The sequence below is a fragment of the Dyadobacter bucti genome (genome assembly GCF_005869225.1).
GTDB classification, from domain to species: Bacteria; Bacteroidota; Bacteroidia; order Cytophagales; family Spirosomataceae; genus Dyadobacter; species Dyadobacter bucti.
The window spans coordinates 1-52,061 of the sequence record NZ_SWFP01000018.1; the positions used below are offsets into that span (position 1 = coordinate 1).

Annotated in this window: 51 protein-coding genes and 1 other RNA gene; 23 read left to right on the forward strand and 29 right to left on the reverse strand. The window is 43.9% G+C overall.

The features are described from left to right. Window positions 1-154 precede the first annotated feature (154 nt). From FBF61_RS32400 to FBF61_RS32445, 10 genes are all read left to right on the forward strand, one after another. A complete protein-coding gene (locus FBF61_RS32400) occupies window positions 155-544 on the forward strand; it encodes an ester cyclase (RefSeq protein WP_229215328.1) in 390 nt (129 codons plus the stop codon). Window positions 545-606: 62 nt separating this feature from the next. Then, entirely contained in the window at window positions 607-1,440 is an 834-nt protein-coding gene (gene ygiD / locus FBF61_RS32405; protein ID WP_138485196.1) for a 4,5-DOPA-extradiol-dioxygenase, read from the forward strand. Continuing rightward, window positions 1,437-2,189 (forward strand): alpha/beta hydrolase, encoded by a 753-nt coding sequence (locus tag FBF61_RS32410; RefSeq protein ID WP_229215329.1) that lies wholly within the window; start codon window positions 1,437-1,439, stop codon window positions 2,187-2,189. The genes ygiD and FBF61_RS32410 overlap by 4 nt, the downstream gene beginning before the upstream one ends. Window positions 2,190-2,355: 166 nt before the next feature. After that, window positions 2,356-2,697 carry a nuclear transport factor 2 family protein gene (locus FBF61_RS32415; protein WP_138485152.1) on the forward strand — a complete coding sequence of 114 codons (342 nt, stop codon included), beginning with the start codon at window positions 2,356-2,358 and terminating at the stop codon, window positions 2,695-2,697. 66 nt (window positions 2,698-2,763) lie between these two features. Continuing rightward, a complete protein-coding gene (locus FBF61_RS32420; protein ID WP_138485153.1) occupies window positions 2,764-3,327 on the forward strand; it encodes a PPC domain-containing DNA-binding protein in 564 nt (187 codons plus the stop codon). Between the two features lie 31 nt (window positions 3,328-3,358). Next, window positions 3,359-4,471 (forward strand): NAD(P)-dependent alcohol dehydrogenase, encoded by a 1,113-nt coding sequence (locus FBF61_RS32425; protein ID WP_138485154.1) that lies wholly within the window; start codon window positions 3,359-3,361, stop codon window positions 4,469-4,471. A 66-nt stretch (window positions 4,472-4,537) separates the two neighbouring features. Then, window positions 4,538-5,422 (forward strand): alpha/beta hydrolase, encoded by an 885-nt coding sequence (locus tag FBF61_RS32430; protein WP_138485155.1) that lies wholly within the window; start codon window positions 4,538-4,540, stop codon window positions 5,420-5,422. Window positions 5,423-5,767: 345 nt separating this feature from the next. After that, on the forward strand, window positions 5,768-6,760 hold the full coding sequence (locus FBF61_RS32435) for a phospholipase D-like domain-containing protein (protein ID WP_138485156.1): 993 nt from the start codon (window positions 5,768-5,770) through the stop codon (window positions 6,758-6,760). A 93-nt stretch (window positions 6,761-6,853) separates the two neighbouring features. Next, window positions 6,854-8,086 (forward strand): hypothetical protein, encoded by a 1,233-nt coding sequence (locus FBF61_RS32440; RefSeq protein ID WP_205748346.1) that lies wholly within the window; start codon window positions 6,854-6,856, stop codon window positions 8,084-8,086. A gap of 583 nt (window positions 8,087-8,669) precedes the next feature. After that, entirely contained in the window at window positions 8,670-9,557 is an 888-nt protein-coding gene (locus FBF61_RS32445) for a HEPN domain-containing protein (RefSeq protein WP_138485157.1), read from the forward strand. A gap of 141 nt (window positions 9,558-9,698) precedes the next feature. Here FBF61_RS32445 and FBF61_RS32450 read toward each other — a convergent pair whose 3' ends face one another. The 8 genes from FBF61_RS32450 to hxlB all read right to left on the reverse strand — a co-directional run bounded on the left by FBF61_RS32450 (window position 9,699) and on the right by hxlB (window position 18,338). Continuing rightward, entirely contained in the window at window positions 9,699-10,478 is a 780-nt protein-coding gene (locus FBF61_RS32450) for an SDR family NAD(P)-dependent oxidoreductase (RefSeq protein WP_138485158.1), read from the reverse strand. 25 nt (window positions 10,479-10,503) lie between these two features. Further along, window positions 10,504-11,811 (reverse strand): NAD(P)/FAD-dependent oxidoreductase, encoded by a 1,308-nt coding sequence (locus tag FBF61_RS32455; RefSeq protein WP_138485159.1) that lies wholly within the window; start codon window positions 11,809-11,811, stop codon window positions 10,504-10,506. Window positions 11,812-11,881: 70 nt separating this feature from the next. After that, window positions 11,882-13,489 (reverse strand): efflux MFS transporter permease, encoded by a 1,608-nt coding sequence (locus tag FBF61_RS32460; RefSeq protein ID WP_138485160.1) that lies wholly within the window; start codon window positions 13,487-13,489, stop codon window positions 11,882-11,884. Next, window positions 13,486-14,544, reverse strand: coding sequence for an HlyD family secretion protein (locus FBF61_RS32465; RefSeq protein WP_138485161.1), 1,059 nt, complete (start codon window positions 14,542-14,544; stop codon window positions 13,486-13,488). Before FBF61_RS32465 ends, FBF61_RS32460 begins: the two co-directional genes overlap by 4 nt. Window positions 14,545-14,546: 2 nt before the next feature. Beyond that, complete coding sequence (locus FBF61_RS32470) at window positions 14,547-15,863, reverse strand: TolC family protein (protein WP_138485162.1); 1,317 nt, start codon at window positions 15,861-15,863, stop codon at window positions 14,547-14,549. Between the two features lie 152 nt (window positions 15,864-16,015). Beyond that, entirely contained in the window at window positions 16,016-16,918 is a 903-nt protein-coding gene (locus FBF61_RS32475) for an AraC family transcriptional regulator (RefSeq protein WP_138485163.1), read from the reverse strand. 151 nt (window positions 16,919-17,069) lie between these two features. Next, window positions 17,070-17,711, reverse strand: a complete 642-nt coding sequence (gene hxlA, locus FBF61_RS32480; protein WP_138485164.1) for a 3-hexulose-6-phosphate synthase — start codon at window positions 17,709-17,711, stop codon at window positions 17,070-17,072. Window positions 17,712-17,747: 36 nt separating this feature from the next. Then, window positions 17,748-18,338, reverse strand: coding sequence for a 6-phospho-3-hexuloisomerase (gene hxlB / locus FBF61_RS32485; protein ID WP_138485165.1), 591 nt, complete (start codon window positions 18,336-18,338; stop codon window positions 17,748-17,750). 201 nt (window positions 18,339-18,539) lie between these two features. Between hxlB and FBF61_RS32490 the strand changes: the two genes are divergently transcribed. Beyond that, window positions 18,540-19,418: an AraC family transcriptional regulator gene (locus FBF61_RS32490; protein WP_138485166.1), complete on the forward strand. Its 879-nt coding sequence runs from the start codon at window positions 18,540-18,542 to the stop codon at window positions 19,416-19,418. Window positions 19,419-19,478: 60 nt separating this feature from the next. Here FBF61_RS32490 and FBF61_RS32495 read toward each other — a convergent pair whose 3' ends face one another. The 7 genes from FBF61_RS32495 to FBF61_RS32520 form a co-directional block, all read right to left on the reverse strand. After that, window positions 19,479-20,381, reverse strand: a complete 903-nt coding sequence (locus FBF61_RS32495) for a YybH family protein (protein WP_138485167.1) — start codon at window positions 20,379-20,381, stop codon at window positions 19,479-19,481. Window positions 20,382-20,486: 105 nt separating this feature from the next. Beyond that, window positions 20,487-21,668, reverse strand: coding sequence for an ergothioneine biosynthesis protein EgtB (gene egtB, locus FBF61_RS32500; RefSeq protein ID WP_138485168.1), 1,182 nt, complete (start codon window positions 21,666-21,668; stop codon window positions 20,487-20,489). A 31-nt stretch (window positions 21,669-21,699) separates the two neighbouring features. Then, the gene (locus FBF61_RS35335; protein ID WP_262712847.1) at window positions 21,700-22,011 is read right to left on the reverse strand and encodes an L-histidine N(alpha)-methyltransferase; all 312 of its coding nucleotides are present in this window, start codon (window positions 22,009-22,011) and stop codon (window positions 21,700-21,702) included. Window positions 22,012-22,058: 47 nt separating this feature from the next. Next, window positions 22,059-22,688: an L-histidine N(alpha)-methyltransferase gene (locus FBF61_RS35340; protein ID WP_205748347.1), complete on the reverse strand. Its 630-nt coding sequence runs from the start codon at window positions 22,686-22,688 to the stop codon at window positions 22,059-22,061. 14 nt (window positions 22,689-22,702) lie between these two features. Further along, window positions 22,703-23,674 (reverse strand): zinc-binding alcohol dehydrogenase family protein, encoded by a 972-nt coding sequence (locus tag FBF61_RS32510; RefSeq protein ID WP_138485169.1) that lies wholly within the window; start codon window positions 23,672-23,674, stop codon window positions 22,703-22,705. A 37-nt stretch (window positions 23,675-23,711) separates the two neighbouring features. Further along, complete coding sequence (locus FBF61_RS32515) at window positions 23,712-24,089, reverse strand: YybH family protein (protein ID WP_166444680.1); 378 nt, start codon at window positions 24,087-24,089, stop codon at window positions 23,712-23,714. A gap of 156 nt (window positions 24,090-24,245) precedes the next feature. Continuing rightward, window positions 24,246-24,836, reverse strand: a complete 591-nt coding sequence (locus tag FBF61_RS32520) for a Crp/Fnr family transcriptional regulator (protein WP_138485171.1) — start codon at window positions 24,834-24,836, stop codon at window positions 24,246-24,248. 271 nt (window positions 24,837-25,107) lie between these two features. Here FBF61_RS32520 and FBF61_RS32525 point away from each other — a divergent pair, with 271 nt between their 5' ends. The 3 genes from FBF61_RS32525 to FBF61_RS35700 all read left to right on the forward strand — a co-directional run bounded on the left by FBF61_RS32525 (window position 25,108) and on the right by FBF61_RS35700 (window position 27,027). Continuing rightward, window positions 25,108-25,776 carry a hypothetical protein gene (locus FBF61_RS32525; protein ID WP_138485172.1) on the forward strand — a complete coding sequence of 223 codons (669 nt, stop codon included), beginning with the start codon at window positions 25,108-25,110 and terminating at the stop codon, window positions 25,774-25,776. 18 nt (window positions 25,777-25,794) lie between these two features. Next, window positions 25,795-26,676, forward strand: coding sequence for an alpha/beta fold hydrolase (locus tag FBF61_RS32530; protein WP_229215330.1), 882 nt, complete (start codon window positions 25,795-25,797; stop codon window positions 26,674-26,676). A gap of 216 nt (window positions 26,677-26,892) precedes the next feature. Beyond that, window positions 26,893-27,027 (forward strand): DUF4113 domain-containing protein, encoded by a 135-nt coding sequence (locus FBF61_RS35700; protein WP_138485173.1) that lies wholly within the window; start codon window positions 26,893-26,895, stop codon window positions 27,025-27,027. Between the two features lie 233 nt (window positions 27,028-27,260). Here FBF61_RS35700 and FBF61_RS35705 read toward each other — a convergent pair whose 3' ends face one another. The 4 genes from FBF61_RS35705 to FBF61_RS32555 all read right to left on the reverse strand — a co-directional run bounded on the left by FBF61_RS35705 (window position 27,261) and on the right by FBF61_RS32555 (window position 29,966). After that, window positions 27,261-27,437: a YWFCY domain-containing protein gene (locus FBF61_RS35705; protein ID WP_138485174.1), complete on the reverse strand. Its 177-nt coding sequence runs from the start codon at window positions 27,435-27,437 to the stop codon at window positions 27,261-27,263. 321 nt (window positions 27,438-27,758) lie between these two features. Then, a complete protein-coding gene (locus FBF61_RS32545) occupies window positions 27,759-28,511 on the reverse strand; it encodes a relaxase/mobilization nuclease domain-containing protein (protein ID WP_138485175.1) in 753 nt (250 codons plus the stop codon). Beyond that, the gene (locus FBF61_RS32550) at window positions 28,496-28,888 is read right to left on the reverse strand and encodes a plasmid mobilization protein (RefSeq protein ID WP_138485176.1); all 393 of its coding nucleotides are present in this window, start codon (window positions 28,886-28,888) and stop codon (window positions 28,496-28,498) included. The genes FBF61_RS32545 and FBF61_RS32550 overlap by 16 nt, the downstream gene beginning before the upstream one ends. A gap of 433 nt (window positions 28,889-29,321) precedes the next feature. After that, the gene (locus FBF61_RS32555) at window positions 29,322-29,966 is read right to left on the reverse strand and encodes a DUF8464 domain-containing protein (RefSeq protein WP_138485177.1); all 645 of its coding nucleotides are present in this window, start codon (window positions 29,964-29,966) and stop codon (window positions 29,322-29,324) included. Between the two features lie 129 nt (window positions 29,967-30,095). Here FBF61_RS32555 and FBF61_RS32560 point away from each other — a divergent pair, with 129 nt between their 5' ends. Further along, window positions 30,096-30,374, forward strand: coding sequence for a hypothetical protein (locus FBF61_RS32560; protein WP_138485178.1), 279 nt, complete (start codon window positions 30,096-30,098; stop codon window positions 30,372-30,374). Window positions 30,375-31,151: 777 nt separating this feature from the next. Here the strand turns inward: FBF61_RS32560 and FBF61_RS32565 are convergent. Next, on the reverse strand, window positions 31,152-31,622 hold the full coding sequence (locus tag FBF61_RS32565) for a JAB domain-containing protein (RefSeq protein ID WP_138485179.1): 471 nt from the start codon (window positions 31,620-31,622) through the stop codon (window positions 31,152-31,154). Between the two features lie 389 nt (window positions 31,623-32,011). Here FBF61_RS32565 and FBF61_RS32570 point away from each other — a divergent pair, with 389 nt between their 5' ends. Beyond that, entirely contained in the window at window positions 32,012-32,497 is a 486-nt protein-coding gene (locus FBF61_RS32570) for a hypothetical protein (RefSeq protein WP_138485180.1), read from the forward strand. Between the two features lie 102 nt (window positions 32,498-32,599). Then, entirely contained in the window at window positions 32,600-32,827 is a 228-nt protein-coding gene (locus tag FBF61_RS32575; protein ID WP_229215331.1) for a DUF4134 family protein, read from the forward strand. A gap of 1,490 nt (window positions 32,828-34,317) precedes the next feature. Here the strand turns inward: FBF61_RS32575 and FBF61_RS32590 are convergent. The 3 genes from FBF61_RS32590 to FBF61_RS32605 all read right to left on the reverse strand — a co-directional run bounded on the left by FBF61_RS32590 (window position 34,318) and on the right by FBF61_RS32605 (window position 39,079). Next, window positions 34,318-35,535 (reverse strand): site-specific integrase, encoded by a 1,218-nt coding sequence (locus FBF61_RS32590; RefSeq protein WP_138485182.1) that lies wholly within the window; start codon window positions 35,533-35,535, stop codon window positions 34,318-34,320. A 427-nt stretch (window positions 35,536-35,962) separates the two neighbouring features. Then, window positions 35,963-36,334: a transfer-messenger RNA gene (ssrA, locus tag FBF61_RS32595) on the reverse strand. A gap of 453 nt (window positions 36,335-36,787) precedes the next feature. Further along, on the reverse strand, window positions 36,788-39,079 hold the full coding sequence (locus FBF61_RS32605) for a TonB-dependent receptor (protein WP_138485183.1): 2,292 nt from the start codon (window positions 39,077-39,079) through the stop codon (window positions 36,788-36,790). Window positions 39,080-39,262: 183 nt separating this feature from the next. Here FBF61_RS32605 and FBF61_RS32610 point away from each other — a divergent pair, with 183 nt between their 5' ends. Next, complete coding sequence (locus FBF61_RS32610; RefSeq protein ID WP_138485184.1) at window positions 39,263-39,697, forward strand: PepSY-like domain-containing protein; 435 nt, start codon at window positions 39,263-39,265, stop codon at window positions 39,695-39,697. A 50-nt stretch (window positions 39,698-39,747) separates the two neighbouring features. Continuing rightward, entirely contained in the window at window positions 39,748-40,665 is a 918-nt protein-coding gene (gene hemF, locus FBF61_RS32615; protein WP_138485185.1) for an oxygen-dependent coproporphyrinogen oxidase, read from the forward strand. On the opposite strand, the gene menC is transcribed toward hemF, so the two are convergent. Continuing rightward, entirely contained in the window at window positions 40,662-41,750 is a 1,089-nt protein-coding gene (gene menC, locus FBF61_RS32620) for an o-succinylbenzoate synthase (RefSeq protein ID WP_138485186.1), read from the reverse strand. The two genes, hemF and menC, sit on opposite strands and share 4 nt — an antisense overlap. Window positions 41,751-41,818: 68 nt before the next feature. Between menC and lpxK the strand changes: the two genes are divergently transcribed. Genes lpxK through FBF61_RS32640 form a run of 4 tightly spaced genes read left to right on the forward strand, consistent with a single transcriptional unit; the run spans window position 41,819 to window position 48,427 of the window. Beyond that, window positions 41,819-42,856 (forward strand): tetraacyldisaccharide 4'-kinase, encoded by a 1,038-nt coding sequence (gene lpxK / locus FBF61_RS32625; RefSeq protein WP_138485187.1) that lies wholly within the window; start codon window positions 41,819-41,821, stop codon window positions 42,854-42,856. A gap of 25 nt (window positions 42,857-42,881) precedes the next feature. Beyond that, the gene (locus FBF61_RS32630; RefSeq protein ID WP_138485188.1) at window positions 42,882-44,867 is read left to right on the forward strand and encodes a putative porin; all 1,986 of its coding nucleotides are present in this window, start codon (window positions 42,882-42,884) and stop codon (window positions 44,865-44,867) included. 24 nt (window positions 44,868-44,891) lie between these two features. After that, complete coding sequence (locus FBF61_RS32635; protein WP_138485189.1) at window positions 44,892-45,485, forward strand: MiaE family protein; 594 nt, start codon at window positions 44,892-44,894, stop codon at window positions 45,483-45,485. A gap of 35 nt (window positions 45,486-45,520) precedes the next feature. Beyond that, window positions 45,521-48,427 (forward strand): PD-(D/E)XK nuclease family protein, encoded by a 2,907-nt coding sequence (locus tag FBF61_RS32640; RefSeq protein ID WP_138485190.1) that lies wholly within the window; start codon window positions 45,521-45,523, stop codon window positions 48,425-48,427. Between the two features lie 57 nt (window positions 48,428-48,484). Here the strand turns inward: FBF61_RS32640 and FBF61_RS32645 are convergent, their stop codons facing one another. The 5 genes from FBF61_RS32645 to FBF61_RS32665 form a co-directional block, all read right to left on the reverse strand. After that, window positions 48,485-49,297: a type 2 periplasmic-binding domain-containing protein gene (locus FBF61_RS32645; protein ID WP_138485191.1), complete on the reverse strand. Its 813-nt coding sequence runs from the start codon at window positions 49,295-49,297 to the stop codon at window positions 48,485-48,487. A 77-nt stretch (window positions 49,298-49,374) separates the two neighbouring features. After that, window positions 49,375-49,953, reverse strand: coding sequence for a T9SS type B sorting domain-containing protein (locus FBF61_RS32650; protein WP_138485192.1), 579 nt, complete (start codon window positions 49,951-49,953; stop codon window positions 49,375-49,377). 331 nt (window positions 49,954-50,284) lie between these two features. Then, on the reverse strand, window positions 50,285-50,635 hold the full coding sequence (locus FBF61_RS32655; RefSeq protein ID WP_138485193.1) for a hypothetical protein: 351 nt from the start codon (window positions 50,633-50,635) through the stop codon (window positions 50,285-50,287). Between the two features lie 75 nt (window positions 50,636-50,710). Continuing rightward, entirely contained in the window at window positions 50,711-51,421 is a 711-nt protein-coding gene (locus tag FBF61_RS32660; RefSeq protein ID WP_138485194.1) for a hypothetical protein, read from the reverse strand. Further along, window positions 51,418-51,921: a hypothetical protein gene (locus FBF61_RS32665; RefSeq protein ID WP_138485195.1), complete on the reverse strand. Its 504-nt coding sequence runs from the start codon at window positions 51,919-51,921 to the stop codon at window positions 51,418-51,420. Before FBF61_RS32665 ends, FBF61_RS32660 begins: the two co-directional genes overlap by 4 nt. Between the last annotated feature and the right edge of the window lie 140 nt (window positions 51,922-52,061).

The window sequence follows — 52,061 nt, forward strand, 5'->3', positions numbered from 1 at the left end:
ATGGAAGACTACAATCGCTTTCATCCGCATCAAGCACTGGCTGGCTTAGCACCGGCAACGTTTGTCAAGAAACTAGAAATGGATAAAGTCTAAACGTACACTGTCCTCATTAGGGTAAGGCTTCACTGCCGCTTATCTGAAAACTTTTGACGCATTGGACTTCGATGTATTCAGTAACCAGAAATGGGACCGGTTTAAAGAAAGCCATGCTCAGAATATTAAAGTTTATTGGCCCGATGGGCATGTAACAGAAGGCCTGGATAAACATATTTCAGACATGAAAAGCCTTTTTGTATATGCACCTGACACCCGCATCAAGGAGCATCCAATCAAATTTGGATCTGGCGACTACACCATTGTTACAGGCGTGTTTGAGGGCACTTTTACCAAACCAATGCCGATCGGCAATGGAAAATTTATTCAGCCAACAGGCAAAGCTTTTAAGTTTCCGATGGCAACCGTTGGCCTTTGGAAAGATGGTTTGATGATCGAGGAACACCTTTTCTGGGACAACGCAACCTACAATAAACAAATCGGACTTTAATTGCCATTCATGGTATGCAAAGGAAACAATTCATAAAAACCGCCTTGACTGGCGCAGTGGGGATGAGCACTTTATCAGAATTTAAGAATTTCACGGCAAGTTTGCCAGTACAGCAGCAATTAATGCCTGTCTTGTTTATTGGTCATGGTTCTCCTATGAACGGGATTGAAGACACTGCTTTCAGTCGGAGGTGGACACAGATGGCGAAAGAGATTCCAACGCCTTCGGCAGTGCTTGTCGTGTCGGCTCACTGGTTCACGCAGGGAACGAAGATCACTGCGATGGATTTTCCGGAAACGATTCACGATTTCGGAGGCTTTCCACCAGCGCTATTTGCTGTACAATACCCAGCACCAGGAAGTCCGGTGCTTGCCAGGGAAACTACTGCGCTCATTCATTCGGCAAAAGTGGAGCTTGATCATGACTGGGGACTTGACCATGGCACCTGGACAGTGGTCAGACACATGTATCCTGATGCAAAAATCCCTGTGCTGCAATTAAGTATTGATTACACCAAAGGCCCTCAATATCATTACGATTTGTCCAAAGAACTTCTGGCGTTGCGCCGAAAAGGGGTTCTGATCATAGGGAGTGGGAATATGGTACATAATCTGAGAATGGTGGCCTGGGATAAGATCACCCAATCAGGTTATGGCTACGATTGGGCACTTAGCATCAATGAAAAATTCAAGGCGCTCATTACGGAAAATGATCACCGTCCTTTGATTAATTATTCACAAATGGGCCGGGAGGCTATGTTGGCAATACCAACGCCAGAACATTATCTACCCTTGATGTACACATTGGGCTTAAGATCAGGCCAGGAAAAAGTTTCCTTCTTTAATGACCAGGCCGTCGGCGGGTCGCTTACAATGACATCAGTTAAGATTGGATGAAAATCACCCGGGAATACATTACAGTCCTGCTACTTGCGCTGGCTATTGCAGGACTATCTTTTAAAGAGATCACTAAAAAAATGATGGATCAAAATAAAATAATAGCAACCAAAAAATTGACGCTGGAATACTTGGTTAAGGAGCCAAACCTAAAAACAGCTAAGCGAAAAGGAATCATTCTGCTCCATGGAGTGGGCAGTAATGAGAAAGATCTGTTTGGGTTGGCAGACTACTTACCCGAAGACTTCTACATTATTTCTGCACGAGGCCCCTTCAATCTGGGAGGCGAACGGTTTGCCTGGTATAACGTGGATTTTTCGACAGGGAAACCTGTTTACGATACCAGACAGGAGGAAATCAGCCGTGACAAAATCCTGACATTCGTTAGGCAGGTAAAACTGGAATATATGCTTAGCGAAGTTTATCTAGGCGGTTTCAGCCAGGGCGCTATCATGAGCTATAGCATTGGTCTGACACAACCACAATCCATAAATGGCGTAGTTGCATTAAGCGGCAGGCTGCTAAGTGAAATTCAGCCGCTAGTAAAAAAGAGCGATGAGCTGAAAAAGTTGAAAGTGTTTGTAGCGCACGGAACGCAAGACCAAACGTTGGGCATTTCATACGCGAAAGAAGCCAGGGCGTACTTACAAGACCTGTGCGTGCGGCTTTCCTACCATGAATATCCTGCCGGTCATCAAATTAATGCGAGCGTCCTCAAAGATCTGCGCGACTGGCTCTCATTGGAATAACAAACGCCGAGCGCTGAATCCAAGCATGATTTTATGGCGAAGTTCCAGGCTCTTGTGGGGACTCAACACCTTAACATAGTTTAATGGTATTTGTTAAACTTTGTTATGAGCTTAACCCAGGCATTGATCCTAATTTTGTGATATTGAACGATTTAAATTTTAGAACATGACAACCAACGAAGTGCTGATGCACCACCTCACTGCTTTTGGCAATAATGACCTTGAAGAGATTTTAAAAGACTATACGCCCGCGTCAGAATTATTGACACCAAATGGCCCTTTGAAAGGATTAGATGCGATCAAGGGCTTCTTTGAGGAATATTTTGCTGCGATACCAACCGGATCAGCCTTTGAAATGAAACAGCTGAGTGTAACAGGAAATGTGGCTTACGTAGCCTGGACAAGTGAGTCGGCAACGTTCAAATTTCCTATGGGCACAGACACCTTCTTTATAGAAAATGACAAGATCATATTCCATACTGTGGCCGATTACCGGATTAGCAAATAATCTAACGTCAAGGCCGCTGGGATCAGCGGCCTTTTTTATTCATCATTCTTCTAAAAATACTTTCTCATGAAAACAATCATCTCTAAAAGCATCTTATTGCTTATGCTCATTGTTGCAGCATCCGCTGCCAGCGCCCAGGAATATGTAGCACCAACAAGACCTGCCCAGACCGGACGTTCCCCAGGAGTGAAAGTGAAGCTTCTGAGCACAAACGGAGAGACCAAAACCTACGTTCTTATTTTTTCAAAGAACGACGAGATCGTTTCAGGCCTAACCGAATTTGCACAAAAATACAAAGTCCAAAGTGCTCATTACACTGGTATTGGAGATGCGTTCTCTGCCAAAGTGGGCTTTTTTGACTACGGTCGCAATGAATTTAAAGTTATCCCAATCGGTGAGTCGGAGATTTCATCCTTGATGGGTGACATAGCTGTATTCAATGGCAAGCCCGTTGCACATACCCATATCAACCTGGCCGTTTCTGACGGCACCATTCGCGGTGGACACCTGCTGGAATGCTTTGTAGGACCTACATTAGAATTGTTTGTAACCGTAGAGCCCACTCCCCTTTACAAAAGACTCAGCCCGGAATTTAAAGCCGGGATCATTGATCCTGCGCTGGAAAATTAAATCAGCGTTTTATAACTAAACATTAATCACAATGGAAATAACAGCAGCTGTTGTAAAAGAAAAGGGCAGCGATTTTAAGCTCGAAAAAGTTAGCTTGGATAAACCTGCTTCCGAAGAAGTATTAGTAAAAATAGTAGCAACTGGAATTTGCCATACTGATATGGTAGCCAGGGACTTTGTGATGGGAGCTCCCGGTTTTCCTGTCATCTTAGGTCACGAAGGAGCAGGCATTATCGTAAGTGTAGGAGAAGATGTACACCACCTTAAAGCGGGAGATCATGTCGTTTTAACGTATGGTTTTTGCGGTGAATGTGAAGTATGCCGTACGGGCAATTCTCCATATTGCTATGAGTTTTTTCAAAGGAATTTCTCAGGAGCTCGCGTAGACGGATCTCACAATCATCACGATCACGATGGCAAGCCCATTAACGATAACTTCTTTTCCCAGTCCTCCTTCGCAACGTATGCCATTGCGCATAAAAACAATGTCATTCAGGTTCCCAATGAAGCTCCATTGGAGATACTAGGCCCCTTGGGCTGTGGTATCCAGACAGGCGCAGGTGCAGTGATCAACACCTTGAAAGTTAAAGTGGGGAGTTCGATCGTTATTTCGGGCACGGGTGCTGTGGGGCTAGCAGCTGTAATGGCGGCCAAGGCATCATCCGCAACAACTATTATTGCAGTGGACATCAATCAGGAAAGGCTTGATTTTTCAAAAGAACTGGGTGCAACGCACACCATCAACAGCTTGAATGAAAACGTGGTTGAACGGATCAAAGCAATATTGCCAAACGGAGTCCAGTACGGAGTAGATACTACGGGCAGAAATGAGGTTATCAATAATACTCTGGCAAGTCTTGCCCCCGTGGGTGAGCTTGCTGTGATTGGTGTTGCTACCCGTCCATTAGAGCTTGAAACCAATATCTTCCTGACCAAAGGCTATAAAATCAAATTTGTCAACCAGGGAGACAGTGTGCCGCAGGAGTTTATTCCCAAGCTGATCAAAATGTATCAGAACGGACAATTCCCGTTTGATAAGCTGATCAAAACATATCCTTTCGAAGAAATCAACCAGGCCGTTGAAGACTCGGAAAAAGGAAGAACCATAAAAAGTGTATTGCGTATTGGCGAGTACAATGCCTAAAATGTTCATCGGATCAAAGCCTGCTTTTTCTTTCATCGAAGCAGGCTTTTTACATAAATATCATTCATGAAAAGCAAGCTTTTGACCATTGCACTATTTCTAGGCATTCATGACATATCTCTTGCTCAACGGGTTATCGACCTGTCTAGTGGAAAAGATACTGCCGCCTTGCCAGCCAATAACACAGAATTTGTAATGACAGATTCTATTAGCGGTAACCGGACAGTACTTAACGTTACCAAGCCGAGCCTCACAGTTTACACCCCTGAAAAGGAAAAATCCAATAAAACCGCGATTGTTATCTGTCCGGGTGGGGCATTTCATGCACTTGATATTGATAATGAAGGCTATTCGGTTGCAAAATTGCTCGTTGCAAAAGGTTACACGGCGATCGTATTAAAGTATCGGTTGGTGCATATCAACATGGAGGCAGCAAACCCGCTGGCAGAATTAGGGAAACTAGCGAATGATTTTAAAATGCTCGAGAAAAGAATGGCACCTGATGTGCCGTTGGCGATAGCAGATGGTAAAGCTGCAATTGCTTATGTCAAGAAAAATGCAGCAAAACTTGGAATCAACCCGGCTAAGGTTGGTATTGTTGGATTCTCAGCTGGTGGTACGATAGCTGCCGCAATGGCTTATAGCGAGGATTCGCAATCCAGACCTGCATTTTCAGCACCAATTTATGCCTATCTAGCTCCGTTCGATCGCCAAGCGGTCCCATCAAATGCGACACCTCTTTTCATTTCCGTAGCTGCTGATGATGATTTCAAGTTTGACAGCAATAGTGCGAAACTGTATCAGAAATGGAAAAATTCAGGTGCAAGTGCCGAACTTCACATCTATGCAAAAGGTCACCATGGCTTTGGTACGAAAAAACAAAATTTGCCTGTTGATCACTGGTTCGACCGGTTTACAGATTGGCTCTCTTTTTTGGGATTTGATAGGTAACTGATAACCGGCCTGAGGCGTGTTCCAAAGGCAATCGGGATGGACGATCAGCTACCATTCCGATTGCCTCATTTCGATATTCTTCTCAAAAGCAAAGCCTGTTAGCTGCCTTAGGAATCCGAAAGACAATATCCCCCATATCGAAGTAATAAGCTGCTGTCCGTGTCTCAACTTATACCTCCATGCACCATACCAATTCATTGTATCTCGCTAAAATCCGACGTTAGTAGGTGATCTCAACAAGTAAATTATCCGATAGGCTTCTTTTCATCAATACGTGACACACACTACGTATTTTGTAATCAACGTGCGTCAATCGTCGAGTTAGCACCAATTAAACAGACAATGGTAAAAGCACATTTTGACAACATAAGGCAAAACATCTTAGACGAGCTTGACAAAGCGACTGAAAAAATTGTGGTTGCCGTTTATTGGTTTACAAATCAGGCCTTATTTCAAAAATTAATGACAAGAGTTGCTGACGGATTAAGAGTAGAATTGATTATTCATAACGACTATATAAACAATAGAGATACAGGACTGAATTTTCAAAATTTTATCGACAACGGCGGCGAGTTTTACTTTTCAGATACATTTAATCCAATGCACAACAAATTTTGTGTTATTGACAATAAAGTTCTTATTAATGGCTCCTACAATTGGACTTACTATGCGGAAGATAGGAATAGGGAAAACATTCTGCTTATCAAAGACGAACAAGAAACGATTAACTCATTTGTAACGGAATTTGAAAGACTAAAATCATTGACTGAGAAAGTGGAAAAAATTCGACCGCTAACAAAATTTGAAGTTGATGAATTCAATTTATTAAGAGCCAGAGACTATTTGGCAAATGACATTGTATTTCAAGCAAAAGCCACTGGAAACAAAGACATAGTTGATAGTGCTTTCCAAATAGCTCCTGAAAATATTGAAGTTCAAAAAACCGCTTTTGACCTTAACTTAACAAGACGTTACAAGTTGAAGCATTCAATTGGTTCAAGCCTTCAACACGACAACTATTTAGTAATTGTTCCAAAAGGAGCCTATCTTCCTGTGACAAAGACAGAAATTGTGCAGACTGTTGCCGACAATCAGACAAGTTCAGCATCCACAATTCATTTTGGAGAAAACATTAAAGCAAGTCAAAACACTAAATTTGCCGAGATGAAAATTAGTGGACTTCCAAAGAAGCCTGTAGGTGAAGCAAAAATGAAATATCACTTTACAATTGACATTTACGGTAATTTGAGAATGGAGAAGTTTTCATTAGACACCGATATAAGACAAATAATAAATAAAAAAATAACGGGACTACTTGAAGAAGAAAAAGATTAACCGGTGCTAACATGAGTTTTGTGAAAATGCGGGTTCCGTGCTCAATTGAACATTCGGTATTCTAATGAACATTTTTTGCTAAACCGAACATTCGTGCTTTTAATTTCACTTCTTCACAACGTCCCAACCGTCAGGCGTAATTTCAAAAAAGACTTGAAGAGAGATAAAATATATGAGGACTTACATTTCGCTGCGGACTTTTCCGTAGAAGATTGGAATGCCTTATTGAAACTCAAATTAGGTAAGTACTTTTTAAATGAATCAATTCTTGAAAAAAACAAAGAGATTTTAAGAACTGAAATCATCAATTATATACAATTCTGTACCAAACCTGAGTATTTCAACTTGTTCGAGTGGACATTCGACCTTTATAGAGATTGTATTATCTCCAATAGGCAACGAGTCATTAAAGTGCTAGCAGATTCATTTGACGACATTTCAAATACAGATATGAAATGGATGACAAACGTATTAACACAGCCTGATGAAAAGGAGTTTTCAGAAAGAGACAAAATAGCTTATTATTTCAAAGTTATAGATGAAACCTTGGAGGGTGTATTTAAACCACGTTTCAAATTACTTGACAAACTTGTTAACTACAAACTGAATGGGAATATTCCTGATAATTCAGAATCAGACTTTGGGAAAGTGATTAGAGATTTTCCCAATCAAGTGAAAACCGATGCAATTCTGTTTCTTGAAGATCCAATTTTTGCAATCTCGACAAATCAGTGGAGGAACATCGCTGCGCATAAATCTTTTACTATTAACAAGAACAATATTGTAGTTGAATACGGAAGAAACACTATTCAATCACTTACGTTGTCTTACGACAACTTTTACAAAATCGTTCACTGGACTCAAGACATTTATCGAGTAATTCGATTCGGGCAAGTATTGACTGACTTAAATTATATTGAAGAAATAGTTACAGAATTAGGCGGCACTGAAAATATGAACATTAGATTTGAGTCATCACTCCTGCATATAATACACAATATGCAAATTGTGGGATTTAAATTTGTATCGAATGAAGAACTAGAAGATATTTTTTGCCTAAATATCAAAGGAAAGGTCGATCATGACATAAAATCCTCGTTGATTCACGCCTCGCAGTGTTTAGACCAGCTTTCATGTTCAATTTATGATGACAAGTTTGTGCGAGACAATTTTAAGAGAACTAGAATAAATATCGTTGACGAAAACAGAAATATACTTGCATCTGCGACAATATCCATCGAAGTAGCGTTGAACAAAGTAAAGGGAAATTTGACTCTGGAGGAATATCTGGGCAAGATGGAATTCGAGATAAAAAACTACGCCTAGCGCACGTTTTGCATCATGCGGGCTGACGAACAAAGTTTCAAGTTCAGTTTCTCAATATAAATTGAGTACAAGATTGGTCTGAAGTGCCCTGATTTCTGTCACTTCGGCATGCCCTAAGCTGTTATACATCATTTTACACACTGACCGCAGATAGACAAAAACTAAATCAAATAAACCATAATGTTAAGACAATATAGAAAGGTTGCTAATATTGGCGCAGGATCTCTTGGGTTTGAATTTGCCAAACAATTGCAACAATAGGGGCAAACTTGAAGGTTTTGTGAGTGGAACAGAAATGAACATGACCGTATACATGCATTGGCGGATAACTAACCGCCTCACTAAAGTCGGTTCCATGCTGCATTGAGGCAAGCTGATTGAATCTTGGTACAGAAATTCGGTAAAGCTTACACCTAGGTAATTAGGAACTCCATATACACGTCCACCTATCTTATATTCAGTCACACTGCTTCCAACCTCTTCCAAGATTCCGACCCCATCAACACGAATCAGACTTTGGCAAGCCAGATAAAGGCAGAAAGCCCAAAAACCGCTAACTTACCTCCCTAAAACCCACACACCTATGAAAACCAACCTCACCCACCTCCCACAAACCAAACAAGACCAGCTAAAAGCCCTCACCGCCATTGTCTTGGAAAAAGTCCCAGCCGAAATGATCATTCTCTTCGGCAGCTACGCGCGTGGTGACTGGGTCGAAGATTATCAGGAGAAGTATGAGTATGTAAGCGACTTTGATATCCTGATTATTACCAAAGACAAAAATTCGGCGAAGCAGGTCAAAAAATCGCGGGAGCTGGACAAAGAGCTGATGGCCAATGACAACATTACACGGACGAGCATCATCTACCACAGCATTGGTTTTGTGAACGATAAGATCGAGCGGAATTACTATTTCTTCGTTGATATTTTAAAGGAAGGAGTTTTGCTTTTTGATTCTGGGAAGTTCAGCTTGTCCGACCCAAAAAATCTTAATCCTGCACAACGTATTGAAAAGTCGACGGAGGAATTTGAGCATTGGTTTGAAAGCGCAAACAACTTTCTTGAAGCCTTTGAATTTTTCTTGCAAAAAGGAGAGAACAAAATTACCTATTACAATAATGCGGCATTTGAACTTCACCAAGCTACGGAAAGATATTATGCTGCTATCCTTCTGGTTTTCACCGATTACAAGCCGAGAATCCACGACATTGAGATTTTAGGCAATCAAGTCGGAAAACTTCATCCAGAGTTTGTGACTGTTTTTCCAATGAAGACAGCCGAGGAAGAGCGATTGTTTATACTTCTGAAAAAGGCGTACATCGATGCGAGATACAATAAGAATTACAAGATCGAGAAAGCCGAACTGGAATATCTGGGCAGCCGGGTTGCATTTCTAAAAGAGCTGACGGAACGGATTTGCCGGGAGCGGATTGCGCAGTTCACCCTGGACAAGTCGCATCAATCTGAATAACAGCTTGCTGGACAAAATCTTAAAAGCGGCTGTCAATCTCACCAGTGAGTTTTTCATACGAAAAAAGGTGGCGAACGCCAACATAAAAAAACACGTCCGAACAGACGTGTTTTTTTCAATTCTCTTGATTTCTTCTTCTCATTACATCGTCATACCACCATCAATTGCAATCGCCTGCCCGGTAATGTGCTTGGCCTGTGCAATGAAAATAACTGCGTCTGCAATATCTTGCGGACTCTGGTCGACGCCCTGTGGTATCAGGGCTTTTTTGTTGCGTTCCCAGGACTGCTCCTCAGTTTCGCCTTCCAGTTTCCACCGATCTGCTACACCTCCTTCTCCGCGCCACATGCCCGTACCGACAATTCCGGGACAAATAGCATTAACGGTGATACCATCCATGGCAACCTCCTTGGCTATGCTGTTGGTAAAGCCAATGACGGCAAATTTAGAAGCAACATAATGCGAAAGGTGAGCCATGCCCATCTTTCCTGCAATGGAAGCCGTATTGATAATAGCCCCCTCTTTTTGAGGTTTCATAATTTCAACTGCGGCCTTCGTACATACAAATACCCCTTTTGCATTAACAGTCATCACGCGGTCCCATTCATCCGGAGTAATCTCTTCAATGCTGCCAATTCCTACAACTCCGGCATTGTTAATCGATATATCCAGTCTCCCGAAAGTTTCAACTGTCTCTTTCAGTGCAGCTTTCACTGAATCATAATTAGTTACATCGACTACAACACTGATCACTTTGCCTCCTTGCTCTTTTACGGCCTGCACCGTGCCAGTCAGAAATTCCTCTTTGATATCAGCTGCTACAACCGATGCTCCCTCTTTACCAAATGCAACAGCGATGGCTTTACCCAAACCGCCACCAGCACCGGTAACAAAAACCACTTTACCTTTTAAATTTGACATGATATTATAATTTAGTTGTTAGATTTTACTGCTCTGCTTTTGCAGATCCAGTGTTGCTATCTTTCTGTTCGGGCCGGATGATCATCCTCAAATATTGATCTTTGGTCAGGTATGCTGAAACCCAGCTGGCAAATGTTTTGATCTTATTTCTTACATTAATCAGGGAAAGCAGATGGATAAATAGCCACATAAGCCAAGCCAAAAAACCTTCAAAATGCGCATGTGGTTTGGCCAGATCTGCAACCGCCTTATTTCTGCCAATAATGGCCATTGAACCTTTATCGTTGTAATAAAAAGGCTTCATTGCCTGCTGACGTCTGGCCAAATGTATATTGTGAGCAAGATTTCTTCCCTGTTGAATGGCGACCTGCGCAAGTTGCGGATGGCCATTTGGAAAGGGCTGGTCGGTCGTCTGAATGCAGGTATCTCCGATGGCATATATGTTCGAAGTTCCCGTCACCATATTGAATTCATCCACAATGAGTCTCTTTCCCCTTCCGTAAACTTCGTTGGGAAGCCCCTCAAAAACATGCGCTGTTACGCCCGCAGTCCACAACAGATTTCTAGTTGCAATACTAGTCCCGCTTCCCAGAAGCACGGAATCACCATCGAAATCTTTGACTAGTTCATTGAGCTTGATTTTGATACCCATCGCTTCCAGTGATTTATGGGTGTATTGCTGAGATTCTTTGCTCATCGGACCAAGCAAGGTCGGCAAGCCATCAATCAGGTAGATATCAAAAGGCAAACCTGATAATTCAGGGTAATCCTTTTCAAGTACGTTGGCTTTTAGCTCAGAAAGCATCCCTGCGATTTCAACACCTGTTGGTCCACCGCCCGCCACTACAATGGTAGTAAGCTTCTGCCGCTCGACCAGGTCAGTGGTGCGTGTTGCAAGTTCGAACCTTTCCAAAATGGCATTCTTCAGGTAGATCGCATCAGCAACGGTTTTCATTGGCAATGCATGTTTCTTTACATTATTATTGCCGAAAAAATTACTTTCCGTCCCCGTCGCCAAAACGAGCTTTGAATAGTGAAGCTCGCCTGTTGAAAGTACCACAGTATTATTATCAGGCTTAATTTCCAGCAACTCACCCATTCTAAAATGAAAATTAGAATGATTGCGGAAAAGCCTCCGATAGGGATAGCTGATTCCAGATACATCCAGGAACCCTGTCGCAACCTGATAAAGTAAGGGTGGAAAGAAGTTGTAATTATTTCTGTCTACCAAAATAACCTGCCCTTGCAAGGGGTTATTTAAAAGTTCTTTGGCAAGATTAATTCCACCAAATCCCCCACCAATTATGATTATGTTTTCTTCTGTTGTTTCCATGATTTTCTTAAAAGTGAATGTATATCAATGATGCAGCCTTCATTGTTTGATTATGGAGGGGTATGATTCCCTAGTTTCGGCGGACAGTCAGGAAAATCCTTCGCCATGACGGGAAAGACTTGATCACGCGCGCTGAAAAATGATAGACGCCGATGGCCGCTAAAACAAATAGGCCAAACACAGATACAGTCCCGAAAATATCTTTTCCAGCAAGCAGCATAGCCTCACGGCTCACTCTTCCATTGATCACTTTCGAGGATATCTGCGAAGCTTCAAGACTTGAAAAGCCGTGTTTGATCGCCTGCCCGTATAATTGCTGCCAAAAAGGTTTCAGACCGCTTGCATCCATTTTGGAAGAAAGTTTTTGGTGGTAATCCTGCAAACGGGCATATGCATTTTCATTGATGATTGCTCCCATCACCGCATTTCCTAACGCATTTCTGAACATGGCCATATAACACAGCATCTGGGTAAATATGTCGAATCCCACGCCCAGGGTCATGTACTTGCCAGCGGCGGCAAAGATGATGATGTTGCCAAAACCTTTTAAGAAATAGGGTATGTATAACTGCTGCTCTCCGGCACTGGCATCGAAGGAAAAATATAGCCAGACATGGTGCAAGGTCAGCATCACAAAACCCAAAGCAAAAACTGTACGGAACGGTCCATTAACGTATTTGAACCACCAATAACCAAATGCAGCACCGGCCAGGATCCCAGCAGCGATCCACCAGTTAAGCCCACCAATATGCAAATTGTCCAGGCGCATCACCGAGCTCGTAAAAGGTCCCAGTACACTTCCAGTTGTGTTCAGCATCAACTGGGCGGCCAGGATCATGATTATGGCGACATTTACATTTGTCAGCCTAAAAACGCGCGGCAGCATAAGCGAACGCTTCTTGGTATACGTCCGGTAAAGAACAAGAAGCAACCATATTAACCCCGCAATGGTGGCAACCATAATATTTTCTGACGCATACCAGTCCAGCACTCGCCCGTAAGTAAGCACGTAGCTAAGTAGTGAAAACAGGATTGTCCAATGAAAAACGCCCATCCAATCAATGCCCACCAAAGGCAGTCGTTTAGCAATCCTGAATGGCCTTAATAATACCAAAATAACAAGTGCCTGCAATGCAAGAAGCGCAGCCATAAGGTAGTATATCATTTCCCAGTCGTATCTATCAGCCAGCAGAATCGCCAGTGTACTACTTACTTGGGCGGAAAGCAAAACAATGCCAAGTGCAACACTGAAAAACATGCCATAGTCTTTATGCTGGGTAAGAATCAGTTGAATAGAGACGAGCGTTTCGAAGGTACCGATCATCTTTAATGCACCGATAAAAAAAGCGCATAGGATCAATACCGGAATGGATGAAGTGTAAGCACAAACCAACAAAAGCAGCGCAAGCAACACCGAGCAAACTGCCAGGATTTGCTGGGATGTGAAGCGAAATTTGATCCTGAACAGTAGTGGAAAAATGAAGGTGACACCAATGGTGCTGACCTGATAAACAAATGTCAGATCTTCTTTGTAAATCTGATTGGCCCCAACGATATCGCCCATTAGGCTCAGATAAACCGGGTTTGCACATTGAAATAAGATGGCAAATAACACAAATAGCGCTACCCGCACCCAACCGGGTACAAATTCTTTGAAACATTGTAAGGGCTGGTTCATGGCTTTTGATCAAAATAGACAACAGCATTCATGCCTGCTTTTAGCTTTGTGAGTTGCGCCTGATCTTTTACGTCCATAAAGTCCAATCTTACCGGGACTCGCTGTTGAATTTTCACAAAGTTGCCCGTCGAATTATCGGTGGGTACCAGCGAAAATACGGAACCCGTTGCTCCTGCAATAGAAGTAATCGTGGCAGTGAAGACGTAACCGTCAATGGCGTCGATCTGAACACGCGCTTTCTTTCCCACTGCCAATGATTGCAGCTGCTTTTCTTTGATGTTCACCGTCAGCCATTTCTCCTCATTGTTGACTACGGCAGCAAGTTGCTGGCCAGCTTGCACAAGTTGGCCTTCTGTGATATTCTTCCGTCCTATGTATCCGTCACAGGGTGCCAGAATAATTGTATAAAGCACATTAAGCTTTGCTGCTTTAAGCTGGGCTTGCGCCCTCTTAATGGCAGCATCATTTACCTGTATTTTTGCACCCGTTTCCTTTACTGCCAGCCGATTGCCATTTTCGGCATTTTGCATGGCGCTTAGCTTTGCGATCAGAGCATCGTAATCACTTTTCACCTGATCGTATTGCTGCTGGGTTACAGACTCTTGCGCCAGCAACGTTTCATAACGCCGCAGGTTCTTTTCGGCATTCCAAACCCTGGCGTTGGTCTCTTGTAAATTTGAGGTCGCTATGGTAACCGTGTTTTCTGCTGTTGTTACCGATGACCGGGTCACATGTTTTCCCGCCAGTGCGTCCAACAGGTTTGCCTCTGCAAGCTGCTGTTGCACCAGGTAATCTGTATTGTCAATGACCACCAATGTGTCGCCCTTTTTGACCTGTTGGAATTCCACAAAATTGATTTTTGTAATGTAGCCTCCAACTCGCGCATTCACCGGCGCGAGCAGCTGCTGCACCTGCGCGTCATCGCTGTAAGTGACCTGATTGAAGGAATAAAAATAACTTAGACCGATAGCCACAACTGCAATGGCAGCCAGGCCTGTCAGCCAGCCGAGCCATTTATTAGGTTGATGATCTGTTCTATGATGATGCGTGCTCATTTTTAATTGAGTTGTCCTGTAACTTTTTGAAGTTCGAAATAGCGCATCACCCGTTGGGCCTGCGCGTTGGTTAATTGCAATTCTGCCGCCAATTTTTGGTTACTGGCATCGGTGATATCCGTGATGAGCGCAACCTGCTGATCATAAGCATTTGTGATGCGCCGGTAGTTTTCGGTTGCCAGTTCAAGTTTCTTTGCTTCGCTGGAAAGCTGGTCGCCTGCTTCATTCCAAAGTGTGTATGCATTGAAGACAGCCTTTCGCATATTTTCGTGAGCAAGCTGCTCATACTGGGTGGCTGCCTGCAAGCCTTTTGTAGCTGCATCCACCCTTGCTTTATTTTTATATAATCCGCTAAGGCTGTAATTCAACCGCACACCAACTGTCAAATTGTTCGCGTAAATGTCCTTGGCCGGTATATCATATACGTAAGGTCTGGCCAGTCCGTTTGATGCATACAGTGAGGCCTCTGGAAGATAGGCCGCCTTTATTTGTTGTTGTCTTTTCTCAGCCATTTCAGTATTAAGCTGATTGATTTTAAGCTCGGGTTGATTTTGCAGGGCTACTTGCTGCAGCGTGTTTAGTGTCAATTCTGTGACATTATTTTCAGGAAGAATTGTATCTGGCTCAATGATTGTTCCCTCAGGCAATACGAGTATCTCTACCATAGCATTGTTAATGATCCTGATACGGTTACTGACTTTTACCAATTGCAGCTTCATCTCTTCAAGCAGCAGCTCACTACGAATTTTATCGCTTCTCAAAACGATACCGGCCCTCATACGATTATCAATTTTTTCCAACAGCATGCTAGCCTGGTTGATGTTGCTTTTGTAGACATTGCGTTGCCCCAGTAACCGGAAAAGGTCAAGGTAATAGCCTACCAGTAATAGCTTTACCTCCATTTTATTTTTTTCATAGTTCAATCCGGCTACCCGACCGCGCAGCTCTGATATTTCAATGTCGCGTTCAACTCTGCCACCGCTGAAAAGCAGATAGCTTGCTTGCAGCACATAGCTGTTTGAAAAATGAGGCATATCGTAAAAGCCTGTCTTCATTGTACCCATTCCGATCACACCCACATCGGTAAGGTAACCCGCCGAGACGGCCATATCTACATCAGGGAGCCGCTGATTTTTAGCCACTTCTACACCTGCTTGGAGATCTTGTATTCTAATTGCGTCCAGTTTCAGCTGACGACTATTGTTTTCAGCTAATTCAAAAAGCTTCTTGACCGTTATATGTAGGCTGTCCTGTCCGTGCCCAATATTGGTGACGCAGAGTAAAGTGGTCAATATGAGTAATGCAATTCGTGTCTTCATCGCTAAATTTCAATGCACAAAATTGCATTTACTTACAGCTATAAAGAATGGGCAAACGATGAATTATATATCAAAAAGTAAGAATTGAATAAAAATATTCTTCGATGGACTGAATAATATAGGACGATTACGGCCTATATTATATCAAAAACTCAAAATGAGTCGTGGCCGTTCCTGTATTCGGAAGGTGTAAGATGAGTGTACTTTTTAAAGAAGCGGCTGAAATGAAATTGGTTTTGAAAATTCAGCTCATCGGCGATGTTGCCGATCGTAGTTCCAGGGTAATCCAGAAGGACCTTCGCTTCTAAGATAACCATCTGTATAATGTAACTACGCGCCGTATGCCCAGTATTTTCTTTAAGCACCTGTGACAGATACTTTTCGTGAATATTAAGGGAGCGTGCATAAAATGAGACCTCCCGCTGCTGCTTGTAGTGTTTGACCAACAGGTCGAAAAATTGCTGCACAATGCTTTTCGTAGGCGGATTGAGCATTTGCTGCTCCTGATAACAAAAGCCAATCTGCGAAATGGTCGCTTGAAATGTTGGGCGAAGAATTTCTTCTTCCCCTTTTTGGGCCCCTTTAAAACGAATCAGTAACTGGTGGATCAGATCAATCATTTGACCAATGATAATCCGATCCTCTGTTTTGAGTACGATTAACGCTTGCTGGTCATCACCGAAAAGAGGTAACTGGGCTACGCTTTTGGTGTAGTGCCCGGAAGTAAGAATAAAGTCGGGAGCGAACAATAAGGATAAGAAGTGTACAGAGTTCTCCTGCCAGCTCATTTCCCGGATCGCTGATGGCGGCACAATAAGCAAATCGCCTTGGCTAAGGCTGTGCAACTGCAAATTCACCTTGATCTGCATCTGGCCATGCTGTACCAGAATGATAGAATAGTGACTAGACCGGAACGGACGGTCCCATATTTTTTCCACAGAATAAATCGCTGAATCAAAAACCATCAATCCTGGCGTGGCTTCGCCCAAGCCAAATGCTCCGCGCAGATATGGAATTTCTAGATTGGACGGTAGCGATTTTTCAGGGGACTTCATGGCATTTTATTTCATTAGAAAACAGATGTACCTATGGATAAAGTATTACTTGCAAACTATGCCAGTATTTTGACTTGGACAAATGAATAGGCAAAACAATAGCCCGTCCAGATTGTGTGAACGGGCTATTGCTCAATAAAAATGAGGACACTTATGCAACTAAAACTGCGTCGATAGCCTCACGAAGTGCTTTTGCTGCAACTGCCGGATCTTCTGCGCCATAAATAGCCGCGCCTGCAACTGCAACCTGAGCACCTGCTTCTATAACCGCTGTAATATTGCTCAAATTGACACCACCAGCAATCGAAACCGGGACACCTGCACGGGCTGCTTCGTCGATCAAAACCTGAATCGAATAACCATCAGTCCATTGCTCATCCAGACCAGCGTGCAATTCCACGAATTCAACGCCTAACGTTATGACTTCCTGCGCTCTTTTTACACGGTCAGGATAACCGATGGTGTCAACCACCACGCCTTTTCCATGAGCCTTTGCTGCTTTCACAGCCCCAATAATAGTTGCATTGCCTGCTGCGCCCATCACCGTTACGAGATCGGCTCCGGCCTTGAAAGCAATATCGGCTTCCAGCTCACCTGCGTCAGCCGTTTTGAGGTCGGCAAAAACCAGTTTGTCTGGATGTGCATTTTTCATTGCTGTGATCACGCTTGATCCCATGTTTTTGATCAGCGGAGTGCCGAGTTCAATGATATCGACGTAAGGGGCAACTTTTGCAGCAAGTGCTAGTGCATCTTCTGTCGTCAATAAGTCTATTGCTACTTGTAATTTGGCCATTTTGAATTGATTAAATTGTACTGTATTGATTAAATTTTACTCCATATTGGCGTGCCGCTTCCAAAGCGTTTCCGCCGGGGAACCGTCCACTTTCCATAATTCCATAAAAACGGCGTCTCCGATGAGCAGCAATGCCTGTTCGAAAAGGCTGCCTGCATATTGCTTTGATCTGCTGCCAGCATGATCTTCTTTTTCTGCCGCTGGCAGGAGAATATGTGTGTCTGAAATGCCCGCCAGTGTTGATGCCGGGTTGGTTGTGAAGGCAATCACATTGGCTCCCACCGATTTTGCCTTTTCGGCAGCACGCACAATCGAGCCTGTAGTTCCCGATCCGGAAGCTACCCACAAAAGATCCGTTGATTGTATAGCGGGCGTGGTCGTATCTCCGACGAAATAAACCCTGAAACCCAGGTGCATCAGCCGCATTGCCACCGACCGCATTGCAAATCCTGATCGCCCCGCTGCAAGCAGAAATATCGACTCCGCCTGCTGTATACCTTCGATAAGTGCTCCAAAATCTTCGTAATCCAATGCTTCCGAGAGCGCATTATTCTCGGCCAGTATTTGTTTTAGATTTCCCTGAATGTCAGTTGAATGAAGTACGGATTGTTGATGATCTGAATGCATAATTGCCTCGTTTTGTCTGATGACAAATGTACTTGATCCGGATTTGGTACAGATTAGACAATCTTCCAGATGAGGTGGACAATTTGGAACAATTGATAGTAAAAATTCATATTTTTAGGCGTTAGAAAACCACATTTCCGAATAGTCCACCATAATTTCCAGATCGTCCACCAGGGCACTGTCTGACAGTTTATCTCAACTATGATTGAACCAATCAAAGAATCACGGCTTGCCAGCGCAATGATTTACATACGGAATCTTCGTGATTGTCCGCCAAGCTACCTGAATGATCCTGGCAGAAAAGACTTTTTTGAAATTGTCTGGTTAAAGAATGAAGACCCTTTGCATGATACGAAAAACGAAAATTTCGAGATTAAAGGCGACTGGATATACCTCATACCACCTTACCGCGTACATCAGCTCAATAAAGCAGGTAAAAACGGTGAGTTGTTATCCTTCAAAAGAGAAGTTTTGGAGGAAGATGACAAAGAGTTTTTGCTGGATATTTTCAAAATTTTCAACGTTCAGGGAGAGTTTTCCTGCCTAAGGCTTGAAAAAGAAGCAGCTGCCGATCTAGGTAGCGTGTTCCAGTTATTGAACAATGAGTATCAGAAAACGGCAGACGATCTGGTAATTGTTAAAGCGATACTTAAGGTCTTTCTATTAAAGCTGATCAAAGTTAAAGAGCAGGAATTTACAGGTCATGACATCCATCAAAAACGGGTTTACGAATTCTTAATGCTGCTGGAAAGCAATTATCTGCAGGTACGTAATACTGATTTTTATGCCGGAAAATTGGGCATCAGCTCCAAGCGACTCAATCAGATACTCAAAGACAAGCTGGATAAAACCGGGATGGAGCTGATTCACGACAGAATTATTCTCGAAGCAAAGCGAATGATTATCCACAGCGAACAGACCATCAAGGAAATAGCTTACGAACTTGGTTTTTCAGACCGGCCATATTTCAGCCGGTTCTTTAAAAAGCAAACTGGCCAAACACCTGACGAATTTCAAAAACAGACTCGTATTCATCAGAAATTGAAGCTTAATACATTATCTGATAGTACTGCCATTTAGCTAAATCAAAAAGGCTGCCGGAAATCCAGCAGCCTTATTACATGTGTAGCAAAGCAATAATCAGCTAGGCTGATTATATGCATACCAAGCGATTTTCCATACCCCATCCACTTTTTTCACTACAAAAATCTCGCGGTAGCTTGCAGGAACAGTTTGGCTGGTGGCATTGATCAAAGTAGTTCCTCCCGAATGAGATCTCACATAACCGTATTCGCCGTCAATCACGATCTCGTCAATGGTGAAGGCCAGGTTGAGCTTAATCGCTGAAAAAACACTTTCATAAGTGGTTTTGATCGCGGCAGCGCCCTTCATGGTTGGTGCATCAGGAGCCATTAAAACACCATCTGTAACAAACAGGCCAGACACGGCAGCCGCGTCGGACGAAGCGAGTGCACTGGAATAGGTGGCGGTTATAAGTGAATTGATAGCGCTTCTGTCTGCTTCTGTATAGCTACTAGCCTTATTTTCGATCACATCTGTACCAATTGCCTGACTTAGCGTACCCATTTTGTTGTACAGGTATCGTGCGATTTTCCACTGATCATCTGCCTTTTTCACAACAAACACTTCTCTATTTTCCTCAGGCGCGGTTGCACCATTTGCTTTTACAGTGAGGGTACCCGCAGAAGTTGACCTGACAAAGCCATATTCTTTACCGACAATCATCTCATCAATTTTGAAATTTAAGTCAAGTCCGACCGCGCCGAAAATCCCATGATAAGTTGATTTCAATTGCGTGGAACCGGATGCAGTCGGCGAAGCCGGACCCATCACGACTCCGTCGCCTGTAAACGCCGAAGTCACTCCATCAGCGTTTGAAGCTGCGAGTGCATCGCGGTAAGTAACGGTAACGAGTTTTTTAATAGCATCACCTTCTTGTTGCAAATCAATTGCATCGATGTTGTGATCTGTACATGAGACACCGGCAAAAGCGATGGCTAATAGGAGTGAAAATTTTTTCATTTTTTTATTTTTGTTTATAGGACAAAGGTCATTCACACTACTTGAATGAACCCATAAACAACTTTAAGAAGCACCCTTAACATTGTTTAAGATTAAACGTTGATCTTAATCAAGGATCAGACGTAACCCCGTGAATTGCCAGCGCAAATGGGGGTGAAAGAAATTCCGGTATGTGCTACGGCTATGCCCAACTGGTGTTGCCTGGGAAGCTCCTCTAAGAACCATTTGACTGACCATAAACTTGCCGTTGTATTCACCTATTGCACCATCTGCTTTTTTGAAACCCGGATAAGGCAGGTAGGCGCTGTTCGTCCATTCCCAGCGCGAGCCCCAGTCGAATGCAGCGGACGCAACCTCCCATTCAGCCTCAGTGGGCAGTCGGAACCCTTTCCAGTTTGCGAATGCAGTTGCTTCGTAGAAGCTTAGGTGGCAAACAGGATTTTCCGGAATAATCTCCGTCAGCCCGCCCAAGTCATAGTTCATCCATTTGCCATCAATAAGATGCCAATACAATGGAGCTCCAATGTGTTCGCGCCTTACCCAATCCCAACCCTCGGCATGCCAATAGTTGAAATTCTGGTAACCGCCGCTATTGATAAATTCCAAATATTCACGGTTGGAAACCAGACTGGTTGCAATCTTAAAATCGTTAAGCCAAACCTGGTGCCTGCCATGTTCATTATCAAAAGAAAAACCTTCGCCTTCAAATCCAATCTGATAATTGCCTGCTACAACTTGGTGAAAAGGGCTTGCCATGGACTTCAGACCATTGGGAACGTACTCCGTGGCGTAAGGGGGAAACAGCGGGTTGTGACCTAGAATGTACTTGATGTCAGTCATCAATAACTCTTGATGCTGTTGTTCATGGTTCAGACCAAGATCCACCGTTTCTATTAAATTCAGGCTGAAATCACCATTTTCTAAAAACCGGCCCATGTGCTCATCGATATATTTGCGATAAGCAAAAACATCCTCAACCGTAGGCCGGCTCAGGTTTCCCCGGTCGGTGCGGATAACCCTCGCCCCAACAGTTTCATAATAGCTATTGAACACGAAATCGTACTGACTGTCATATACCTTGTAGTCAGGCAAAAACGGTTTTAAAATAAAGGTTTCAAAAAACCATGTTGTATGTCCCAAATGCCATTTAGGCGGGCTCACGTCTGCGCACGGTTGCACGACGTAATCCTCTGTTTTAAGCGGACGGCATATAAATTCGGTGTGCTGTCTGATCGCAGCAAACCGGGTTGACAAGTCTTTGTCAGCCTTTACAATAGTTTCTTCCATTAGTTTGAAATTTTTTCCCTTAATCCATTTCCTAAACCGCCTTCCATACCACATCGGCAAACCATCCTTTGGAGTCCGTAAAAGTAGATATGGGTTCAAAACCGCTGTTCAATGCCATCTGGCTAATCTGGTTAAGCGAGTACTTTTGAGAAATTTCCATCCAAATACATTCTCCCTGGCTAAAATGGATTTGAGTGCTTGGGAAGGAAACCGTATGCTCACACTGCGACACCAGGTAACTTTTACAAGCACCATTTAATGGATCATAGCTGCAATAATGATCAAACAGATCTAGATTAAAGTCTGCTCCCAGTTCTGTATCAATCCGTTTTAACAGGTTCAAGTTGAATGCTTTGGTGATGCCTTCTTGATCTGAATACGCCGCTCGTATTATATAAGATCTTTAACCAGGTCAAAGCCAATGAGGACCATATCGCCAGGCATTATTGATTGCCTGATCCGGCTGCAGAATTGTAGTGCATCTGCGGGCGGCATGTTTCCAATATTTGAACCCAGAAACAGGACGACCTTATGTAACCCTGATAGTGAAACTGCCTGATCAAGCATCTGGAAATATTCCCCTTCCAGTGGCTGGATATCCAGTTCAGGATTTTGCGCAAGTAAGTTATCTGTCAGCTCATTAAGTATATTTCCAGAAATGTCAATCGGCAGATAACGGAACGATTTTCCTTGGAGCGAAAGACTATCCAGGATGTGTACTGTTTTTGTCCCGTCTCCTGCGCCTAATTCGATGATCTCAAAACTAGTATCACCATTTTGGATGGTTTCACAAATCTGTTCCCGCTGATTTTTCAATATTTCAGCCTCGCAGCGTGTGAGATAATACTGATCACAAGCCATGATCTGCTGGAATAATCGGTCGCCTTGCTGATCATAAAAAAATTTTGAGGGGAGCCTTTTAAATTCGCTGGTAAGGCCTTCTATCACATCCTGGTAAAATGTGTCGATTTCTCCTGTTGCTTCGCTTTGGGAGAGGGCTTCTTGCAAAATTTGTTGCATGAAAATTTAGTGGTTCAATCAGTAATAACTACAATTTTTCCGCTAGCCTTATTGCTATCCATCAGCTGGTGCGCTTCGACAATTTGGTCGAGCTTGAACACCCCGCCAATGCTAATTTTGATTTCGCCGCTTTCTACCATTGATATAAAAGATTGAAATGCATTGTGCTCGACACTTACCTGTCCGGTGTCATAAACAGTCAGGTTTACAGTGGCCGGAATGTAGTCCATCGGTGCAAAATCTTGGATACTCCAAATCTCCGAAAGCATACCCGTCATGCAAACGCTCCCTCCCTGTTTAGCGCAGGAAAGTGAATCCTTCAAAGTACTGGCCCCTACCAGCTCCAATACTTTGTCGAATCGCTCCGGATATAATTCATCGACCTGCGTTTTCAGGTTGCCATCATCAATCAGCACAGCTTCTGCGCCTTTTTCGAGCAAAAACTGCCTTTTATCCTCGCTACGGCTTGTTGCAATGACACTCAGGCCTGTATGGCGGGCCAGTTGAATGGCCAGTAGCCCGATGGACGATGTACCACCACGAACCAGGATGCTTTCACCCTTTTGTATGCGCAACGCTAGGTGCAAAGAGCCATAAACGGTCTGGAACATTTCAGGGATTGCTCCGAGTATGTCCCATGAAAGCTTGCTTGTGAAAGGATAAATAATAGAGCTTGGCAAAACAGCATACTCTGCATAGCTGCCATCGTAATCCCTTCCCATGCCTCCCATGCAAGCAGCAACCTGTTGTCCGGACTGCCATTTGCCGCTGGGGTCGCTGACAATTTCGCCCACACATTCAATGCCCAATATCCTGGGAAAAACCACTCCGGGTGAATAGCCTTTGCGGGTCATCAGCTCAGAACGATTTAGGCCGAAAGCCCTCACTTTCACAAGCACCTGATCTAAGCCAGCCTGGGGCACGGCTCTATCTTCAACTATTAGCTGCTCTGGTCCTCCTGCCGTGTAAATTACCGCTGCTTTCATATTGGTCATTTATTGTTTAGGCGTGTGGGTACCTAATTCAGATCTTGTTGAAAATATACCGGAGAATTTTCCAGTCTTCCGCCTCTCTTCGCACCACGAAGAAATCCCTCGTTTTTACAGCGATGGATTGACCTTGGTTGTTTTCAGTTGTCACTGTTGCGATGCTTTCAGCAAATGCAAAATCGCGTTCCACGGCAAGATTTTTAAGCAAAAACTCAGCCTTCAAGCTTTGGGTTTGAAAGAAACGCTGGGCACCACTGTGAATTTGCTGCGCGCCGCGGATCGTTGCAAAACCATCGGGCATGAATTCGCCATCATTACAATAAAGGCTTGCAAGCGTAGCCGCGTCACCATCAATGAGTGCTTTTGCGTAGTCATTTAGCAATTTCTCAATTGCTGGTTTGTCTTTCTCCATTATCATAGTCAATGTTTATGTTGTTATCATATCACCTTCATGCAATCATTCACTGCATTGACGGTGAAGCGAGCATATGATTTAATGCTATGCAAAGTTGTGACCAAGCATTGAAACACACTCATAAACAACTGCAAGAAAAACCCTTAAACTATGTTAAGATTTGTCCCTTGAAACGATTGACTTTCGGATTTTACTTAAAAATTCAGGGGTAATGCCCAGGTAAGATGCAATCTGGGAATTGGGAAGACGGTTAAGCAAATGAGGATACCGGGCCAGAAATGACTGGTAACGTTGTTCACCGGTAGAGCTGATATTTTCTAAAACCCTGTTTTGTAACTCGATATATTTCTGCTCAGTAATGATGCGGAAATTACGGTCGAATTTATGATGGTTGATAAAGAGATAAAGAAGATCTGGCTTCTTAATTTGAAGGATGAGGGATGGCTCAATCGCCTCAATATACATCAGGCTCGGCTTTTCTGAATAAAAGCTGCTTAAATCGGCAATCCAATCACTTTCTGCAACAAATTGCAGGTTGTGCTCCACGCCTTTCTGGTCTACATGGTACATCTTGAAGCATCCCGAGACTACGAAGGTATAGTATTGGCACACATCTCCCTGTTGCAGTATGAAATGGCGACGTTTTACGTGCTTTTCAACAAATAACCGGGTTATTTCAGCCCTCTCTTTTTCAGCAAGTGGAAAATACTGTTTGAAATATTTTATAAGTTGAGATGTTGCCAAAATTTTAGATTTAAACAAAAATGTGATTTAAGATTATTGGAATAACACTTTTTAATGATTTTAGTTACACTCAGTTTACAGATTGCATTCAAAAGCCCTGCCAATAAATTTACCGGGGCACCCCACTTCACCCTCTCAAACCTTGAAGTAGTTTAAGAATATTTCTTAAAGTAAGTTATGGGTGGATCTGCTGACAAACAGGGATTTTTGTAGCATAATTAAAACCCAAGGCAATGAACTGTCGATGTGAACAAGTTAAACCAACAGAGCTATGAGATCCACCTTCCCAGTATTAATAAGTTTCCTGATGCTGATGAGTTATGCGAATGCCCAAAGCGTCAAACTTGACCTGGAAAGGCTGGAACCGGTTCAGGCATCAATGTCTATCCAGTCAATTGCTGGTAAACAAGCGCTTAGGGTGTTGAAGGATACTTTGGTAAAGAAGGTGGATGAACCCACGTTTGTCAAACTAAAAGGATTTGACTTTCATAGCGGCATTATCGAGGTAAAAGTACTGAGCAGGTTACTAAAAAACGCCCCTGAATATGCCCGGGGTTTTATTGGTGTTGCCTTTCGTATTGATGAGCAAAACTCAAAGTATGAGAGCATTTACATCCGCCCAACCAATGGCCGGGCCCAAGATCAGGTTCGTAGAAACCATTCCATTCAATACTATTCATATCCGGATTATAAGTTTGACGTGCTCCGCAAACAGGCACCAGAAAAGTATGAATCCTATGCGGATATGGAGCTTAATAAATGGATCACCCTGCGGATTGAAGTGAAAGGTGCTAATGCCAAGTTATTCATAGATGGAAATACGCAGCCATCATTGGTTGTCAATGACCTCAAACTAGGGCCCAATGCATCCGGTGGCGTAGCGCTTTGGGTCGAAGTGGGCACGGAAGGCTTTTTTACCGATCTAAAAATTTTAAAGTAAGATAATTACAAACTGAAAATGAACCAATTACAAGTTAAAATTAAATTTTTATGCTTTCTGGTATTACTGGCAGGTATAAATGCCATTGGACAGGACCTGAAACACCTCAGGCATTTCATGCAGCAAAACCCATCGCACGAAACTGCCATACCCTATGGAAACAATCCAAAGGCCGGTCATTATCTGAAAGGTGGTGATGCCAGGATCTATTATGAAGTATATGGTAAAGGCAAACCAATTGTTATTTTACATGGAGGCATATTCGGGTCAACTCTTGAAATGGGGCGGTTCATCGATAGCCTTTCCAAGAACTATAAGGTTATAGCAGTATCGACCAGAGGGCATGGGAAATCAGAAATCGGAAAGGTAGACCCAACCTATGAACAAAAGGCAAAAGACGTTAACGCAATCATGCAGGCAGAGACCAGCGATAGTGCGACCGTGCTTGGTTTTAGCGACGGCGCTTATACCGGGTACTATCTTGCTTCTGCATTTCCTGCGAAAGTTAAAAAGCTGATCGCGATTGGTGCTGGTACTTGGAAAAAGGGATGGAGAAACTTTACCGTTACCAAGGAAATGGCTTTTGGATTGGACAGTCTATATTGGAAACAGCAAATGACACTAGCTCCTGAGCCAAAAAGGATAGATGAATGGTTTACTACGATTAGTAGAACGTATAACTCAACGGAAGTCAGCGATGATCTTTTAAAACGAATTCAATGTCCTGTCCTGGTACTATCTGGCGAACTGGACCAAAACGCACCACTTCAAACCGTCATTGAAGCGTACCGACTAATTCCTCGCGCACAGCTGGGAATAATTCCAAATGCGCCACATCCCGTTTTCCTGGTCAACTTTGATGCCGTTTGGGCTAGTATAACGCCCTTTTTACAACTTTGAGTCTGGGTAATATTCTTCTGGCCGAAGTGTACATTTTTACGTTTCCTTCGCCGAGTTTATTGAACAAAAAAGTGCCTGTGAATTAACTGCAGGTACTTTTTTTGTTATGACGACCAATTGATAATAGTTCATTTTAAACACGGTATTTGTGTACCACCCGATAATTCAGTAACGACTAAGAGGTCTGAAGATACTCATCCTTGTCACGGGCACTTAATGGCGTTCGTCGATAAGCTTGACAAATCTATAAGGCAAAACAAGGTGCTGCTAGCAAGTCAAGACTTGACTACGCATCGAAGAATGAAGCAGGAAACATTATCGCCGCGATACATACAGCACCGTATGCAATAGATCAGATAACAGCTGTCATAAAGTTGATGGATGATTCGACAAAGAAATCGCCTAGGCGTTTGACCCACTCTCGATTTAATCCCATTGAAATAGAACATGAATCCCGCCAAAACACTGATCAAGGCAAGTTTTATCCGTATATTTTCGCCCTTTTTGCCTTTCAATCCGACCGATGGAAATGGTTAAGAAAACGAGTGCCACAAGCTTCGTTTTACCGAACGAAGAGAACAACCCTAGGGCAAAATTGTATCCAAAATCCGATCTGAAATTAAAGATGTCAGGCGCCAATTTTGGAATGCCTGGTAACAGAAATAACAAATGTGCAATGCGAGGACCAGGGTACTGATCAAGCGGGTCATATTGGCTATGCTGCGAAGGCTTACCTCATTTTCGCCGGTATTCGATGCCATAATTAAACAGATTTAAAGTGATTGAGAGAACCCTTTTTTTCTTTCTACGTTTACTTTCACGAAGGTCAGCTGGTGTGAAACCATCTTTTTTGATAGGATCAAATAGTGAATCCTCTCCATTGGCAAGTCTAGCGTCATTGCTCTGCTCAGGAGTTGCCAGCAAATAGCTTTTTGATGTGGCTGACTTTCCAAAACGATCAAGTGTTACATTCGTCTTTCCATACAATGTAAAACCAATCGCGTTTTTGATTCTTAGCTTATCTGTTTGCCGCAGTTGATCGTTAATTTCAAACCGATTTTGCAGGAAATTTAATGCCGGCTTTAGGTGAAAATCGCTTGCCGTAATGGGAACTCCAACACGTCCCCCTTCGCATTAAGCAGCCGGTAATGAAGCCTCCCTTTCTTATAAGCCCTGGACTCTTCATTTCCACGGTCTGCCGCCACATTGTAGCAATTCAAAACCGCATTTAACTCGGTTATTGAAGTGAATTTATACTTGTCGATAACTCCATAAATTACATTTGAAATGGCCCTTTTGGTCTCAACCTTACCATAGTTTGCACTAACCATCGCAGGCTTCAAATGCTCGGATTGCTGTTGTTTTTTGCTCGATGCCTTTACCAAACAGAACTCATTTTCAATCTCTTTTCGGGCCCTTTCAGACTGGTTTCTGCCGATGTTTTGGGTCTCAATACGCTTCCCGTTTGCATCTATTTTTACGCTCTCAATATGGATGTGGGGGTGTCCGCTATCGTGATGCTGGTACACCAGATAGGATTGGTCTCCAAAGCCAATTTTATCCATATAGGCTTGGGAAATTTCTCCTAATAGTGCTTTTGAATAATGCTCAGAAGGATCAAAATTCAATGAGATGTGGACGCTGTTTCGGACAACATTCGTATTCAAAGCCGCCAGTTTCAGCAACATATTCAACCGCTCCTGCTCAGTCAGATTTGCCGAATCATCGGGGTAATTTCCTGCCATGATCCACTCGGCTACACCCTGTTTCAACTTGTTTTCGTTGTAGTAAAAAGTGCTTCGAATAGAAGCCCCTGTTTTTATGATCGCAACCATATCTTCGAAGCTTTACTGATGTAAATATTGATCTCTTTCACATGCTCGATAAACTGATTTTTGTCCTTCTCGTAGGCATCCAACCAGCTGCGGAAGTCGGCGATTTGGGACAAGGCATGTAGCCGTTTGACGGCTTGATTTAGATTGTTACCCGCAGCCATTAACTCACGCCTGAGACGGGTTAACTCAACCATCGTTTCATCAAATGACTGGTTTCGATGGTTAATCACAACGGGCTCAGAAAGCAGGATCTTCCTTGCGTACTCACTCGTCTTTCGGCATGTTGTCCTTTGTACTTTTCGAAGAAGCTGCTGAAACTCCTCAGGGGTTAAACGTACATGCAGCCATTTGGTGCGGTTGTGTTTGTCTTCATTCATCACGTTATCATTTTCACATTTTGACATTCTTTTTTCACTCAATCCCGCCAACGACTCCGGAGTGCCCGGCGGGCCAGATCCTTAGGTTGTGATACAACCTGACATCTGGCCGATTGCGGGTAAGAGGCAATCCACCCAGATTTTTTGTAGTCTGGAGTCGTCAAATTTGGCTCCTCTGATAGCTCAACTCTTTTGGCTCTATGGTGTACTTGCCAACCACTCATTAAAATCCTTATAGCCAGTATATATTCCACTGGCATCATTGTATTTTTCACTGATGTCCTTTGCTGTCGAAGCGCACCTAATACCCGCAGCATCCCGATCAAAATATAGGTCGATGTGATAGTGGGTTTCTAGAAAGGTCGTGCGCGATCGAAGAAAGAGATGGAATTTAAGATTACGTAATTTTCGGACTGCTCAACAGTTTTCTTCATCAAGGTCTTGTAGGACAGAAATCGAACATGCCCTCAAACACCGAGACTGTCGGAGCACCGAGATTGATTGTAGTAATATCCTTCGGACTGCTTGCCAACTTCAAGTAAGAATTCCGCAGCTCATAACCACCAGAATTATTGAGCAAGCCAATTGCAAAATATCTTCGATCCTCGATCTGGTAGTTAACCTGTCGGCAGTATTGCCTGGCAATATCAGCTGAAACAGATCTTGAAACTACGTAGTCCAAAAGTGTTTTACTTGTGAGCTGCCCGGCATACAAAATTTGTATGGGGCAATTCGCGGCTGCCTTCTCTGTTGAAGGTAATAGAAACCTTGCCTTGTGAAAGAACCAGTAATCAGAAAACATTTTGATTACTTCCCCAACAGAGCAATGGTAAAAAATACCAGCGAAGTCAACTAGATTGCCCCCAATACTGATTCCGTGATCATACCATCGATTAAGCCTCCTGTTTACTTTGAACGATGCAGTCCGTTCCTCCCGTAAGGGGGACAAATACCAGTGATCTGCACTGTGAACTTTTACTGGCTCAAATCCCAACTCTGACGGGTAACTAATAAGTTCTAATTCTCTAATCTCTGCCAACGTTAACAGCCCGCTGCTTCCCCTCTCTCTTTCGCTCATTTTGCTTTCTGTTTTGGTTTGTGGAGCGAAATTAAAGAACACGAATGTCAGCTACCTATCCTGGGTAAATTCTCCTTAGGATCGTTTCAGGGGCAATTATTATTTTTGTACTGTACTAAAAACAAGAAAATGATGAACGTGAAAGAGCTGGCAAGTGTGTATGATACCATCATGAGTATCCTCGGAATGAACGATCAAATCAAGATCGATTTGAAGATTAGCAGGCGGAATGTTTTGCTTCTGACCCAGGCGATCAAAAGAGCCTTAAATGTTCCCGGTGTTGAGGGTAACCCTGATTTAATTGAAATCGCCTCAAACGAGTCAAAGGAAGAACTATTAGCATTGTCGGCCGATTGCTTGGAGAAATCCGGTCTGGTAGAATTGAACGACCGCCTCGCAAAGTTGTAAGAAATTTTTGGGTCGTAATGGCTACTCAGTCAGTGCATAACATCTTGAACCAAAATTTACATCTGCATAATCTTTCACACCCCCTTGAATTTAAGAAGCCATTTAGATAAAATAGGTGGACTGCTTCGCTGAGCTCACGCTATTTCCTGAGAGGGATGTGTGAGTATCGATTAGGCTATTTAAGGGCATTATGTTAGGTGGTTTCACCTCGGTTAACATTTATGAGAATAAAAATCAGGAACGCCGCTATTGAAAAACCAAGTAAAACATATTTAAACGAGCCACTGATGAACATGGCTACCGTGAAGGTGACCAGAGCTAGCGTTACAATTACACGATCATTTTTCATACGCTGTTTTTGAGTAGAAGCTTAAGATCATTAAATCTACTTGAAGCGCCTTGGTCTTGAGTGTTGTTTTGTCAGGAAATCAACGCAGCAGAAACCTTAAAAACAACATAAGTTATGGTACGCAGTTATCCTGAACCGGCTACTTTCTGGCAGTAAGTGCCGCAGTGGCGACTTACTATGTACGCATCGGAATTAGCTATTACCAGTAGGACATCTGGGCACTCCTAAATTCAAAGCAAGGGCTCTAGAACCGGCCGGAAAGGAACCGCAAAATATAAGGGCAGCCAACGAATATTCGACCAAGATAGACAAGTATTATATTTCTTCAGAAGATCAAGCTCTAAAATTCCAGGCGAATTCCATTGCTGATTTCGGTTGTATTTACTGTGATATTGCCGTCAAGGTATACCACAGTAGGATTTGGAATTTTACCAAAGACTGTCATCTGAAAACGAGTAAAAACCCTCCGCCGTCACAATCAAATGGTCCAAAACTCGTATATTCAGTAACTCCCCGGCTTTTCTCATACTCCCAGTAATATACTTATCGGCATCACTCGGAATAAGCTGGCCGGATGGGTGATTGTGTGCCAGGATGATCCCTGTTGCATTGGCTTTCAAAGCAGCTGCAAAAACGATCCTTACATCAGCACTCGCTCCTGAAATCCCACCTTTGGAAACTTCAAAAATCCCTAGCACCCGGCTGGCATTGTTCAATAACAGTATCTTGAACTCTTCAATAAATTCAAGTCTGTCTGGGTTCCAGCTTTGCATCAGCACCTTGTATGCATCTTTGGACGATTCTATTTTCGGACGTTGGCTTGCTTGCACTTTGGATTTGTAGATCAGCTCAATTTCTGCTACCTGATACAAGTTTGAAACATTCGCGAAGCTTTCCATAATTACCTTGATTTTGAAGTGATTGAATGAATTATGGCGCTTAATTCTGGCACTGGGCAAGCAAGTAGTGGAAGCAACGGAATAAAGGAAAGCATATGCGAGGCGGGCATTCATGCCCCGTGTTTATGCCGGAATTTCCACTACGCCCCGCAGCCCTGTGCCTAACTTTGGGGCATCATTGATACAAGAAACTCTGTCGGGCATTTCGGCAGTCTGCACAAAAATCTTGGCGAGGCTTGTCGCATTTTCATCTTATACATCATTGATAATCATTGGGGTACAGTCATTTAGGCGTGGGTACAAGAAAAACTTGTACTTGAAGAGCCTTGGTTTTGAGTGTTGTTTTGTCAGGTAATCAATGCAGCAGCAACCTTAAAACAACACGAGTTATGGCAACGCATTTATCCTGGACAGGCTACTTTCTGGCAGTAGGTGCCGCAGTGGCGATCTACTATGTAATCATCGGCATCCGTTATTACCGGCAGGATATCAGGGCACTGCTCAATTCAAAATCCCGGTTCTGGGAACGGCCGGAAAAGCCGCCACCGATAAGCCCACCGCAGGCAAGTCAGCCGGAAGAAACCGCTGAGCCTGTTGAAGTGAAAAAGCAACCCTGGCAAAATGAAGCCTTGTTTGCCAAGGTCGAAGAGCTCAGCTCGCAGCTCAGGATTAGCATCCGAGAAGCATACGAAAAAGGCTACGAAAAGCGGGACTTTGTTTTTCTAATCCAAATGTCAATAAAAGATTTTTCTGCCGTCAAAGGCACGCCGTTCCGTGAGGCGATCAACAATGTTATCACTTTGGAATCTGCAAAATATGGCTTCATCAACCTCAGTGCTGTAGAGCTAGAGGAGTTATGGAAGGAGGTTAAATGATGAGCCCGCTCTCCTGCGCTCCCGGGCCCTCGGGCTTGGGAGCCGCAAGGAGACAAGCTGAGTAAACGAGTTTAAAACAATAATCAACAAGGCATATGAAATGTGGGAAACAGCCCTTCAAGCAGGGCAAAACAAGTATGGGCAGCAACGCTGCTCTCAGTAATGGCAACCATTGCCAAAGCACAAGACGGCGCGGCGGGCATATCCGAAGCCGACAGCCAGGCGCAGAGCTACTCCGAGCCAGGCACGCAGCTGATGTATGCCATCGGCGTGGTGCTGGGGCTGGTAGGCGCAGTGAAGGTTTTCCAAAAATGGATGCCGGGACAATGATACCGGAAAGGTCGCCGCGGCGTGGTTTAGAAGCTGTATTGTTCTAGGTGGTTGCTATCGTGCTGCAATCTTTCTTTGGCCTATAATTCAGTGAATTCGAGTACATCTGTCAGCAACTGGCATTCAAGAAAAACAAGACGACCAAAATTTCTCCGCCTAAACTTAGTGCTGACAATTAATTTTTGGAAGATAAATATTGAGGTAATAACTAAGGAAGTTTTGCAAGTCTTATGGTGGGAGCTCCTCGAAGACTTAAAGCGGTTTCTTGCCAGCTCGAATAAGGCTCCGAAGAAATGGCTTCTAAGCGCTAATGTTAAAGGAGGATGCTGAACATCTCATCCGGTACGCATCAGAATCTGAGAATAAACGGGAGGTTAAAACATAGCAATATAGGAGGATCATTTTATTATGCATTCCAGGAAATCCAATCACTGGTGCTAGCTGATACAAAACGAACAAAGTGATGGAAAAATCAATAACAAAAATCTTTAACCGGATCCTTATTGACCAAAGAGTAAGGATCTGGCATGTGGGGACTTACCTTGCCTTGGTGCTGCTTTGGGATAAAAACAGGCAATCAAGTCCCTTTCAGGTAACTAGGCGGATGATCATGCAGATGTCCCGAGCAAAAAGCCCGTCAACATATCATAAACACTTGAAAGAGCTCGAAATATTCGGCTACATAAAATACTTGCCATCATACCATCCTAAGCAGGGAAGTAAAATCTGGCTAGTTGAATCAAAAGCTAATTGAAGCTTCACTTCCACGGCGGCCAACTTTGGTGGTAAAAAAAGAAAAGGGAGACAAGCTCCCCCACTAATTGAGGCTAATAGCCGCTGACGGAACACGAACATCCTCGACAATATTTATATATTGCGTTGAAAACACATTTACTCTCCTTCCCTCCAAATCCCACAACACTTCCTAAGTAAGTGCCATAGCAATCTCTATTAGCTTTTGAGCTGCGAATCAGCAATCGGCCTTGTTGCATTGATCGATAGTAGGTCCAATTAACACACCCAGCAAATAGTGTAGCTTTTTCAACCTGTTAATCTAATCGGGCGTTAGCGATTGCCCTCGGCTACTATGGTACTGATCGACCACCCGTCCAAGCCCTTGTTTGGCTTTTTCCTTAACAGAAATGATTGTACCTGTCTTTTTTAAGATAATTGATGTTGTGAGCCATAGATACTACATATGAGAAGTTGGAAATGATTTTATTCATATTCCTCATGCTCATTTAAAAATATTTGCTTGGCAACAGAAAAAGCCTGTTTAACAGTGGCCCTTATCAGCCAAAGGAAACGAAATAAGCGCCCCACTGAGCTCACGGCTAAAACTTGTAGTACCTCAAACAATAGAAAAAGCCGCCATTATGCCGTAAGCTGTTGGCGGCTTCTAAGAGTCTTAGGAAATAGGGCCACTTATTTAGCTGCCCTTTTGCCTAGTTTGTTTGTCAGACTTCTAACAATGCAATTATAGAAGTGACCTAATATTTTGCATCTATAATCTCCGACAATCGTTGCATATCATCACCGACCTTTTTGTCCAAGACTTTCGCGTACAGCTGGGTCGTTTTTAGGCTACGATGTCCGAGCATTCTTGAGACCGTTTCAATTGGAACTCCATTTGAAAGCGTAACAGTAGTAGCGAAAGTGTGCCTTGCTAGGTGAAAGGTTATTGGCTTTGCTATTCCACAGACGTCCCCAATTTCCTTCAAGTAAGCATTCATCTTCTGGTTGGAAAGGACCGGAAGCAGATGCTTGTCTAAATGCTTCAATTGGCTTTCATATTTTTTTAGCAACTTTAAAGCTGGTGGTAAAAGTGGAATTCGTGAGGCAGAGTCTGTCTTTTGACGCTTTATATTTATCCACATTTCACCTGAACGACCTTCTATTATATCCATTTTGCTAAGTTTTGCGACATCGGCATACGCCAGGCCAGTGTAGCAGCAGAAGAGAAAGATGTCTCTTACTTGTTCTAAACGTGGAATCTCAAACACTTTATTCGCAACTGTGCGTAATTCATGCTCCGTTAGTGCAATTCGATCTACTTCATGCTTTGCAAATTTGAAGGCAAAAAACGGATCTTTCGCTATGATGTCAGTTTTCACGCAAATGAGTACTATCTTCTTTAAGTTTGCCAAGTACTTCATTGTAGCATTGTGACCGACCTTTTTTACACCTTTTAAATAAAACTCGAAATCCGATATAAATTTGAAATTGAGTTTTCGGACATCAAAGTCCTTCGTTTTGTAGTTCCAAGAGATAAATTCCTCGGTGTGCCTGAGCGTGGTCTGATATCGCATATAGGTTGCGTGCGCATATTCTAAATTGATCAACTGTTTGACCTTGGCGTTATGTTCCTTAAATATGGTCAACAGCCCAATGATATCTTGATCTTCTCCATGCCACTTCCGCTTAAAAATTTCAATACACATCAATAGGTCCTCCTGGATGATTTGCCGCTGAATGGCATAAGCTTTACCTGCCAAGGATTCCAAAAATGCGTTGACTTCTCTCGCCTCTATTGTTGTGCCCTTCGCCTTTCCCGAGCTCGCTGACCACCTTTCCGGTGATACCGATTTACCTGTTGCAACCTCAAACCTTGCTCCACCAATTGTTATCCGCATGTAAATGGGCAGCTGATTGTTTCGATTGATCTTCGATTGCCTAACCGAAAACAGAATTGTCATGCTTGATTCCATCTTTTTTTGTTTTAAAATTAGATATCTCATTTTGTTGAATCAAGATGTTCATTTCCTGCACATGTTGTTGATTGACAAATAATTAGGCATACAAAAGGGACCAAAAAGGGACTGAAAAATCATAACTGGACTCGGTCCCGAATTCGTCCCTTCGCTATTGTTAGACTTTGAAAGATTTGAGATATCGAGCATTAAACAAAACGTTCGTAAATCATTGATCTACCGCCGGTTTAATGTTTTGAAATTTTATTGAAATGGAGATGGAGGAAGTCGAACTCCATCTTTAATCAACTTATTTTCAAATACTTACCTTCCCATATTTTTCTCAGTCCCTTATTCGTGCATCGGGTCTTGATGCGAAATCTGCGGAAAAACAAAAAGCCCGCAAATTTATTTTGCGGGCTTTTGTAAGATTTGATTTTTCAATCAGTGGAGATGCAGGGAGTCGAACCCTGGTCCAGAACAGGGAAAACCTGCGCCTTCTACATGCTTATCCGTGATTAGATTTTCGAGCCAGACAAGGTACACGGCGGACCCGCGTCTAAGCCTTAGATACTAGGGTCTCGTTGGTTTTACGCATCAATATACCAACCAGCGCTGCGGTTCGACACCTCTGGACCCACCCGGCAGCACGTGGGGTGGAGAGATGATGGCATTTGTTTAATCCTCCGGATTAAGCAGCCATGGCGTAGTTATATTCGCCAGTTATTGTTTGAGAATATTATTTCCGGGAGGTACTCTCAACTCCCGACATGCTTACACACAGACCCTCAGCCCGCTGTCAATTCCAGTCACCCCCATTATAGTCGGCTATCGGCTGTCAGCTTTCGGCGGTCGGCTTTTTTTATTACTAACCTGCCGCCACAGCAAAGTTTGATCGCAATGCTATTTACAAAAATTGTCCGGGTTAAGTTCAGGTATTCAAATAAAAAATCCAGTAAAATCAGATAAAACACTGACTGTTAATTGGATAATACTCCACCATGTTTCGACCAAAGCCACTCCGCTCACAAGGACATTCACTCATTCCAAGCCGACTCATTTATTCACTCATTCACTCATTCACTCATTCACTCATTCAGTCATTCAGTCATTCAGTCATTCAGTCATTCAGTCATTCACTCATTCACTCATTCACTCATTCACTCATTCACTCATTCAGTCATTCAGTCATTCAGTCATTCAGTCATTCACTCATTCACTCATTCACTCATTCACTCATTCACTCATTCACTCATTCACTCATTCAAAATTAAAATTCCCACCGATAACTCAAAACCGGTATCATCCCCAGCTGGTGCTGGCGCACGATTTTCTTCTGGAAGGTATCGTAGTAATTGTAAGCGTCATTTTTTGTGCCGGAAACATTCTGGATATCGAGGGCGAGGGTGCGGCTGTACCGGGTTTTGCTTTTTTTCCAATAGATCCGCAGATCGGGCCGGAAGTAATCGCCCATCCGGATGGTATACTCCTGACCGGTGACGTAGGTGGTCGAATTGAAACGCGAGGAGGCTTCCAGGTCGATCGGCGTGTCACGAAAACCGCCCGTCCAGAGGATTTTGGTATTGATACCCCAGATACCTTTGTTGGTTTTGAACTCCTTTCCGCCGGTAAAACTGAAAGTATGTCTTCCATTGAAGCGACTGTCGCGCCGGATACCGTCGCTTCCCACATACGTAGCATCGTAAAGTGAACCGGAAAGCAGGATATAGTATTGATCGGTAAGCAGTTTCTGATAGGTGGCCTCAATGCCAAAGTTACGACCTGTACCCTGGTTTTCGAGTTTTTCGGGAATATACCCCTCCACGAGGTTCAATACCGACCAGGATCGTTGCGATTGAATACCCACCGGCACGTGGAAAAGCTCCTGCAGGTACAATTCCAGTTTCAGACTGCTACTTTTAAGGAAATTCTTTTGATAACCCAATACAAAATGGTGGGCTTTTGTAGGATCCAGGTCGCGATTGTCACGGTAAGGATTCGACATATATACCCGTGCAGCCTGCAGCTGGCTGTGCAATCCGTAGGAAAAACTGAATTGCTGGGAACTGCCCGCCTGCCAGCGCAATGCGGCGCGCGGTTCTGCGGAACTACTTTTCGTCAGAGAATAATACAGATAGTGCAGCCCGATCTCGGATGTAAGTTTCGGAGCGATCTGATACGCCATGCTGGCAAACGGCTGAAAAATATAGCCTGAAAGCCGTGCATTATACCCATTGGAAATCGGAATGAGGTCCTCGTCGGACTGCCAGTTGGCGGACAAGCCTGTTTTCAAACGAAACCGGTCGCCCAGCCTGCTGGTAAAAATAGAGCTCAGCGACAGCCTGCCTTTTCTCATCTTATCACTTTCAGTGAACAAGCTGCTATTAAAATCCTTGGGATCAACCATATACGCATACCTCGAAGTATGAAGCCCCGACGCTACGATCGTAGATTTCAGGGCTGACCGGGTGCCGAGCGCGATCTCGTGGGTGACGCCGGCTGCGCCCATTTTGTTTTTATAAATGATATGGTAGCCGTCTTTTTGCACCTCCCAGGTAGTGGTGTCTTTGTCGGGTGTGAAAGTATTGCTGCTGATACCGCCCAGCCCGAAAACGGTGAATGTCCCGGCATTGGCAGTCGGCAGGTTGATATTGAACGAAAGATCCTGGAAACGGTTTATTTCTCCGCCAAAATCGACGCCCATCGCGCCGAGCAGCCCCGTAAATGAATAGCGGTAATTGACAAGATAGGAGGCTTTTGATTTTTTTGAAAACGGCCCTTCGGCGGCCACATCGAGCCCGATAAGCCCTACCTGCGCTACAAATTCGCTTTTTTCATCGTTCCCTTTCCGCAGGTTCATGTCCAGAATACCCGAAAGTGCATTGCCATATTGAGCCGGGAATGCGCCGGACATAAAATAGGAAGTCGCCAGCAATTGCGTACTCAGAATGTTCACGCCTCCGCCCGTTTGCGTTGATTTGTCACTGAACGTACCGGCGTTGGAAAGGTGGTTTGGATTTACGATTTCAACACCTTCAAGCCGCCACTGCATGTTGTTCGGAGAATTTCCCCGTATCACCAGACCGTTGGCCTGGTCGTGGGCAGCAGCTACTCCCGGAAATGATGTTGCAACCCGCGCCGGATCCAGATATGTGGCTGCATATCGTAGCGTCTGCTCGATAGTGATTGCCTGAATGCTGTTGAACGCAACAGGCCGGGCGGTGGTAACGGTCGCTTCCTGCAATTCCCGGCCGGTGGCGCTCAGCCGGATATCGTGCACACTTTCCTTTCCCGATTCCAGGAGGATCTCGGGAATTTCAACTGGCCCATAACCCACGTAGGAAATTTTCAGAACATACCTGCCTACCGGAATTTTATCAAAACGGAAAGTACCGGCTTCATCGGTACTTTCTCCTGTTCCGGCCGGGGCAAGCTGCACGGTTGCATTGCTGAGCGGCAATCCGGTATCCGCATCTTTTACGGTGCCGCGGATGGTTGAAGTGAAAATCTGGGCAAAAGAAACGTTGCAAGCGAGTATCAGGAAAAGCAGAGTCCTTATCATTTTGGTATTTGATGTATAAAAATAGAAGGTCAATCGGTTACAAAAGTAACTTCTGCTTATGTCCTTACCCTACCGAAACAATCTTTCAACGGATTTTTAGTGTTTTTTTTAAAACGCATAGGGGAAAACAAAACCTGAATTGTCATTTAAAAAACACTTATGTTCCATTTAACTGACATCAAAATGAAAAGCCTATTGCTAAGTATGATCGCCCTTACCTTCTTATTAACCGGTTGTGACAAAGAAAAGGTGATTGACGAGTCCAGCCTGCCAGTTGGCGCCAAAGAGTTTATATCCGCCCATTTTCCCGATGCCGCGATACGGCAGGTGATCAAAGACCGCGACGACCTGACCAATACTTACGATGTGATCCTTGACAATCAGGTGAAACTGGAATTCGACAAATCCGGCGACTGCTATGACATTGAGGGAAAAGCGGACACCAGGCTGCCCGATACTGTGATCCCATTGAAAGTACTTGAATATGTGCAAACCAATTATCCGGAGCAGTTCATCATCGAATGGGAAAAAGACAAGACAGACCAGGAAATTAAACTTTCGAACAGAACGGAGCTTGTTTTTAATCTCGCAGGCACTTTTTTAAGAATTGATAAGTGAGGTTGTGCTTTGAGATAAATCGTATTTTTGCGGACAAAATCAAGATTAGTATGACCGTTGAAAATATAGAAGCATTTTTTAAAGATTTACAGGATCGTATTTGCCGGGCCATCGAAAAAGAAGATGGTACCGGCAATTTTCATGAAGACCAATGGGAGCATCACTCCGGCGGAGGCGGGCGTACCCGGCTGATCGAAAATGGAAGTGTGATCGAAAAGGGCGGCGTTAATTTCTCCTCTGTTCGTGGCGAGGTACATCCGCGCCTGAGGCAACAAATGAACCTAAACGAAACCGATGACTTTCATTTTACCGCCACCGGGGTTTCCATCGTAATGCATCCCCAAAGCCCAAAAGTACCGATTATCCACATGAATGTGCGGTATTTCGAACTGAGCAACGGCACGTGCTGGTTTGGAGGCGGCATAGACCTTACCCCGCATTACGTACTGGAAGAGGATGCCCGATTTTTTCATAATGAGCTAAAAACTGCCTGCGACAAACATCATCCGGCCTTTTACCCGAAATTCAAAACCTGGGCGGACGACTATTTTTACATTCCGCACCGTGACGAAACCCGGGGAATAGGCGGGATATTTTTTGATTATCTCAAACCGGACGAACCCGGAAATGGACAAAACTTATCAAAAGAAGGTCTTTTTCGATTTGTAAAAGAAATAGGCGAAAGTTTTGCGCCCATATATGTCAGCCTGATGGCAAAACACCGGGATGATGTTTTCACTGATCAGGAAAAACAATGGCAACTCCTACGCCGGGGAAGGTATGTAGAATTCAATTTGGTGTGGGACCGCGGTACCAAGTTCGGACTGGAAACGAACGGACGGACAGAATCGATTTTGATGAGCCTGCCGCCTCAGGCAAACTGGGCTTATAATTTACAGCCGGAAACCGGCTCGGCTGAGGCTGCTACTTTAAGTTTATTGAAAAAAGGAATCGACTGGGCTTCCTAGTTATCCAATGCTCCCAGATCCCACTGGCCGTTTCTGTCGTAAAGCAGGCGGCCTTTTTTTATGGTTAAGGGAGAAGAAAAGTTATTGGTATAAAGCTGCCCGGTGCCCAAACCCTGCGGAAGCGGATTATTGAAAGAATGCGTGAACTGGGCAATTGCATTCAACCCGATATTGGATTCAAGCGCGGAAGTGACCCACCAGCTGATCCCCAGCCTGTTCGCAATTTCTATCCATTCCCTGGTATGCTGAAAACCGCCGAGCAGGGTTGGTTTCAAGATGATAAAAGGCGGCAACAGTTTTTTGAGCAGGGCGAATTTCCCGCGGTAGTCAAAAACACCGATCAGTTCTTCGTCCAAAGCAACCGGCACCGGCGATACCGAACAAAGCTCCCTCATTAAAGTATGCTGTCCTGATTGAACGGGCTGTTCAATCGAATGCAGGTTGAATGTAGCCAGTTTCTCAAGTTTTTCGCCAACCTCATCCGGCCGGAAAGCACCGTTGGCGTCTACTCTGAGGGTAATCTCTTCCGCTGAAAATCGCTCGCGAATGGATTGCAGGATACTGCACTCTTTATCAAAATCGATAGCCCCTACCTTCATTTTCAACGTGCTGAACCCCTGTTCGAGCTTGGTCTCCACCTGCCGAAGCATGTGGTCAAAAGAGCCCATCCAGATCAGGCCGTTCATCAAAATGCCGTTATCACCTTCGGAAAATGAATTTTTGAAAATGATCTTTTTCCCGCCGTTCATAAAATCGAGCAGCGCCATTTCCAAACCGAAACGCACAGAAGGTAGGTGCTGCGGAACCAGCTGTTCGAGTATGATACTGAGATTAAACGGAAAAACTTCCAGGTCCAGCTCATTGAAAATCTCACAGACCGTTGCGAGTTGCACTTCAAAGTCCGGAATATCGTCGACACTCAGTCCCGGTAGTGGCCCGCATTCGCCATAAGCTTCGACGCCGGGCTTTTCGGGATCTGTTATTTTAAGTATCCACGAAGTCTTTTGTGTAAGTACCCCCCGCGAGGTGCCAGCTTCTTCACGAAAATGAAGCGTGTAAGGTTTATACACAATTTTTAACGACATGGATTTTGCGGTGTCAGATTTTTTAGGGGCACAATATTAGGCAAAAAATACGTAATTATGCACCAGCAATGGGAGAACATAAGTGGATAAAACTTGTACTGATGCCGTTTTCGTGGCTCTACGGTCTGATTACCGACCTGCGAAATCTCCTTTACGACCACCGCATTTTTTCGTCCCGAAGACCTTCCCAGTTTGTCTTTTCGGTTGGTAATCTTACAGTTGGCGGCACCGGCAAAACACCGGTAGTCAATTTTCTGGCTGACTTGCTTTCACCCTCCTACCCGATTGCGCTGCTGAGCCGCGGGTATGGAAGAAAAACCAAAGGATTTGTGCTCGCAAGTGAAAAATCTACGGCTGCCGACATCGGCGATGAACCTTTGCAGCTTTATAACAAACTCAAAAAGTCTGTGGTGGTCGCAGTTTGTGAAGACAGGGCCGAAGGTGCTGCAAAAATTGCAAGGCTATACCCCGACCGTGAAATGCTGGTACTCGATGACGCCTTTCAGCACCGCGGCATTGTTCAGGATGTAAAAATATTACTGAATGATTACAACCGGCCTTTTTACGAAGATATGCCGTTTCCGGCCGGGCGGCTCCGGGAAAACCGTAAAGGCGCCAAAAGGGCAGACGCCATTGTAGTAACCAAATGCCCCGCCGGGCTGGATTCTGCTGAAACAACCGGGATTACAGCGAAACTTCGTCAATACTGCCGTCCCGAAATCCCGATCTTCTTCTCACATACCGCGTATTCGCAGCCGCTCAGCTTTGAAGATGTGCCTGTTACGTTAAAGAATGTTAAAATGGTGGCAGGGATCGCCGATCCGGGGCCATTCGGTGTATATCTGGGCGAACGGTTTAACGTTACTGATAAAGTCATTTTTCCCGATCATTATAATTACAAGCCCGGCGATGTGCAAGAACTGCTTAAGAACTTAAAAAACGATACTTTTGTGGTAACAACCGAAAAGGATATGGTCAAATTAAAACCCCTTGCTGAACAATTGGGCCTGTGCGAAAGGTTTGCTTACGTACCCATTGCGATTCATTTTGAAAACGATAACGATCGCTTTTCGGAATGGGTCAGACAGATTCAACGACCTTACTAAAAAGGGCTGAACGATAGTTTCCTCTATGAGAATTGCTTTTTATCTGATACTGTGTGTTTTATCCAGCTTCATTTTCATCCAAACCAATGCTACGGCTCAGGTCAGGCTGCCCGGTGGTATGCAGATGCCAGGGGGGGGTGGCGGCTCGGGAGGTAGCGGCGGCGGTGCAAAGGGAGGAGCTATTCTCGACGACAGTACCAAAAATATCTACGGCCCGAAAACGACCCGGCATTATTTTGAAAATGACATACTGAACAATCGTGACTCGGTAAGATACCTGGTCGATACCAACCTGACGAATTTTAACCGGTGGACGCCGGTTGACCGCTCATGGGGAAAATTGGTAGACCTCGGGAATACGGTCACTGCATCCCGGAACCTGTTTTTCCAACCCCGCGAAGAGATCGGCACCCAGCTTGGCCTCCGTGCATACGACGCCTACGCGATCAAGCAGGACGAAGTGCAGTATATGGACACCAAGTCGCAGCATACCGAGCTTACTTTTGTGTCGGGACCGCGGAAAACATCCCTTGGCCGCTTCGCCTACACACAAAATGTCCATTCCAGATTTAATTTCGGGCTTCGTTTTCAGCGACTTACGTCCAGCAAACAATACGGTTTTGTAAATACCATTAATTCCGGCGCACTACTGGGGCAAAACTGGAACCTGCTGGCGCACACCAGCTTTTTTTCCAAAAACAAAAAATACCTGATCCTGGCACATTACCGGCACATGAACACCAAAGTGCGTGAGCAGGGAGGCGTAATTCCTGAGGTAATTGAAGGGGTAACGAACAAATACACCTACGATGGCGCGGCTAACCTCAGCGATGATGCCAATTCATGGGAACGGCGCCATGTGTTTCATGTATACCAGCAATACCGGCTCGCAAATGGCTTCCAGCTTTTTCAACAGGTCGACTACCAAGGCACCAAAGACCGTTTCACAGACAAAGCAATTGCCCGCGGACTGGAAAAAGGGATTTACCCGATAGCAAAGTTTGATCCTGACACCACCCGGCAAAGTATCTACTTCAAACTCTTCGATAACAAGGTCGGCATCAAGGGCTATTATTCCGGGTTCAATTACCGGGCTTACGTCCGCCAGCGGTTTTACGGTATGCGGGGCCAGGCGCAGCTGGGGAACAGTTTGGGCTACCCCTACACAACCTACCGGACCGGCCTGCAGTTTGACAATATCCTGGGAGCGTGGCTGGGCTATTATCTCAAAGATTCCACCCAATATCTCACTGCCGAGGGCGATATTAACCTTGCCAAAAATGTGGAGTACAAGCTGAAAGCAGAATTGAACACCAAATGGGGAAAGGCTGGTTTTCAGAGCATTCAAACCGCTCCCGACCTGCTGACGCAACGTTATCTGAGCAACAATTTTGAATGGAGAAATAATTTTGATCCAACTAAAGTCCAGACGATATACGCTTCTCTGCCGCTCAAAACCAAAAAAATAGAGTTTGTCCCGGAGATACAGATCCATCAGGTCAACGATTATATTTATTATGACACCGTCGCGACGCCCCGTCAGCTTAATTCCGGCTTCAGGCTACTGAGGCTCGGATTTAATTCGTCGATCCATTTAAAAAGATGGAATTTCACCACAATGGGTTACATGACGCTGAATGACAACAAGGACGTAATCCGCATACCGACCTATTTTGCGAGCGGGGAAGTCACTTTTGACTTTGTTTATGCCAAAGTGCTTTTCATCCAGCTTGGCCTTACCGCCAGATACCGTTCTTCTTATTTTGGAGATGCCTATATGCCGGTTACCCAGCAGTTTCACCTTCAGGATGATTTCAGACTTGGCCAGAATGTGGTGGTTGACGGATTTGCCAATGTCCGCATCAAAAGGGTAAGACTGTTCTTCAAAATGTCCTACCTGAACCAAGGTGGCCAGTTCGGCCTTTTCCCCGAGGGATACTATGTTACACCCAATTATTTGGGACTGGCCAGATCATTTTCATTCGGTGTCAACTGGCCGCTGTTCGATTAATTGCCAATTTAAACTGAATATGTCATGTCGCTAACCACCCTTGGCCTTGAATTGCCGACTGATCCGCGCTGGACAAATATTGCAGCCATGCAGATCGGTGAAATCCTGATTGATCACGCTTATTGTGAACAAAAAGCTGCATCGAGCTGCATATCCCTCATCGTGCATTATCCCGAAAAAGCCAGGCTAGTGGAAGTGCTGACGCCCATAGTCAGCGAAGAATGGGGCCATTTTCAAAGGGTTTTGAAAGAACTAAAAAAAAGGGATATCCCTCTGGGAAGGCAACGGAAAGACGAATATGCCGGCCAGCTGCTCCAACTCATACGTAACAAAGGAAACCACGAAGAGGCATTGCTTGACCGGCTGTTGATCTGTGCGTTGATCGAAGCGCGTAGCTGCGAACGTTTCAAACTGCTTTCCGAGGCACTGGAGGATGAATCCTTACAAAAATTTTATCGCGAGCTAATGATATCGGAAGCCGGGCATTACCGTACTTTTATTGAACTGGCGGAGGCTTATCTTCCTGCGCAGCAAGTGAGGACGAGATGGAAGGAGTTTCTTCATGCCGAAGCCGAAATCATGAAATCGCTTACACCCAGAGGTGACCGGATGCATTGAATCCGAACCTGTCAGGCAGAAAATCTAACACGTTGATGCAATCATTCCTAAATCTCGTCGCCCGCCATATCCTCGATCACCACGCATCCCTGGAAAAGGTAAGCATTGTTGTGCCTACCCGACGGGCCGCTTTTTTCCTTGTGCAGGAGCTGGCAAAAGAAACGAAGGAGCCGATGATGAGCCCGCAGGTAATGGCGGTGGACGATTTTGTAGAGAGCATTTGCACCCTGGATATTGAAGATCCTGTCCATCTGCTTTTTGATTTATATGAAACATTCAGGGAAATTGATCCGGACGTACAGTTTGACCGGTTTATGGGCTGGGCTTCGGTACTGCTGAGTGATCTTGATAAAATTGATCAGTATCTGGTCAAAACCGACTATCTCTTCGATTATCTCTCCGAGGCCCGGGCGATTACGCGCTGGCAGGAAAATTTGCCGGATGGCAAAACACTGCAGACCGAAGGTGGCGCGAAACAGTATTTTTCGCTGTTTGAAAACATCAAGCTGGTCTATTCCTCATTCCGAAACCGGCTTTTGCAAAAAGGTAAAGCATACCGTGGTATGGCATACCGGGAGCTGGCGGAAGATGTAGATATTCTGTTGCTGAGAAAAGCAGATCAGGAAAAGATCTATTTCACAGGTTTTAATGCTTTTACAGAATCAGAAAAGGTCATTATCAGTGCACTGATCAAGACGGGCAAAGCGGAGGTACTCTGGGATACCGACCGTTACTATATGACAGAAAATACCGGTGTCGAAGCCGGGAAGAGTTTGAGGGAATATCAGAAAAGCAAGGCGTTCGGTGCATGGAACTGGACGACGGACCATTTGCTTACTTCTGAAAAGAATATTACCATTTACGGCGTACCCAACGCTACCTTGCAGACCAAGGTAGCCGGGCAGTTATACAAGCTGATCAGAGAAGCCGAAGATCCGGAAAATCCGGTTTCCACTGCGATTGTACTTGCGGATGAAAACCTCCTGCTACCGATGCTTTATTCGCTGGACGAAACGGTTAAAGATCTGAACGTCACCATGGGTCTTTCGATGCGAAACTCGTTGTTATACACGCTTATCGACAGCATTTTTGAATTGCAGCAGAATGTAGTTGAATTCAGGAACAAGAGCGGCAAGACCATCAGGATACCGAAATTCAGTCATAAATCGATTGACAAAATTCTGAACCATCCCTTTATACGCCACTACGAGCATGTGGCGCTGGACAGCCTTCCGGAAGGTCAGACGATCATTCAGAGGACTTTGTTTGAGATCACGAATAACAACCAGGTTTTTCTTAGCTCCGAAGAATTATTACTGGCGGGAGACAACCATCCTTTATTTAAAATCCTGTTTACACATTGGCAAAAAAACAACCCCAAACAGGCCATAAGGGCATTTTACGAGCTGATTGAGCTACTCAGGGAGGTTTATAAAGATTACAAAAATGCGTTGGAAACGGAGTATCTGTACCTGTTCTATACGCTGCTAAAACAATTTGAACAGACTATTGAGGAGAAGTCCGAGCTTATTACGCTGAGGACCTTAAGGTCGTTTATGTTCGAGCTCATCAGGCAAACCCGTATTCCCTTCAGTGGCGAACCGGTGAGTAATCTTCAGATCATGGGAATGCTGGAAACCCGGGCACTTGATTTTGAAAAGATCATTATTTTATCACTCAATGAAGGGATGCTTCCGCAAGCAAAAAGACAGAATTCACTGATCCCCTTCGATGCGGCCCAGGCGGTTGGCCTGCCTACGCACCAGCACCAGGAAGCGGTGATGTCTTACCATTTTTACAGATTATTGCAGCGCGCCAAAGAAGTTCATATTCTGTATACCAGTACCAATGATGCCGTTGGCGGCGGTGAGAAAAGCCGTTTTATCCGCCAGGTGGAATATGAGCTTTCGCAATACAACCCGCTGATCCACATTGAAAACCGGACCGTCGTTTTTGAAAACAGGCTCCATACGGAATTCGATGAAGTCATCAGGAAAGACGATGCGATGATCTCGGCAATCCGTGAATATCTGGATACAAAGGGGGTCTACCCTACGCACCTCAATGAATTCATCCGCTGTTCCATGCAGTTTTATCTCAAACATATTGTTGGTGTGGAGGAAAAAGAAGAGGTGGAAGAAGAACTGGGAATGGATAAGATCGGCACGTGGCTGCATGCTGCCCTGGAAAGGCTCGACCAGGAGTTCTTTCTGCTTGACACCGACCCTTCCGAGGAGCAGATCAAATTGGTATTGCGGGAAGAATTTGACCGTCGGTTCCGCGGATATGTTACCGACCTGGGGTTAAACAGGATTTACTACCAGATCGGCGAACAACAGATACTGACCTTCCTTAAACACCACATGGCACAGGTGCCGAGAAACAAAGTACTCGCAGCCGAGCAGCCTTTACGTGTCAGGACACAGTTTATTCTTCAGGGAAGTTACACGCCCGTCAGGATTGGTGGTAAAATCGACCGGATCGAACTCAGCGAAGACGGCACCTTGTATGTGATGGATTACAAAACCGGGAGTGTGGAACTGACCGGCAAACAAAAACTGGCGGACCCGATAAAAAGGGAAGAAGTCATTCGCACCGACCCCGACCGGAAAATGGGGTACGTCCGGCAATTGTGGATGTACGAATACCTGATGTACCGGAAAATGCTCGATGATAAAGGTTTGAACCTTCAGAATAAAACTTACGCTTTCGGAGATTATGCTGTAAAATCCGGGTTTTATTCTTTCCGCGACCCCAAAAACCTGATCGCTAATCCATTGGAACTGACAGAAGGACTAAACCCTTCCGACTTTCTCATAAAATCAGAACTTATCCTGACCGATATTCTGAATGTCCTCCTCGACCCGGATGTCCCCTTCCGGAAAACAGACGATCTGAATGTTTGCAAGTTTTGTGATTTTGTTGGGATTTGCGGGCGATAGGGTTAGATTCGTTTTAGTGAAATACCTCCGGCGATCCCGGCCAAGTTATTTGCTAGATCAAAGCGGCTCATAATTCAATAAAACTGAAAAGTAACCGGTATTAAAGGCATTATTCATCATTGAACCATCAAGTCCTTCCACAACACCGTTCAAATTGAGATCCGATGCTAAATAATCATCAAAAAGTCCCTGATTGAAAGCTTTCACCACGATCGTGTTGTCAACACCGTCAACCACATAATCCTGGTTTACGTCCGCAGGCCACATTGCCCATTTCCCTTCTATAACTCCCATTTGAGGAGGATCACCGGGTACATTGTAGGCCATCGCCAGCGAACTTGTAAAATCATAATTCACTGTGCCTGAGACAAAGGCCAGAATAGCATTACCCATGATCGCAATATGATTGCGGTGCTTCACTACGATATGAACCGGGACAACCTCCGCAAGGAATTCAGGTAGTGTACCGTCCGTGTCAATCACACTGCCATTGGTTTTTAAAAGGAGGCTTCTCGATTGTAATATCGCTGCCGGATTGATTGCACTGCGGACTTCTATTTTTACCCAATCCACTACTTCTCCCGTCACGGCCGCCGGATTTGAAATATTATTATAAACTACACCGCTCCCGTACGGGTCGATTCCCGGCAGCAATCCGGAACTGGGACCATAATAAATCTGCAGGTCGTTGGCCATGTTCGGCTTTCCCGCCCGACACGCGCCTCGCAGGTAAACTTTTACGTTTAGTTGCACGAGCGCGCCATCGAGTTTCCGGCTTATCCGGTTCCCTGCTTCATCATACGTAAATTTGATTTGAGCGGCGGCAACATTATAAATCAACAATAGTGTTGTGATAAATTTAATCTTCATTGTTTCAATTGTTTATGTACAGCGTATATAGTTTGTTTTCCGTGTAAGATTAAGATCGCGGGCGATAACTTATTGATCTATTGGACACATTCCTTTTCCAAATTGAGAGCGGCTTTATCGACATCCCCATTTTTATCTTCCTGAACCGGGTAGTAACATCCCTCTTTTGTCCTGAACACGTCCATTTCTTTTCTGCACGGAATGGCGCACGCCTCTCCTTCAATGATACTCATTTTCCGCTGCTGATCGAGTACTTCCATCCCGTATCGGAAAGCTCCGCTGTAAAGCGTGCCGTCGCGGCGTTTGCCGTCCCACGCATACTCCCTCAACTTCCTGACATCCAAAAAAGTGACATGATGCAATACGGTGTCCTTTCCTGGCGTGAGCACCGTAAAATTGACTAACGTCAGCACTTCCGAATTGACGGACGGAATAAACACATCATTAATGCCATCTCCATTAGGCGTAAATACATTGGGAATATAAATGCTGGTTTTCTCGCTTTTAAAAGTAACTGGCTGAGTCCCGCAGCAAGATTCGTAACCTTCGGGAATTGCATGTAAAATTTCGGTAGAATTTTGAGCTTCGCAATTTGCTAAACTTGCAAAAATTGAAAGTAAAACAAGTTTAATTGCTAGTGTGTTTTTTGTTTTCATGATTTGATAGCTGTGCGATTATTTTATGTGATCTGAAACTGAAAATACTCAAAGAAAAAAATACTAAGATTCTGCAAATTTTTTGATTATGTTCATAAGATAATCAACCTTTCCTATCCAGTGTTGACAAAAGGTACAAGAGAAAATTCATCAAAGCAAAACTAATGTCCCATCGGCCGAATTCGTTAAGCAAACGGCCGAATCATTTTCCAACAAGCAATTTGCTACTCACAAAAATCATAGTCTATATTGGTTAACGGTCGATTATCAAGAGAAGTTTTGATGTACTTTACTTCCATATCGACTGTTAAAATTCATACTTCCGATATCCCTATACTTCATTGGGTATTTCGGTAATCACTTCTCTTATAAAAAGAAACCCTAAAAAGTGATTAAGTCCACCCCAAGACAATTTATCCCTTACGACAAATGACCTACTTAGTGCGCTGGGAATAATACCAATAATCGCTTCATTAGACTGATTAAACAGAAAGCTGGTCTCGCTACTGATCATTTTTATAAAAAAACAGGAGGAAGCATTTTCCGGATCTCTCCATGAATAAAACAAGAAATTACCCTGCAATTGATTTGAAATAATTTTATTGATCTTTTTCTCTAAAATCATATCCACTTTAAACCATAAAAGGTTTTTGAATTTATCTGTACTTACTAAATTTTCCACTATTAATTATTAAAGACATGAATAACTATTTTGACTCTATTAAATGAATTTAGATTGTAGACAAGTACAGTTCCGTCACTTACCTTTCCTCCAAACACGATATTCCTTTTCATCACACCAAAACCATTTACGCTTTTTCAACCAGCTTTTGTTTGGATCGGGAAGACTATCGTACTCGACAAAATTTCCATAGGTTTGAAATTCCTTTGGATTCTTGGATTGGTATCGCTTTAAATCTGCATCGGACATTGGATCGTCCCATGTAAAGCCTATTCTTTGCAGAGTATTTTTGTTAATTATTTTAAACCAAATCTCTCCTTTATTGCTGGACATACTGTGCAGAGGTTCAACAAATTGAGCTTTAATTGTGTCTTCGTTGATAAAATAGCTTCCACGAAAGCCGTAATGAAGAATTGGGTCAAAATTCATAATAAACTGACCATCAGTATAAAATACATAATTGTAATAGCTATTACTAAGAGTTAGGGGTGGAGGATATCCTGACATTCCGTAAGTTGAATCATGAAATGAATAATACCCTTTTGAGTAAATTTTTGTTATTTCCAGATTCTTAGTAGCTGTGTAGCAATATTTGGAAAAAGTAAAGCTATCTCTTGATTGTCGGGATGGATGACAACACAGAGCGAAAATACTAACCCAGAATATTAAATTGACAATTGTAATTTTCATAATTTTCTCCTCTATAAGGAATACCGATTGTAATAGCCACTTTGGAACATCATTCCATATTTGAACGTCCGATTTTAGATCAACATCTTTGGTCATTTGCTTGCTTTAAAACTACGCTTCCAAATCTTGTATTCCTTTTCATCACACCAGAACCATTTGCGCTTTTTTAACCAGCTTCTGTTTGGATCGGGAAGACTGTCGTATTTGATAAAATGGCCATTAATCAAATGTCCATTTGAGTCTTCAGATTGATATTTTTCTAAATCTGAATTGGACATTTCTTTTTCCCAAACCAAACCTATCCTTTGTAGAGTTTTTTGATTAAGTATTTTAAACCAAATTTCTTTCTTCCCCCAGGTCACATTAGGTGGAGTAGCAAAGGCAAGTGCTTTTACCGTGTCATTAGTTACAAAGTAACTTCCCCATACGAAATAGTCTTTATCATTATCCGAGAAAATAGCAAATTGATTGTTATCAAAAAAGATATAATTTTCTCGAAAATTGCTTAGGCTGTTACGAGCGGGATAACCAGAAAATACATAGCTAGAATCGTGAAAAGAATAGAATCCATTGTGATTCAATGTTGTTTCTGGCATAGAATTGGTGCTATGACGTGGTTCCGTTTTGGTTTACACTTTTGCGGGTTAGTAAATATTTAACTTCTCAATTCTCACCCAGTTTGCCGATAGTATTCTGCCTCGAAGGCAGCAGGATTCAGATAGTTTAAAGAAGAATG

Coding starts and splice junctions, on each gene's coding strand:
- ygiD (WP_138485196.1), top strand. CDS start 607: ATGAGCACTTTATCAGAATTTAAGAATTTCACGGCAAGTTTGCCAGTA.
- FBF61_RS32410 (WP_229215329.1), top strand. CDS start 1,437: ATGAAAATCACCCGGGAATACATTACAGTCCTGCTACTTGCGCTGGCT.
- FBF61_RS32415 (WP_138485152.1), top strand. CDS start 2,356: ATGACAACCAACGAAGTGCTGATGCACCACCTCACTGCTTTTGGCAAT.
- FBF61_RS32420 (WP_138485153.1), top strand. CDS start 2,764: ATGAAAACAATCATCTCTAAAAGCATCTTATTGCTTATGCTCATTGTT.
- FBF61_RS32425 (WP_138485154.1), top strand. CDS start 3,359: ATGGAAATAACAGCAGCTGTTGTAAAAGAAAAGGGCAGCGATTTTAAG.
- FBF61_RS32430 (WP_138485155.1), top strand. CDS start 4,538: ATGAAAAGCAAGCTTTTGACCATTGCACTATTTCTAGGCATTCATGAC.
- FBF61_RS32435 (WP_138485156.1), top strand. CDS start 5,768: ATGGTAAAAGCACATTTTGACAACATAAGGCAAAACATCTTAGACGAG.
- FBF61_RS32445 (WP_138485157.1), top strand. CDS start 8,670: ATGAAAACCAACCTCACCCACCTCCCACAAACCAAACAAGACCAGCTA.
- FBF61_RS32450 (WP_138485158.1), bottom strand. CDS start 10,478: ATGTCAAATTTAAAAGGTAAAGTGGTTTTTGTTACCGGTGCTGGTGGC.
- FBF61_RS32455 (WP_138485159.1), bottom strand. CDS start 11,811: ATGGAAACAACAGAAGAAAACATAATCATAATTGGTGGGGGATTTGGT.
- FBF61_RS32460 (WP_138485160.1), bottom strand. CDS start 13,489: ATGAACCAGCCCTTACAATGTTTCAAAGAATTTGTACCCGGTTGGGTG.
- FBF61_RS32465 (WP_138485161.1), bottom strand. CDS start 14,544: ATGAGCACGCATCATCATAGAACAGATCATCAACCTAATAAATGGCTC.
- FBF61_RS32470 (WP_138485162.1), bottom strand. CDS start 15,863: ATGAAGACACGAATTGCATTACTCATATTGACCACTTTACTCTGCGTC.
- FBF61_RS32475 (WP_138485163.1), bottom strand. CDS start 16,918: ATGAAGTCCCCTGAAAAATCGCTACCGTCCAATCTAGAAATTCCATAT.
- hxlA (WP_138485164.1), bottom strand. CDS start 17,711: ATGGCCAAATTACAAGTAGCAATAGACTTATTGACGACAGAAGATGCA.
- hxlB (WP_138485165.1), bottom strand. CDS start 18,338: ATGCATTCAGATCATCAACAATCCGTACTTCATTCAACTGACATTCAG.
- FBF61_RS32490 (WP_138485166.1), top strand. CDS start 18,540: ATGATTGAACCAATCAAAGAATCACGGCTTGCCAGCGCAATGATTTAC.
- FBF61_RS32495 (WP_138485167.1), bottom strand. CDS start 20,381: ATGAAAAAATTTTCACTCCTATTAGCCATCGCTTTTGCCGGTGTCTCA.
- egtB (WP_138485168.1), bottom strand. CDS start 21,668: ATGGAAGAAACTATTGTAAAGGCTGACAAAGACTTGTCAACCCGGTTT.
- FBF61_RS35340 (WP_205748347.1), bottom strand. CDS start 22,688: ATGCAACAAATTTTGCAAGAAGCCCTCTCCCAAAGCGAAGCAACAGGA.
- FBF61_RS32510 (WP_138485169.1), bottom strand. CDS start 23,674: ATGAAAGCAGCGGTAATTTACACGGCAGGAGGACCAGAGCAGCTAATA.
- FBF61_RS32515 (WP_166444680.1), bottom strand. CDS start 24,089: ATGGAGAAAGACAAACCAGCAATTGAGAAATTGCTAAATGACTACGCA.
- FBF61_RS32525 (WP_138485172.1), top strand. CDS start 25,108: ATGAGATCCACCTTCCCAGTATTAATAAGTTTCCTGATGCTGATGAGT.
- FBF61_RS32530 (WP_229215330.1), top strand. CDS start 25,795: ATGAACCAATTACAAGTTAAAATTAAATTTTTATGCTTTCTGGTATTA.
- FBF61_RS35700 (WP_138485173.1), top strand. CDS start 26,893: ATGGCGTTCGTCGATAAGCTTGACAAATCTATAAGGCAAAACAAGGTG.
- FBF61_RS35705 (WP_138485174.1), bottom strand. CDS start 27,437: ATGGCATCGAATACCGGCGAAAATGAGGTAAGCCTTCGCAGCATAGCC.
- FBF61_RS32545 (WP_138485175.1), bottom strand. CDS start 28,511: ATGGTTGCGATCATAAAAACAGGGGCTTCTATTCGAAGCACTTTTTAC.
- FBF61_RS32550 (WP_138485176.1), bottom strand. CDS start 28,888: ATGAATGAAGACAAACACAACCGCACCAAATGGCTGCATGTACGTTTA.
- FBF61_RS32555 (WP_138485177.1), bottom strand. CDS start 29,966: ATGAGCGAAAGAGAGAGGGGAAGCAGCGGGCTGTTAACGTTGGCAGAG.
- FBF61_RS32560 (WP_138485178.1), top strand. CDS start 30,096: ATGATGAACGTGAAAGAGCTGGCAAGTGTGTATGATACCATCATGAGT.
- FBF61_RS32565 (WP_138485179.1), bottom strand. CDS start 31,622: ATGGAAAGCTTCGCGAATGTTTCAAACTTGTATCAGGTAGCAGAAATT.
- FBF61_RS32570 (WP_138485180.1), top strand. CDS start 32,012: ATGGCAACGCATTTATCCTGGACAGGCTACTTTCTGGCAGTAGGTGCC.
- FBF61_RS32590 (WP_138485182.1), bottom strand. CDS start 35,535: ATGGAATCAAGCATGACAATTCTGTTTTCGGTTAGGCAATCGAAGATC.
- FBF61_RS32605 (WP_138485183.1), bottom strand. CDS start 39,079: ATGATAAGGACTCTGCTTTTCCTGATACTCGCTTGCAACGTTTCTTTT.
- FBF61_RS32610 (WP_138485184.1), top strand. CDS start 39,263: ATGAAAAGCCTATTGCTAAGTATGATCGCCCTTACCTTCTTATTAACC.
- hemF (WP_138485185.1), top strand. CDS start 39,748: ATGACCGTTGAAAATATAGAAGCATTTTTTAAAGATTTACAGGATCGT.
- menC (WP_138485186.1), bottom strand. CDS start 41,750: ATGTCGTTAAAAATTGTGTATAAACCTTACACGCTTCATTTTCGTGAA.
- lpxK (WP_138485187.1), top strand. CDS start 41,819: ATGGGAGAACATAAGTGGATAAAACTTGTACTGATGCCGTTTTCGTGG.
- FBF61_RS32630 (WP_138485188.1), top strand. CDS start 42,882: ATGAGAATTGCTTTTTATCTGATACTGTGTGTTTTATCCAGCTTCATT.
- FBF61_RS32635 (WP_138485189.1), top strand. CDS start 44,892: ATGTCGCTAACCACCCTTGGCCTTGAATTGCCGACTGATCCGCGCTGG.
- FBF61_RS32640 (WP_138485190.1), top strand. CDS start 45,521: ATGCAATCATTCCTAAATCTCGTCGCCCGCCATATCCTCGATCACCAC.
- FBF61_RS32645 (WP_138485191.1), bottom strand. CDS start 49,297: ATGAAGATTAAATTTATCACAACACTATTGTTGATTTATAATGTTGCC.
- FBF61_RS32650 (WP_138485192.1), bottom strand. CDS start 49,953: ATGAAAACAAAAAACACACTAGCAATTAAACTTGTTTTACTTTCAATT.
- FBF61_RS32660 (WP_138485194.1), bottom strand. CDS start 51,421: ATGACCAAAGATGTTGATCTAAAATCGGACGTTCAAATATGGAATGAT.
- FBF61_RS32665 (WP_138485195.1), bottom strand. CDS start 51,921: ATGCCAGAAACAACATTGAATCACAATGGATTCTATTCTTTTCACGAT.